General features: G+C 43.6%; 61 protein-coding genes and 8 tRNA genes (1 of these 69 only partly in view). 36 read left to right on the top strand and 33 right to left on the bottom strand.

What is annotated here, in order from left to right; genetic code table 11:
• From E7X57_RS11415 to E7X57_RS11365, 11 genes are all read left to right on the top strand, one after another.
• A protein-coding gene (locus E7X57_RS11415) for a 50S ribosomal protein L18 (RefSeq protein ID WP_135613084.1) crosses the window boundary here: on the top strand, window positions 1–126 show its final stretch. 396 nt of this gene lie to the left of the window's left edge; only the last 126 of its 522 coding nucleotides appear in the window; its start codon lies beyond the left edge, outside the window; it ends in the stop codon at window positions 124–126.
• A gap of 11 nt (window positions 127–137) precedes the next feature.
• Complete coding sequence (locus E7X57_RS11410) at window positions 138–773, top strand: 30S ribosomal protein S5 (RefSeq protein WP_048193269.1); 636 nt, start codon at window positions 138–140, stop codon at window positions 771–773.
• A 2-nt stretch (window positions 774–775) separates the two neighbouring features.
• Window positions 776–1,237: a 50S ribosomal protein L30 gene (locus tag E7X57_RS11405; RefSeq protein WP_135613083.1), complete on the top strand. Its 462-nt coding sequence runs from the start codon at window positions 776–778 to the stop codon at window positions 1,235–1,237.
• A 7-nt stretch (window positions 1,238–1,244) separates the two neighbouring features.
• Complete coding sequence (locus E7X57_RS11400) at window positions 1,245–1,685, top strand: uL15m family ribosomal protein (RefSeq protein WP_135613082.1); 441 nt, start codon at window positions 1,245–1,247, stop codon at window positions 1,683–1,685.
• Between the two features lie 105 nt (window positions 1,686–1,790).
• A complete protein-coding gene (gene secY, locus E7X57_RS11395) occupies window positions 1,791–3,269 on the top strand; it encodes a preprotein translocase subunit SecY (protein WP_135613081.1) in 1,479 nt (492 codons plus the stop codon).
• A 22-nt stretch (window positions 3,270–3,291) separates the two neighbouring features.
• Window positions 3,292–3,939: an adenylate kinase gene (locus E7X57_RS11390; RefSeq protein ID WP_135613080.1), complete on the top strand. Its 648-nt coding sequence runs from the start codon at window positions 3,292–3,294 to the stop codon at window positions 3,937–3,939.
• A 21-nt stretch (window positions 3,940–3,960) separates the two neighbouring features.
• Window positions 3,961–4,581, top strand: a complete 621-nt coding sequence (locus tag E7X57_RS11385) for a DUF106 domain-containing protein (RefSeq protein WP_048193274.1) — start codon at window positions 3,961–3,963, stop codon at window positions 4,579–4,581.
• Window positions 4,582–4,583: 2 nt separating this feature from the next.
• On the top strand, window positions 4,584–5,111 hold the full coding sequence (cmk, locus tag E7X57_RS11380) for a (d)CMP kinase (RefSeq protein WP_135613079.1): 528 nt from the start codon (window positions 4,584–4,586) through the stop codon (window positions 5,109–5,111).
• 22 nt (window positions 5,112–5,133) lie between these two features.
• Window positions 5,134–6,126, top strand: coding sequence for an RNA-guided pseudouridylation complex pseudouridine synthase subunit Cbf5 (locus E7X57_RS11375; protein WP_135613078.1), 993 nt, complete (start codon window positions 5,134–5,136; stop codon window positions 6,124–6,126).
• A gap of 29 nt (window positions 6,127–6,155) precedes the next feature.
• A tRNA-Ser gene (locus E7X57_RS11370) sits at window positions 6,156–6,238 on the top strand.
• 238 nt (window positions 6,239–6,476) lie between these two features.
• Window positions 6,477–7,616, top strand: a complete 1,140-nt coding sequence (locus E7X57_RS11365) for an ammonia-forming cytochrome c nitrite reductase subunit c552 (protein WP_167880993.1) — start codon at window positions 6,477–6,479, stop codon at window positions 7,614–7,616.
• Between the two features lie 30 nt (window positions 7,617–7,646).
• Here the strand turns inward: E7X57_RS11365 and E7X57_RS11360 are convergent, their stop codons facing one another.
• A complete protein-coding gene (locus tag E7X57_RS11360) occupies window positions 7,647–8,171 on the bottom strand; it encodes a DJ-1/PfpI family protein (RefSeq protein ID WP_135613076.1) in 525 nt (174 codons plus the stop codon).
• A 211-nt stretch (window positions 8,172–8,382) separates the two neighbouring features.
• On the opposite strand from E7X57_RS11360, the gene E7X57_RS11355 reads away from it, so the two are divergent.
• Complete coding sequence (locus E7X57_RS11355; protein WP_135613075.1) at window positions 8,383–11,205, top strand: M1 family metallopeptidase; 2,823 nt, start codon at window positions 8,383–8,385, stop codon at window positions 11,203–11,205.
• Window positions 11,206–11,224: 19 nt separating this feature from the next.
• Here E7X57_RS11355 and E7X57_RS11350 read toward each other — a convergent pair whose 3' ends face one another.
• Together E7X57_RS11350 and E7X57_RS11345 are read right to left on the bottom strand one after the other, a co-directional pair.
• The gene (locus E7X57_RS11350; RefSeq protein ID WP_135613074.1) at window positions 11,225–11,914 is read right to left on the bottom strand and encodes an HAD family hydrolase; all 690 of its coding nucleotides are present in this window, start codon (window positions 11,912–11,914) and stop codon (window positions 11,225–11,227) included.
• A gap of 20 nt (window positions 11,915–11,934) precedes the next feature.
• Window positions 11,935–12,288 carry a DUF5684 domain-containing protein gene (locus E7X57_RS11345; RefSeq protein ID WP_135613073.1) on the bottom strand — a complete coding sequence of 118 codons (354 nt, stop codon included), beginning with the start codon at window positions 12,286–12,288 and terminating at the stop codon, window positions 11,935–11,937.
• A 98-nt stretch (window positions 12,289–12,386) separates the two neighbouring features.
• Between E7X57_RS11345 and E7X57_RS11340 the strand changes: the two genes are divergently transcribed.
• From E7X57_RS11340 to E7X57_RS11315, 6 genes are all read left to right on the top strand, one after another.
• Window positions 12,387–13,289 carry a DMT family transporter gene (locus tag E7X57_RS11340; RefSeq protein ID WP_135613072.1) on the top strand — a complete coding sequence of 301 codons (903 nt, stop codon included), beginning with the start codon at window positions 12,387–12,389 and terminating at the stop codon, window positions 13,287–13,289.
• 293 nt (window positions 13,290–13,582) lie between these two features.
• Complete coding sequence (locus E7X57_RS11335) at window positions 13,583–14,029, top strand: 30S ribosomal protein S13 (protein WP_135613071.1); 447 nt, start codon at window positions 13,583–13,585, stop codon at window positions 14,027–14,029.
• A 12-nt stretch (window positions 14,030–14,041) separates the two neighbouring features.
• Window positions 14,042–14,596, top strand: a complete 555-nt coding sequence (locus E7X57_RS11330) for a 30S ribosomal protein S4 (RefSeq protein WP_135613070.1) — start codon at window positions 14,042–14,044, stop codon at window positions 14,594–14,596.
• A 13-nt stretch (window positions 14,597–14,609) separates the two neighbouring features.
• Window positions 14,610–14,990, top strand: coding sequence for a 30S ribosomal protein S11 (locus E7X57_RS11325; protein WP_091690598.1), 381 nt, complete (start codon window positions 14,610–14,612; stop codon window positions 14,988–14,990).
• Window positions 14,991–15,013: 23 nt separating this feature from the next.
• The gene (locus E7X57_RS11320) at window positions 15,014–15,817 is read left to right on the top strand and encodes a DNA-directed RNA polymerase subunit D (RefSeq protein ID WP_135613069.1); all 804 of its coding nucleotides are present in this window, start codon (window positions 15,014–15,016) and stop codon (window positions 15,815–15,817) included.
• 55 nt (window positions 15,818–15,872) lie between these two features.
• Window positions 15,873–15,960 (top strand) — tRNA-Leu (locus E7X57_RS11315).
• A gap of 190 nt (window positions 15,961–16,150) precedes the next feature.
• Here E7X57_RS11315 and E7X57_RS11310 read toward each other — a convergent pair.
• From E7X57_RS11310 to E7X57_RS11295, 4 genes are all read right to left on the bottom strand, one after another.
• Window positions 16,151–16,462, bottom strand: a complete 312-nt coding sequence (locus E7X57_RS11310; RefSeq protein WP_135613068.1) for a hypothetical protein — start codon at window positions 16,460–16,462, stop codon at window positions 16,151–16,153.
• A gap of 254 nt (window positions 16,463–16,716) precedes the next feature.
• Window positions 16,717–17,565, bottom strand: a complete 849-nt coding sequence (uppS, locus tag E7X57_RS11305) for a polyprenyl diphosphate synthase (RefSeq protein ID WP_244603692.1) — start codon at window positions 17,563–17,565, stop codon at window positions 16,717–16,719.
• A gap of 54 nt (window positions 17,566–17,619) precedes the next feature.
• Window positions 17,620–17,931, bottom strand: coding sequence for a DUF2551 domain-containing protein (locus E7X57_RS11300; RefSeq protein ID WP_177165267.1), 312 nt, complete (start codon window positions 17,929–17,931; stop codon window positions 17,620–17,622).
• 105 nt (window positions 17,932–18,036) lie between these two features.
• Window positions 18,037–19,095, bottom strand: a complete 1,059-nt coding sequence (locus tag E7X57_RS11295) for a radical SAM protein (RefSeq protein ID WP_244603691.1) — start codon at window positions 19,093–19,095, stop codon at window positions 18,037–18,039.
• Window positions 19,096–19,164: 69 nt separating this feature from the next.
• Between E7X57_RS11295 and E7X57_RS11290 the strand changes: the two genes are divergently transcribed.
• Window positions 19,165–19,350, top strand: a complete 186-nt coding sequence (locus tag E7X57_RS11290; protein WP_135613067.1) for a 4Fe-4S binding protein — start codon at window positions 19,165–19,167, stop codon at window positions 19,348–19,350.
• A gap of 114 nt (window positions 19,351–19,464) precedes the next feature.
• Here the strand turns inward: E7X57_RS11290 and E7X57_RS11285 are convergent, their stop codons facing one another.
• The 5 genes from E7X57_RS11285 to E7X57_RS11265 form a co-directional block, all read right to left on the bottom strand.
• Complete coding sequence (locus tag E7X57_RS11285; RefSeq protein ID WP_244603690.1) at window positions 19,465–21,411, bottom strand: hypothetical protein; 1,947 nt, start codon at window positions 21,409–21,411, stop codon at window positions 19,465–19,467.
• Window positions 21,412–21,415: 4 nt separating this feature from the next.
• The gene (locus E7X57_RS11280; protein ID WP_244603689.1) at window positions 21,416–23,773 is read right to left on the bottom strand and encodes a type II/IV secretion system ATPase subunit; all 2,358 of its coding nucleotides are present in this window, start codon (window positions 23,771–23,773) and stop codon (window positions 21,416–21,418) included.
• 249 nt (window positions 23,774–24,022) lie between these two features.
• A complete protein-coding gene (locus tag E7X57_RS11275; protein ID WP_135613066.1) occupies window positions 24,023–25,453 on the bottom strand; it encodes a nucleotide sugar dehydrogenase in 1,431 nt (476 codons plus the stop codon).
• 94 nt (window positions 25,454–25,547) lie between these two features.
• Window positions 25,548–26,417, bottom strand: coding sequence for a phosphatase PAP2 family protein (locus tag E7X57_RS11270; protein ID WP_244603688.1), 870 nt, complete (start codon window positions 26,415–26,417; stop codon window positions 25,548–25,550).
• Between the two features lie 288 nt (window positions 26,418–26,705).
• Entirely contained in the window at window positions 26,706–26,909 is a 204-nt protein-coding gene (locus E7X57_RS11265; RefSeq protein WP_135613064.1) for a DUF5371 family protein, read from the bottom strand.
• Window positions 26,910–27,089: 180 nt separating this feature from the next.
• Between E7X57_RS11265 and E7X57_RS11260 the strand changes: the two genes are divergently transcribed.
• The 3 genes from E7X57_RS11260 to E7X57_RS11250 all read left to right on the top strand — a co-directional run bounded on the left by E7X57_RS11260 (window position 27,090) and on the right by E7X57_RS11250 (window position 28,676).
• Window positions 27,090–27,167, top strand: a tRNA-Arg gene (locus E7X57_RS11260).
• Between the two features lie 40 nt (window positions 27,168–27,207).
• Complete coding sequence (locus E7X57_RS11255; protein WP_135613063.1) at window positions 27,208–27,660, top strand: N-acetyltransferase; 453 nt, start codon at window positions 27,208–27,210, stop codon at window positions 27,658–27,660.
• Between the two features lie 80 nt (window positions 27,661–27,740).
• Entirely contained in the window at window positions 27,741–28,676 is a 936-nt protein-coding gene (locus tag E7X57_RS11250; protein WP_135613062.1) for a nucleotidyltransferase domain-containing protein, read from the top strand.
• A gap of 142 nt (window positions 28,677–28,818) precedes the next feature.
• On the opposite strand, the gene E7X57_RS11245 is transcribed toward E7X57_RS11250, so the two are convergent.
• Both E7X57_RS11245 and mptA read right to left on the bottom strand, forming a co-directional pair.
• A complete protein-coding gene (locus tag E7X57_RS11245) occupies window positions 28,819–29,145 on the bottom strand; it encodes a DUF2098 domain-containing protein (RefSeq protein ID WP_135613061.1) in 327 nt (108 codons plus the stop codon).
• Window positions 29,146–29,159: 14 nt separating this feature from the next.
• On the bottom strand, window positions 29,160–30,113 hold the full coding sequence (mptA, locus tag E7X57_RS11240; RefSeq protein ID WP_135613060.1) for a GTP cyclohydrolase MptA: 954 nt from the start codon (window positions 30,111–30,113) through the stop codon (window positions 29,160–29,162).
• A gap of 323 nt (window positions 30,114–30,436) precedes the next feature.
• On the opposite strand from mptA, the gene E7X57_RS11235 reads away from it, so the two are divergent.
• Together E7X57_RS11235 and argB are read left to right on the top strand one after the other, a co-directional pair.
• On the top strand, window positions 30,437–30,733 hold the full coding sequence (locus E7X57_RS11235) for a non-histone chromosomal MC1 family protein (RefSeq protein ID WP_135613059.1): 297 nt from the start codon (window positions 30,437–30,439) through the stop codon (window positions 30,731–30,733).
• 183 nt (window positions 30,734–30,916) lie between these two features.
• The gene (argB, locus tag E7X57_RS11230; RefSeq protein WP_135613058.1) at window positions 30,917–31,807 is read left to right on the top strand and encodes an acetylglutamate kinase; all 891 of its coding nucleotides are present in this window, start codon (window positions 30,917–30,919) and stop codon (window positions 31,805–31,807) included.
• A gap of 46 nt (window positions 31,808–31,853) precedes the next feature.
• On the opposite strand, the gene E7X57_RS11225 is transcribed toward argB, so the two are convergent.
• Entirely contained in the window at window positions 31,854–32,894 is a 1,041-nt protein-coding gene (locus E7X57_RS11225) for an archaeosine biosynthesis radical SAM protein RaSEA (protein ID WP_135613057.1), read from the bottom strand.
• Entirely contained in the window at window positions 32,894–33,808 is a 915-nt protein-coding gene (gene guaA / locus E7X57_RS11220; RefSeq protein ID WP_135613056.1) for a glutamine-hydrolyzing GMP synthase, read from the bottom strand. Before guaA ends, E7X57_RS11225 begins: the two co-directional genes overlap by 1 nt.
• A gap of 279 nt (window positions 33,809–34,087) precedes the next feature.
• Here guaA and recQ point away from each other — a divergent pair, with 279 nt between their 5' ends.
• Window positions 34,088–36,016, top strand: a complete 1,929-nt coding sequence (gene recQ, locus E7X57_RS11215) for a DNA helicase RecQ (RefSeq protein ID WP_135613187.1) — start codon at window positions 34,088–34,090, stop codon at window positions 36,014–36,016.
• 6 nt (window positions 36,017–36,022) lie between these two features.
• Here the strand turns inward: recQ and E7X57_RS11210 are convergent, their stop codons facing one another.
• Together E7X57_RS11210 and E7X57_RS11205 are read right to left on the bottom strand one after the other, a co-directional pair.
• The gene (locus tag E7X57_RS11210; protein WP_135613055.1) at window positions 36,023–36,784 is read right to left on the bottom strand and encodes an A24 family peptidase C-terminal domain-containing protein; all 762 of its coding nucleotides are present in this window, start codon (window positions 36,782–36,784) and stop codon (window positions 36,023–36,025) included.
• Window positions 36,785–38,026, bottom strand: coding sequence for a bifunctional hexulose-6-phosphate synthase/ribonuclease regulator (locus tag E7X57_RS11205; protein WP_244603700.1), 1,242 nt, complete (start codon window positions 38,024–38,026; stop codon window positions 36,785–36,787).
• A gap of 146 nt (window positions 38,027–38,172) precedes the next feature.
• Between E7X57_RS11205 and E7X57_RS11200 the strand changes: the two genes are divergently transcribed.
• The 3 genes from E7X57_RS11200 to pyrI all read left to right on the top strand — a co-directional run bounded on the left by E7X57_RS11200 (window position 38,173) and on the right by pyrI (window position 40,130).
• The gene (locus E7X57_RS11200) at window positions 38,173–38,634 is read left to right on the top strand and encodes a DUF5788 family protein (protein ID WP_135613053.1); all 462 of its coding nucleotides are present in this window, start codon (window positions 38,173–38,175) and stop codon (window positions 38,632–38,634) included.
• 93 nt (window positions 38,635–38,727) lie between these two features.
• Entirely contained in the window at window positions 38,728–39,654 is a 927-nt protein-coding gene (gene pyrB / locus E7X57_RS11195) for an aspartate carbamoyltransferase (RefSeq protein WP_135613052.1), read from the top strand.
• The gene (gene pyrI, locus E7X57_RS11190; RefSeq protein WP_135613051.1) at window positions 39,651–40,130 is read left to right on the top strand and encodes an aspartate carbamoyltransferase regulatory subunit; all 480 of its coding nucleotides are present in this window, start codon (window positions 39,651–39,653) and stop codon (window positions 40,128–40,130) included. The genes pyrB and pyrI overlap by 4 nt, the downstream gene beginning before the upstream one ends.
• A gap of 162 nt (window positions 40,131–40,292) precedes the next feature.
• Here pyrI and dapB read toward each other — a convergent pair whose 3' ends face one another.
• The 4 genes from dapB to E7X57_RS11170 form a co-directional block, all read right to left on the bottom strand.
• Window positions 40,293–41,084, bottom strand: coding sequence for a 4-hydroxy-tetrahydrodipicolinate reductase (gene dapB / locus E7X57_RS11185; protein WP_135613050.1), 792 nt, complete (start codon window positions 41,082–41,084; stop codon window positions 40,293–40,295).
• Entirely contained in the window at window positions 41,084–41,956 is an 873-nt protein-coding gene (gene dapA / locus E7X57_RS11180; protein WP_135613049.1) for a 4-hydroxy-tetrahydrodipicolinate synthase, read from the bottom strand. Before dapA ends, dapB begins: the two co-directional genes overlap by 1 nt.
• 19 nt (window positions 41,957–41,975) lie before the next feature.
• The gene (locus E7X57_RS11175) at window positions 41,976–42,170 is read right to left on the bottom strand and encodes a 30S ribosomal protein S17e (RefSeq protein ID WP_048193312.1); all 195 of its coding nucleotides are present in this window, start codon (window positions 42,168–42,170) and stop codon (window positions 41,976–41,978) included.
• A gap of 142 nt (window positions 42,171–42,312) precedes the next feature.
• Entirely contained in the window at window positions 42,313–42,603 is a 291-nt protein-coding gene (locus tag E7X57_RS11170; protein ID WP_135613048.1) for a hypothetical protein, read from the bottom strand.
• 183 nt (window positions 42,604–42,786) lie between these two features.
• On the opposite strand from E7X57_RS11170, the gene dinB reads away from it, so the two are divergent.
• Complete coding sequence (gene dinB, locus E7X57_RS11165) at window positions 42,787–43,866, top strand: DNA polymerase IV (RefSeq protein WP_256369422.1); 1,080 nt, start codon at window positions 42,787–42,789, stop codon at window positions 43,864–43,866.
• 1 nt (window position 43,867) lies between these two features.
• Here the strand turns inward: dinB and E7X57_RS11160 are convergent, their stop codons facing one another.
• Both E7X57_RS11160 and E7X57_RS11155 read right to left on the bottom strand, forming a co-directional pair.
• A complete protein-coding gene (locus tag E7X57_RS11160) occupies window positions 43,868–44,638 on the bottom strand; it encodes a heparan-alpha-glucosaminide N-acetyltransferase (protein ID WP_135613047.1) in 771 nt (256 codons plus the stop codon).
• 92 nt (window positions 44,639–44,730) lie between these two features.
• A complete protein-coding gene (locus tag E7X57_RS11155; protein ID WP_135613046.1) occupies window positions 44,731–45,156 on the bottom strand; it encodes a Zn-ribbon domain-containing protein in 426 nt (141 codons plus the stop codon).
• Window positions 45,157–45,335: 179 nt separating this feature from the next.
• On the opposite strand from E7X57_RS11155, the gene E7X57_RS11150 reads away from it, so the two are divergent.
• The 3 genes from E7X57_RS11150 (at window position 45,336) to E7X57_RS11140 (ending at window position 47,162) form a co-directional block, all read left to right on the top strand.
• Window positions 45,336–45,410, top strand: a tRNA-Met gene (locus E7X57_RS11150).
• Window positions 45,411–45,605: 195 nt separating this feature from the next.
• Window positions 45,606–45,680, top strand: a tRNA-Met gene (locus tag E7X57_RS11145).
• Between the two features lie 162 nt (window positions 45,681–45,842).
• On the top strand, window positions 45,843–47,162 hold the full coding sequence (locus E7X57_RS11140) for a signal recognition particle protein Srp54 (RefSeq protein WP_135613045.1): 1,320 nt from the start codon (window positions 45,843–45,845) through the stop codon (window positions 47,160–47,162).
• Between the two features lie 147 nt (window positions 47,163–47,309).
• On the opposite strand, the gene E7X57_RS11135 is transcribed toward E7X57_RS11140, so the two are convergent.
• The 9 genes from E7X57_RS11135 to mbhE are packed head-to-tail and all read right to left on the bottom strand — an operon-like array spanning window position 47,310 to window position 54,511.
• Window positions 47,310–47,546, bottom strand: coding sequence for a hypothetical protein (locus E7X57_RS11135; RefSeq protein ID WP_135613044.1), 237 nt, complete (start codon window positions 47,544–47,546; stop codon window positions 47,310–47,312).
• Window positions 47,547–47,560: 14 nt separating this feature from the next.
• Window positions 47,561–48,631, bottom strand: coding sequence for an L-threonylcarbamoyladenylate synthase (locus E7X57_RS11130; protein WP_371413198.1), 1,071 nt, complete (start codon window positions 48,629–48,631; stop codon window positions 47,561–47,563).
• Between the two features lie 40 nt (window positions 48,632–48,671).
• Complete coding sequence (gene mnhG, locus E7X57_RS11125; protein ID WP_371413202.1) at window positions 48,672–48,992, bottom strand: monovalent cation/H(+) antiporter subunit G; 321 nt, start codon at window positions 48,990–48,992, stop codon at window positions 48,672–48,674.
• A 23-nt stretch (window positions 48,993–49,015) separates the two neighbouring features.
• Window positions 49,016–49,282: a cation:proton antiporter gene (locus E7X57_RS11120; RefSeq protein ID WP_135613042.1), complete on the bottom strand. Its 267-nt coding sequence runs from the start codon at window positions 49,280–49,282 to the stop codon at window positions 49,016–49,018.
• The gene (locus E7X57_RS11115) at window positions 49,279–49,773 is read right to left on the bottom strand and encodes a Na+/H+ antiporter subunit E (protein WP_135613041.1); all 495 of its coding nucleotides are present in this window, start codon (window positions 49,771–49,773) and stop codon (window positions 49,279–49,281) included. Before E7X57_RS11115 ends, E7X57_RS11120 begins: the two co-directional genes overlap by 4 nt.
• On the bottom strand, window positions 49,770–51,311 hold the full coding sequence (locus tag E7X57_RS11110) for an NADH-quinone oxidoreductase subunit M (protein ID WP_135613040.1): 1,542 nt from the start codon (window positions 51,309–51,311) through the stop codon (window positions 49,770–49,772). The genes E7X57_RS11115 and E7X57_RS11110 overlap by 4 nt, the downstream gene beginning before the upstream one ends.
• Window positions 51,308–51,730: an NADH-quinone oxidoreductase subunit K gene (locus E7X57_RS11105; RefSeq protein ID WP_048193323.1), complete on the bottom strand. Its 423-nt coding sequence runs from the start codon at window positions 51,728–51,730 to the stop codon at window positions 51,308–51,310. Before E7X57_RS11105 ends, E7X57_RS11110 begins: the two co-directional genes overlap by 4 nt.
• On the bottom strand, window positions 51,723–52,142 hold the full coding sequence (locus tag E7X57_RS11100; protein WP_135613039.1) for a monovalent cation/H+ antiporter subunit B: 420 nt from the start codon (window positions 52,140–52,142) through the stop codon (window positions 51,723–51,725). Before E7X57_RS11100 ends, E7X57_RS11105 begins: the two co-directional genes overlap by 8 nt.
• Window positions 52,139–54,511: a hydrogen gas-evolving membrane-bound hydrogenase subunit E gene (gene mbhE / locus E7X57_RS11095; protein WP_135613038.1), complete on the bottom strand. Its 2,373-nt coding sequence runs from the start codon at window positions 54,509–54,511 to the stop codon at window positions 52,139–52,141. The genes E7X57_RS11100 and mbhE overlap by 4 nt, the downstream gene beginning before the upstream one ends.
• Window positions 54,512–54,630: 119 nt before the next feature.
• On the opposite strand from mbhE, the gene E7X57_RS11090 reads away from it, so the two are divergent.
• From E7X57_RS11090 to E7X57_RS11075, 4 genes are all read left to right on the top strand, one after another.
• Window positions 54,631–55,404: a molybdopterin-synthase adenylyltransferase MoeB gene (locus E7X57_RS11090; RefSeq protein ID WP_135613037.1), complete on the top strand. Its 774-nt coding sequence runs from the start codon at window positions 54,631–54,633 to the stop codon at window positions 55,402–55,404.
• A gap of 174 nt (window positions 55,405–55,578) precedes the next feature.
• A tRNA-Val gene (locus E7X57_RS11085) sits at window positions 55,579–55,655 on the top strand.
• A gap of 68 nt (window positions 55,656–55,723) precedes the next feature.
• A tRNA-Phe gene (locus tag E7X57_RS11080) sits at window positions 55,724–55,798 on the top strand.
• A gap of 14 nt (window positions 55,799–55,812) precedes the next feature.
• A tRNA-Gly gene (locus tag E7X57_RS11075) sits at window positions 55,813–55,884 on the top strand.
• Window positions 55,885–56,757: the final 873 nt, after the last annotated feature.

Raw genomic sequence — 56,757 nt, 5'->3', positions numbered from 1 at the left:
AATTCTTCAGTATTCCCATCTGATGAGCGTATAAGAGGAGAACACGTTGCAGAATATATGGAAGGATCCAATCTGCCGGAAGTGTTCGAAGCAGTGAAGGAAAAGATCCTTGCAGAGTTCAGTTAAGGTGTGGTTATATGGCATATGAATATAATGAGGAATGGGTACCCAAGACAAGGCTTGGTACGCTTGTTTCAGAAGGACAGGTTACTTCCATGGATGAAGCCATGGATTCCGGTCTTCCTATAAGGGAATCAAAAATCGTTGATATATTATTACCTGATCTGGAGGACGAAGTTCTCGATATCAACATGGTTCAGAGGATGACCGACTCCGGAAGACGTGTCAAGTTCAGGGCAACCGTTATCGTTGGAAATGGCGATGGTTTTGTTGGACTTGGTCAGGCAAAAGATGTACAGGTAGGACCTGCTATCAGAAAAGCTATTGACAATGCAAAGATCAACATCACACGTATCAAACGTGGATGCGGTTCATGGGAATGTGGTTGTGGACTTCCACACACCGTTCCTTCCGAGGTCAATGGAAAGGCAGGCAGTGTAACTGTAGTATTGAAGCCTGCACCACGTGGACTTGGACTTGCTGCTGGAGGCACTGCAAAGAAAGTGCTTGAAAAAGCAGGTGTCAAGGACGTATGGACCCGTACAGAAGGTCAGACAAGGACGACTCTCAACTTCGCAAAGGCAACATACAATGCTCTGATGAACACAGGTACTGTAAGAAGGCCAATTGTATTTGATGAGACGGAGGACTGAATATGTTCGCAGTAGTCAGAATGAGAGGCCAGGTAAATGTTCGCGGTGAGATCGAGGATACCCTCGGTATGCTCCGCCTTCACAAGGTCAACCACTGCGTATTCCTTGCTGACAACCCTAACAACCAGGGTATGATCCAGAAAGCAAAGGATTACATTGCATACGGTACTATCGATGCTGATACTCTGGCAGAGATAATTGGTAAGCGCGGCAGGCTCGAGGGCGATGTACGTGTGACAGATGCTTTTGTGAAGGAGAACACGGATTTCGACTCCATCAAAACATTCGCAGAAGCTCTTGTCAGCGGAAATGCAAAGATCAATGATGTTCCTGGTCTGAAGCCGGTTTTCAGGCTTCACCCACCAAGGAAGGGTCACGCTGGTATCAAGAGGACCGCTCAGCAGGGCGGTGTCCTTGGAAACCATGGTGAAGACATAAAGACACTTTTGGACAAGATGAGGTGATGTTACTATGAGCAACAAAACCAACACAAAGAAGTTCAGGGGTTCACGCACCTGTGGTGGCGGTACTACTAAAAATCGCCGTGGTGCAGGTAACCGTGGTGGACGTGGTAGATCAGGTGAAAATAAGCATCACTTCACAAGGGCTTTACAGGGTGGATACCTCCGTGGAAGCGGCCGTGGTTTCTCCCGTCCTTTGAAGATGATCCGCGATGTTTCAGTTGTGAACGTCGGTGAACTTGACGAACTTGCAGATCAGCTTGTTGAAGATGGTTTTGCACAGCTTGAAGCTGGTGCATATTCTATCAATCTTGCAGATCTCGAAATTGAAAAAGTTCTTGGTACCGGAAAAGTAACAAAGAATATGGTTGTTACAGCAAGCAACTTCTCAGGAGTTGCACGGAACAAGATCGAAAATGCAGGTGGATCCTGCGTAGAAACCGAAGAGTAATGTCTTTTCAGACATTACTTTTATATTTGTTGCGTTTTTATTACTGCTGATTAATTTGATTAAAGAAAGTCTAATGGACTTTCAATCCGAATAAAGGTGTAGTTAATGAGTCTCAGGGAGAGTTTGGAACCGTTTTTTAACAGATTGCCCGCCGTTGCAAGTCCAGAGGGGCATGTGCATTTTAAAAACAAATTAATGTGGACTCTTGGAATACTGGTACTTTACTTTGCTCTTGCAAATGTACCACTGTTTGGTCTTTCAAGTGATTCCATTGATCTGTTTGAACAATACAGAGCGTTCTTCGCCGGAGCATCCGGATCATTGATGCTTCTTGGTATTGGTCCTATTGTTACCGCATCGATTGTCCTTCAGCTTCTGGTGGGAGCTGACGTTATCAAGCTCAACATGTCCGATCCTGCAGACCAGGCGTTCTTCCAGGGTGCACAGAAATTCATGGTCTTTGTAATGATCGTTCTTGAAGCTCTTCCACAGATAGTAGGAGGCTATATCCAGCCAGATGCAGGAGTAGCATCAGCGCTCGGTGTGGGTCTTGGGGTTGTTACAGCCATTATATTCATCCAGATATGTATCGGCGGCATGCTGATCCTTTTCATGGATGAGATCGTGTCAAAATGGGGAATTGGTTCTGGTGTTGGACTGTTCATCGTTGCTGGTGTTTCACAGCAGATCGTAACCGGACTGTTCAACTGGGGACTCGATACCGGTGGTCTTCCTATTGGAATACTTCCAAAGTGGATCTATATAGCTCAGAATGTAGGACTGGATTACATTCTCACAGGCGATGGAGCCATGTTCCTGCTTATCAGGGGTGGAATTCTGGCACTTGTGAGTACTGTTGCAATCTTCCTGTTGGTCGTATATGTGGAGAGTACCCGTATTGAGATCCCACTGGCACACAGCGCTGTAAGAGGTGCAAGGGGAAGGTTCCCTGTAAAGCTTATCTATGCATCCGTTCTTCCGATGATCCTTGTAAGGGCTCTCCAGGCGAACATACAGATGATAGGTCTGCTACTTTCAGGACGTGGTATTACTATATTTGGTGAATATTATGGTTCCACTCCTATCAACGGGGTGATGTACTATCTTGCACCTATAAACAGTCCATATGATTGGATACCTTCACTTGTAAGGGAAACATTTACAGGATATGGAGCTCCGGTACCTGCAATGTGGCAGGTAGGATTGCATGTTCTCGTTGATGCAACGTTCCTTATCGTTGGTGGTATCATATTCGCTCTGTTCTGGATCGAAACTACTGGTATGGGTGCCAAACCTACTGCACAGAAAGTTTTCAATTCAGGAATGCAGATCCCTGGTTTCAGGCGTAATGTTGGAAGCATTGAGAAGGTCATGTTACGATACATCCCGAAGGTAACCATTATTGGTGGTGCTTTCATTGGTGGACTTACACTTCTGGCAAGTTTGCTGGGTACTATTGGTGGTGCCGGGGGTACCGGGTTACTGCTTACAGTAAGTATTGTATATCGTTTGTATGAGGATATTGCATCTGAACAGATGATGGAAATGCATCCAATGGTCAGATCATTCTTCGGACAAGAATAAACGAGAAAATGGAGATATTTAAATGAATGTTGTGTTATTTGGTCCACCGGGTGCAGGAAAAGGCACCCAGGCCAAGGAACTGGCTAAGCATTATCAGATCCCTCACATCTCTACCGGTGATATTTTGAGGGCAAATGTACGTGATGGTACTGAACTTGGACGTGAAGCCAAGGAATACATGGATAAAGGCGAACTTGTGCCTGATGAAGTGTTGATTGGCATTATCAAGAACCGCCTTACAGAGTCTGATTGTAAGGCCGGATATCTTCTTGACGGATATCCAAGGACAATCCCTCAGGCAGATGCTTTGTCAGGCATTCTTGATGATATCGAGATGCCTCTTGAAGTCGTCCTTAATATCGATGTTATCGATGAGGAACTTGTAACCCGTCTTTGCGGAAGATACATGTGTAACTGTGGTGAAAGCTATCACATCAAGTTCAATCCTCCAAATAATGAGGGTGTATGTGATGCATGTGGTGCACAGCTCTACCAGCGCGATGATGACAAAGAAGATGTTATCAGGCAAAGGCTCGATTCCTATAAGGAGAAGACTCAGCCTCTTATCAATTATTACAAGGAGAAAGGTATCCTTGTTAATATTGATGGAGCTGGTGAGATCGGCAGGGTATTTTCAGATATCTGCGAAGTACTTGACCAGTACAAGTAAACTAATAGAAGGTGATGATGCATGGCAGATTCAAATTTCAAGAAAACAGCAGAAAGGTTTGTACTGGCGGTCGGTATCTCTTTGATGATAGGCATTCTTGTTCTCGGTGAGGAGGGCAGGGAAGGCATTGGGGCTATCGTTGGTATCCTGATGGATCCTATAAGTGCTATGGTCGGTGATGGCAACTTCCACATAATGTTGTTTATCATGGCAGCGATCACTGCTTTGTATGCATCACTTATTCAGAAATATACTATTAACTGGCAACTTATGCGCAACACACAGGAGCGCATGAAGTCCTTCCAGAAGGAGTTCCGTGAGGCCCAGCTCTCGCAGAATACCTATATGGTCAAAAAATTAGAAGAGCAGCGTGCTGATATGATGTCTGACCAGATGGAGATGTCAAAGCAGCAGTTCAAACCAATGGCATATATCAGTATCATCTCTCTGCCTCTTTTCATGTGGGCATACCACTACATTAGCCTCCATCCGGGTGCTTCACTAGTGTTCCCATTCTGGGGGGAGCAGGAGCTTGTGACTACTGTTCTGGGGCCGATCCAGTACTGGATATTCTGGTACTTCATTACATCACTGGCTATCAGTCAGGTGGTGCGTAAAGCACTGGATATTGGTGGCGTCTAAGCATGCTTTTAACTATTAGTGGACTGCCGGGCAGTGGGACCACAACTGTGGGTAAACTACTGGCAGAACATTATGGTGTGGATCTGATCTCCGCAGGTGATGTTTTCAGAGGTCTTGCAAAAGAACGTGAAATGACACTTGCAGAGTTTGGCAATCTTGCAGAGTCTGATCCATCCATTGACATCGAGATCGACAAAAGGCAATCTGAGATTGCTAACAGCTCTGATGGGCTTATTCTTGAAGGTCGACTTGCAGGTCATATGGCTAAAAATGCTCTGAAGTTATGGGTTAAAGCTCCAATAGAAGTGCGTGTCAGGAGGATAGTTGAACGAGAAGGCTCATCATTTGATGTCCGTCTGGGGGAAACTGTGGAACGTGAAGCTTCAGAAGCAATACGTTACAAAGAGATACATTCAATTGATATCAACGATCTTTCTATTTACGATATAGTTATTGATTCCAGTCGCTGGGACCAATTTGCGATCACAGACATTCTCATACAGGCCATCGATGGCTGTGGCGGATTTTAATAAATAATTTGCAGGTACTGCTATGGTTTCATCAATAATTTCTAAAGACGTGGACATGATGGTCGTAAAGGCACATGCAACCACGAATGCTGCATACGGTTGCAAGCCTGAAGATCGTCCTATTCTTGATTATATTAATCTGGGTGTAGTGAACCTCGACAAACCTGTTGGTCCTACCAGTCATGAGGTAACAGCATGGGTAAGGGATATGCTTGGTGTAAGCAAAGCTGGTCACTCCGGTTCACTTGACCCTGGTGTTACAGGTGTGCTTCCGGTGATGCTTGGGAAGGCTACTAAAGCAGTTTCAGCCCTGCGCCTTTCAGGCAAGGAGTACATATGTCTCATGCACCTTCACAATGACGTTCCTGAAATAAAGATCAGGCGTGTGTGTAAGGACTTCAACGGTCCCATTTACCAGACCCCGCCTATTATCTCTGCTGTCAAGAGGCAGTTGCGAATCCGGAATATCTATTATCTTGATGTTCTCGAGATCGACGGCAGGGAAGTGCTCATGAGGGTCGGATGTGAGGCAGGAACATATATGCGCAAACTCTGTCATGATATTGGTCTCATACTGGGGTGTGGTGCTAATATGAAACAACTACGCAGGACTGGCACAGGTCCGTTCAGGGAAGATACTCTGGTAACCCTTTATGATCTCAAAGATGCTTGTGTTTTCTGGCAGGAGGACAATGACGAGACAGAACTTCGAAAGTTGATACTTCCAATGGAAGATGGATTGTCTCATCTGCCTCGCATTATTATCCGTGATACTGCCGTAGATGCGGTTTGCAGGGGTGCATACCTTGCAGTTTCAGGTATAGTTTCTTTCAGCAAGAACATCAAAAAGGATGACAAGATCGCGTTATTCACATTAAAAGGGGAAGCTGTGGCACTATGTAAGGCATCCATGGATTCTGATGAACTATTAAATAATGATCACGGAATATCCTGCATCACCGAAAGAGTAATAATGGATGCCGCTATTTATCCCAGATGCTGGAAGGCTAAATAAACGCCAGTCAGCACGAATACGGCTTTTTTGCCGAGGTAGTCTAGTGGTAGGGCGCAAGCCTGGAAAGCTTGTGGGGCCTGTCCCCTCGGGAGTTCGAATCTCCCCCTCGGCGCTCTAATATTTTTTGTGATTGTTATTCAATTCTATATCTCCATTTATATTTAATTTCATCCGATTTTTTTTCGGAAATATATATATCCCAAAAACTCACATTATTCTATGTGATAGGTATGTTGGGGGACGTAACAAAAACAATAGTAATATTTTCATCAGTTTTAATTTTATTTACGACTGTGTGTATAGCGGTAGACTTTGATGAATGTGCGGATTGTCATCAGGAGTATTACGATATGTGGAGTTCATCGCCTCATGAAAGTGTAGAAATAGATGCTGATTGTAGTGATTGCCATCAGAAAAGTTCTTATGAACTGGGCAGTTCTCCTCATGATTTTGGTCTTGCCGGATGTGGACTATGTCATACTCCTCCTGAAAGCGGGTTTGAAGATCATATCTCGAACCCTTCGGATGCAGTTCCGGAGAGTAATCTCTCTTCAGAGCTGTGCGGGGATTGCCATGTTGCCATTTTTGGTGAGTGGGATGAGTTTTCAGACGATGACTTCGACATGAAAGCAATGGCAAGTCACTCCGAACCGACGGAGATCGCAGAACCATATGTGTTGCATTCAGATGTTTCCTGTGTAGTCTGCAAGAGTACTGATGGTGCAATACTGAACCTTGAAGAAGCAGATGTGTATATGCTGAACGAGGAAGCTGCTCATGACCTTGAAGTAACGGAATGGGCAATCGCATGTGTTGCCTGCCATGATCCTCATGAGGGTTTCTTGAGGGTGGAGGATAGTACACTTCTTTGTTCTAATTGTCACAACACGGAAGGCGTGGTTGCAGATGGTAACACACCGGTTGTCAGGCATTCGCAGTGGGAAATGGTCAGTACTTCGGGATATGTTGATGGAACTCACCCTACGGTAATAGGTTGTGTCGACTGCCATATGTCAATGGTCCCTTTGGATGGTGAAGTAACAACAGGTCATGACTTTGATTTTGACGCAGTGGCGCTTTCAGACTCTAATGCATCCAATGGCTGTTATGTGTGCCATCAGGACTCGTTATCATCCCTGGTCGAGGAAAATCAGGGGTCGATTTCCCAAAGAATCTCTGATCTCAATTCATTAAAAGAAGATGCAAATATCGCTCTTGAAAGTGTCAATGGAACGGATGCTTATGCACCACAGCTTGCCAACTATAACAATGGGCTTTTCTATCTCACAGAAGTTGAAAATGATGGCAGCCTTGGGATACATAACATGGTTCGCACCCGGGATGATCTTGACATGGCAGAAGATAACTTTAATTTAGTGATTGAGAAAAGTTCAGGTACAAGTGATGATGCAGATAAAATACCCACACTCGGTGGATTAGTTGTAGTAATGATCTTTGCTACAGTCGCCTTTTTAATAAAGAGGGATTGATGTCTTTCCCTCTTGCCTATCTTTTCTTTTTTAATTGAAAGCTTTAAGAACCGCTTTTCCATATTCCGTAGCACTTTTCGGATCTCTTCCGGTAACGATCTTTCCATCTGAGATCACACCTTTATCTTTGTGCTTGGCTCCTTTTTCTTTGAGTATGCTGACGGTCTCATCATTCTTGAAGACTGTACTTTTTTTTCCTTCAAGAATGCCGGCATTTGCGAGTACGACTGGTGATATACATATTGCAGCGACGACCTTACCTTTCTCATATGCTTTTCTAACAATATCCTGTAGTTCCTTGTTGTTCCACAGATATTGTTTGGCACCTCCGCCGCCGGTAATGGATATGGCATCATATTCGTCGATGTTCACGTCAGATATGCTAAGGTCTGGTTTAACCTTTCCTCCGAGTATTCCTTTTGCCTTCTTTGTTGTGTTGCTGGCAACGGTGACCTTTGCATCATTTTTCTCAAAAACTTCCTTTGGTTCAAAGAATTCCTCGTCCCTGAAATTTTCCTGTGCTATTACCATGAGTATTTTCTTCTGGTTTGTCATTTGATCACCTTATGATTGTTTACAATTTCATCATGCTGTGAAATATTTCCGTTGACTTAATGTTCTTGTACCATATTATAAATCAATGGCGAAATCTCATTCGTTTTTGTCTTCTCTCGGCTTCATCCTCTCCATATCAATCACCTTTATTTTATCTTCTTTTAGAAAACTGTTTAAGCTAACAATACTTTAGAAAACTAGGTGTGAAAGAATGGAACGTATTTACAAGTATTATCCAGAGGATTTTGGAGAACTGACAGTAAAGGTCATTCATATGGACCTTTTGTTCGATGTTTATGATGATCACACTTATGTGACTTCGGATCTCAAGGTAAGGACCCTGGGGGAACCGATATCATCACTTGATCTTAATTGTCGTGATCTTGACATAAAAAAAGTTAGCTGTAAAGATCATGATGTGTCCTATGACTACAGGACAGATGACCACATCCTTTCTATTGAATTTGGTTGTCAAATTCCTGCGGACACAGAACTTTTGATCAACACGGAAACGATATGCAAGCCGACCTGGAACATTCTTGAAGGCCTTTATTATGACGAGACTCCTGCAGGGGCACCGCCACAGCAGATAACACAGTGCCAGCAGTGGGGATTTCAGCGTATCGTTCCATGCATTGATGACATGACCGCTAAATGTACTTACACAACCACTATCATTGCAGACGAGCGATATACCAATCTCATAACTAATGGTGATGTTGTGGAGGATAAACATTCCGTAGGTAATGGCAGGGCTAAGATCGTCTACGATAATTCCGTCACACCAATGGCAACTTACCTTTTCTTCCTCGGGGTTGGAACCTACCGGACATTTACAAGGGAGTTCGAGTATCCTGATGGTCATACTTTCGACCTTGAGCTACTGGTCCCGCCGGAATCGGATGTTTATCCGGCAGAAAAGGCACTTGATGTACTCTATGATTCAGTGATGTGGACCTATCTTTTCACAGGTCCTGAGCAGTATACTAACATTGATAAAAGGAAGGAGATCTATGATCTGATCCGGGTCCGCGATGCTCTTAAGTCCGAAGGGAAGTCCGATGATCTGGCATTCTTACGGGATGAGCTGAAAAAACTCGACAACTCGCTTACGATGGGGTACAAATACACAGGTACTGTCTATCGTGAGATCGGTATGCAAAACTCCGATTTTGGCGGTATGGAGAATGTTGGCAATACTACCATCACGACCAACCGTATCATGCCATATCCGGAAACTACGGATCCTTCATTTGAGTATATGGTACGTGTCAAGGTCCATGAATATTATCATAACATAAACGGTTCGGAGGTCACAGGCTGGAGTCCGTTCGAGATATGGCTCAACGAGGCAGTGACCGTTCACATCGAGCATCAGTTCCATGCATTTGTCTTTGGAGACAATTACAGTCGTTTGTCTAACGTTCTTGATCTTCTGGCACCCGGAGTTGGTACTTTTGCACTTGATAGTGGTGCAGCTTCCATGTCTATTGTTCCTGAAGGGTTCAATGATCCCAATGACCTTATTACAGCGGTTACTTATGTAAAAGCTCCTGAATTCGTAAGAATGCTGGAATCGCTTATGGGCAAGGATAATTTTGCACGTGCTCTTGATATCTATCATAACAAGTTCAGCCATTCAAATGCCACAGGGTCTGATTGGTTGAAGACTATGGAAGAAGTTTCCGGAATGGACTTTTCCGAAATTTCTGAGACATGGCTGGCACAGACAAAATTCCCAATGGTTCATATTGTTACTTCTTATGATTCGGATAGTATGTTCTTTACATTAGATATCCATCAGGAAGTTCCGGAGGGCGGAAAGTATTGGGAATTCCCCTTTGTTGCATTTCTGGTTGATAAGGATGGAAATGATATTGTGGAAATCAACGAATGGATATGTTCCGAGGATGCGAATATTTCCATAGAGAACGTTGAAGCTCCTGCATTCGTTTCTGTGAATCGTGGCTATTCCTTCTACGGAAAGGTCATTCGTGATGTTTCTGATGAAGAACTTCTTTTGCAGGTAAGGAAGGACAGTGATATGATCAACCGTTTCATTGCCTACTACACACTTGTGGACAGGGAGAAAATGAGGTTGCTGGCTGATCCTCAGGCAAAAGTATCTGAGATGTTCATCGAATTGTTCAATGACCTTATTCGTGATGATGTTTTGATGGAAGATGTAGGTGGCCAGTTCCTTGCTATCTTTGAATCAGTGGAAGATGAAAGATCGGCACATCGTTACCAGATGCTCTATGATGTGAAAAAGCGCATCCTTGAAGGTATTGCAAGAAATAATACCGTATCCCTCCTGAATCTTTACCATAAGTACCTGAAGGTATCGATACCACAGGATGATACGCTTGAAGAGCATGCTCGTGTGATCAAAGCACGTCAGGTGAAGAACACTGTTTTGCGGATCCTTGCTACCCTTGACACTCCATTTGTGCATCAGCTATGCAATAAGCAGTTCGCTGAAGCATCATGTGCAAGCGACAGGCTTGTGGCATTTGATTGTTACATCAACAGTTCTGCTGAGGATAAGATGGAATTCCTGGAGAATTTCATGGAAGAATCCAGGAAGAACCTCGTTGCATGGGAAGCTTTCCTTTCAATAGTTGCAGGAAACAGTAGTTCTGATGCTGTTTCTCTTGTGAGGAAAATCGAAGCTTCAGAGTCTTTCCGCATTGAGCAGTCCAATGATCAGCGTGCTCTATATGGTGGATTTGGAAGGAACAGGAAGATATCCCTGCAGACGGAAGCAGGACGTGAACTTCTTCAGTCCATTCTGCTCAAACTTGCAGCGGTTAATGAATACAGCACTACAAATCTTCTCAATATATTTGCTAACATCGACCTGATGGAAGACGAATATCATTTGCTGTTGGTCTCAATACTTGCAGAGATACTTGAAAGTCTTGATGCAGAGAAAGTTCCAAGTGTTTACAACAGGATCAGAAAGCTGTTGCAAGGTGCTCCAAATGCAGTTGGGGTTTATGAGGCACAATTTGGTAAGATCAAAGCTATTTGATATTTAATTAAAAGGAGAATTAAAGGATATTCTCCTTGCTTTTTTTATTTATGAGGACAAAGTCCAGGACATCCGTAATTCCTGACAATATGATGTCTGCTTCAACCTCATTTGAATAGTGCAGACGATCTCCATAGGCAGCGTAAGCAGTTAACATTCCGATCTGTCTTGCAGGTTCGATATCTCTTCTGAGACTATCTCCTACAAAAACTGCCTGTGATGGTTTGACTTTCAAAAGGTCAAGTGCAAAATGGAAGACTTTATGGTCAGGTTTTTTGGCACATGTCATGTCGTTGGTCACAATGAGGTCAAAATATTCTATTATTTTCATCCTTTCAAGTCTTTTAGTGGCATTGTGGGAATGGGCATCTGTGACCAGTGCCAGGGAAATGCGTTCTTCTTTAAGGACTTCAAGGGTATGTATCACTCCGGGGTACAGCACGAGAGCTTCCAGCTTTATGGTTTCGTAGATCCTGCAGCAAATATCATAATTGTCTTTGGAGTAAAGTTCATTGTCCTGAAGGTAGTCCTTGATATTTTCAAGGTCTTCAAAAACGGGTGTGCCTCGCAGGAAATACTCTAGAATGGTTTCCGGGTCCCCTTCGCCGAGGTACTCGACCATCTTTTTGAATGCAGTAAGCTTTGCTTCAAGAAAATCAAACAGGGTGTTGTCCATATCAAAAAGGACAGCCTTTACGTTCCTTTCCATGGGGCAGGATTTCCTCCGGTTCAATACTCGAAAAAGGCAAGATATCCGGGTAACCCAAGGTTAAGAACTGGTACTAGTATGACAAGTCCCAACCATCGTGACTTGTTGACGGCGAATGCGATCTCTCCCCAGATATAGGCAGCATAAATGATGTTTATGAAAGGTATGAAAAATGGTATCAGGGCTATACCTGATAGTCTGCATATTCGTACCATAAGTAGAAGGTTCAGTATCGGTATCCATGCCATCCATACTTTTGCTGTCTGTGTTTTTGCAGCGATAACCTGTAATGAATAGGCGAAGTATATGTAGAAAAATAAAGCTGCAAACAAATGTGAGATGCCAAATCCCGGGAATAGTAATCCTATATCCATATCATTCACCTATATTCAATAAATTATCATATGTTGTATTTATCCATACTGGTGATACTGGCGATGTTCTATATAGTGTGTATTCTATATGAACGACCATGGGTTCAGCACCGATAAGGGGTTATCTGGAGATTACCTCCGGGTGCATAATATATGGCATGGTGGGAGTCTTTCTAGCTTTCATTCATGATATGGGTACTCTGCCGATTATATTCTACAAACTTTTGATAGGTATAGTGTTCATGCTGGGCTATCTCTACCTTACCGGAAAAACAAGTATCCTAAGATTGGGTGGAAAAAGGCGTCATCTTCTGCTTCTTGGTGTTTTCAAGCTTATGACCATATCTTTCTATTTCACATGTATTATTTATTCCGGGCTTTCAATAGCAATACTTCTACTATATACTGCACCTATGTATGTGACCTTATTGTCTCCGATCGTACTCAAGGAGAAGCTGACACGGTCTGGTCTTGCCGGACTGGTCCTGTCCATGATTGGGATATTCCTTATTGTGGATCCTGCAACGTTTATTCGCTCTGGTGTCGGGGATATTCATTTTATCGGGATTTTGGCTGGTATTCTGTCGGGAATCTCTTTCAGTTGCATTATCATGACCGCCCGTTATGTCAGGGATGAGTATTCCGGCTTTTCACAGTTTTTCTGGGCAACTGCCTTCTGTGTCGTTGTGCTTATTCCATTTGCCCCCACGGTGTCTATTCCGATACTTAGGGATAATTTTCTGATGCTCCTGCTTTTCGGCTTGGTGAACACAAGTATCAGTGGTGTCCTGTATTTCAACGGGCTTTCACGGGTTCGGACCCAGGCTGCCAGCATACTTGCAATGCTGGAACCGGTAAGTGGTATCTTTTTTGATTATACTATTCTTCATAATGCGATATTTGCCGAGACGATAGTTGGTTGCATGTTCATTATTGCAGGTGCTCTTCTTGCCGTAACTGAACATATATCATTTGGGAAATATCTTGAATTTGGGACCTGAACTTCTTTCCACGGGAGATTATATGTTGGAATTTTTACTGGATTCTATTTTTGGGTTCGACATGGATATATATGATATTGTTATTTGTTAATCATATTCTGGTATAGTTTGGTATGAATTGTTCTTGCTGAACATGCCAAAGAATTGTAATAAATACTGTTATATACCAGAAATGGTATATTCAGCGGAGTCGCTTTTGAGTTTATAAAAATTTAAAAAGCCACATGGCTGTGTCGGAACCAATGTGTTCCGAGGCTACGGGGTGTTGTTTACACCCTTAAGGAGGATATTATATGGCAGACGAAGAAATTAGACATCTGGTTCGTATAATGAATACTGACCTGCAGGGAAGCCAGCGGGTTAAGTACGCATTGACCGGTATCCGTGGTATCGGGTTAAGAGCCTCTCGTGTTATTGTAGATAGTACTGGTGTCGATCCAAATGCAGTGATCGGTTACCTCCCTGATGAGGACGTTGAAAAACTTGATACTGCAATTGCACAGTTCGAGCAGCACCTTCCTGTATGGATGCTCAACAGGCAGCGAGATCCAACAACCGGGGACGACAAGCACCTTCTTGGTCAGGACATCATTATGACCCTGAAAGAAGATCTTAACAACCTTAAGAAGGCACGCGCATACCGTGGTCTCAGACATGAGAGAGGTCTTAAGGTCAGAGGACAGAGAACCAAGTCCACTGGAAGACGTGGTAGCACTATTGGTGTAAGGAAGAAGAAATGAAGGTGATGCAATATGGTATATCCTGGTAAAAGCACAAAATCTTATGATACACCAAAACATCCTTGGCAGGCTGCAAGGATGGCAAGTGAGGTTGAGCTCGTCAAGAAGTATGGTCTCCGTAACAAGAGGGAACTTTGGAAATCACACAGTATTCTGAGAAGGTTCAGGGCAGATGCAAGGCGTCTTCTTGCTGAATCTGCAGAATCCGATCTTACAGGCCATGCAAAGACCGAAGCAGATCAGATCCTTGCAAAACTTATCAGATACTCAATTCTGAAATCTGATTCCAGCATTGATGATATTCTTGGTCTTCAGACCGAGGCTATTCTGGAGCGCAGGCTTCAGACACAGGTCCACAGACTTGGACTTGCCCGCACTGCACGTCAGGCAAGGCAGTTCATTACCCACGGTCACATCTCTATAGATGGAAAGAGGGTAACTGTACCTGGTATGATGGTCTCAAAGGCTCAGGAAATGGCAATAGACTACTATGGTAAGTCTCCTATTTCCAAGGAAGCTCACCCTGAAAGACCTGCACAGATCGCATCATCACTCGTAGAGGAATAAGGAGGAGTAAAATATGGCAAACGGAATCTGGGGTGTTGCAAACATCAAATGTTCATTTAACAACACAATTATCACCGTGACAGATCTCACCGGTGCAGAAACCATCGCAAAATCCTCTGGTGGAATGGTTGTAAAGGCAGCAAGGGACGAAAGCTCCCCATACACTGCTATGCAGATGGCAAGCCAGCTTGCAGATACTCTTAAAGACAAGGGTATCGAGGGTGTTCACATCAAAGTAAGGGCACCTGGAGGAAACAAGCAGAGAAGTCCGGGTCCAGGCGCACAGGCCGCGATCAGGGCATTTGCAAGAGCAGGCGTCAGGATCGGAAGGATCGAAGACGTTACACCAGTACCCCATGATGGAACTCGTCCAAAAGGCGGAAGGCGTGTATAATCACAAAGAACAGAGGTTTTCCAATGGAAATAGATATACTTGAGTTATCCGATAGGTCAGCAAAGTTCATTTTATCAGGCACAACTGCAGCTTTTGCAAATGGTGTCCGTAGGGCAATGCTTGCCGATGTACCGACGCTAGCGATCGATGACGTGAATATCTATAATAATACTTCTGTTCTGTATGATGAGCAGCTGGCATTGAGGTTGGGTTTGATCCCCCTCACATCCAGTCTTGAGGACTTTGTGCCGCAGGATAAGTGTACCTGTGAAGGTAGTGGCTGTCCTGCATGTACTGTCTCTCTGACTCTCAGCGCCGAAGCAGGTGAAGAGGAGCAGGTCATCGTTCATTCTGGTGACATTGTCTCATCTGATCCTAACGTACAGCCAGCAGACAAGAACATTCCTATAATTGATCTCAGGACCGGCCAGAAGGTTGTACTTGAGGCAATTGCTCACATGGGTTATGGAAATGAGCATGCAAAATGGCAGGCAGGCGTTGCTTGCGGCTATAAGAACATGCCAGTTATAACCTTTGAGGGATGTGACAGATGCGGCATATGCGTCAATGCATGCCCAAGAAACATAATTCAGCTCGGTGAAGAGACTGCTGAGATCTCCAAGGATGATCTTCTCAAGTGTTCATTGTGCAGATTATGTCAGGATTCATGTGATATAGATGCTATTACTGTTGGTGTGGATGAAAGATCTTTCATTTTCACAATGGAGTCTGATGGTTCATACTCCGCTCAACAGTTAATCTTAAATGCAGTGAATACCATTAAGGGAAAAGCCTCTGAGATGCAAAACATCCTGAGCACATTGTAAATAGGAAATCTTGGTTTCCTTTTTACTTTATATTTAAGTTCAGAAAATTCCATTTGCGGGGGTTGCCCAGCCAGGCCAAAGGCGCTAGGTTGAGGGCCTAGTCTCGTAGGAGTTCGTGTGTTCGAATCACACCTCCCGCACCATTTTATTATTTTTCAATAATTATCGCTTCTAGTTGGCAGTATCTATGAACTGCTTACATCTATTACTTGATGGTAACTGACAATTGATGTATCTGTGATTGATCACGCCTATAACTGATGATCAACCAATGAAAAATTTAAATAAAAAAAGAGTGAGGATGCAAAAGCATCTCTCTGGTTTGCTAATTTATTAATTATCTTCTTCAATATGTTCTGCTACACCAAAAACAACGATCTTCGTTTCTACCAGCGTATCGGATCCTTCAAGGATAACTTCATCCTTCTTGATGTCGATCTTCATGGAATCCGGGTCAAGATCAGCATCTTTCATGTATTTCCGAACGGTATCCTCCCTTAATTTGAGGGCATGTTCCAGTGCTTCCTCATATTCATCGAAGTTCTCTCTTCCTTTTTCTGAATAAACGTAGAACTCCCAGTCCGGCGCTGCCATAGAAAACGGCAGAATACTTTCACCCCGCTTGGCAGTCCTTAATATATTCAAAAGTAGTACTGGTAATTGAGGTGAAATATATGGATGATTTCTTTACAGAACTGGTAAACAGAGCAAGATACTATGAACAATTCGAAGAATTCGTAAGAGCCCACAAATGAGTTCTTATAAGCACTGGCCGTAGTTCCTCCATCCCGTCAGGATAGTTTGCTTTCGCTGCGGCCCTCTTTTTTCAATTGTTTTCTTTTGAATGATGTGTTTATTTTGGTTTAGTTATCATTACTCTATTCTAATTTGTGGAATGATCAATATTGATCTTTACTCGTTTTCCGTACCTTCTTAAGAAAATGTGTTGTTCGATGATTTTCCTTCATTTTCTGTTCAGCCAGGCGTGCCTGATAGGTGCGAATTGAGCGTAAGAAGTCGATCTTGCGAAACTCCGGCCAGAATGGTGCACAGAAGTATGCGGCACATTCATTTCCGTTGGCCTGCCATGGCAGGAAATTTGAGATTCTTTCATTTCCTCCTGTGCGTATTATAAGGTCAACATTAGATACGGCCGCTCCTTCTGAAGGATAAAAATGATCGCCAATTGTGGTTTCATTAATATCTTCTAACAATAGTTGATGCTTCACTATTTTATCTGCCATTTTCCTGACTGCCTGTACGATATCCTGTCTTCCGCCGTATGCAAGGGCAACGTTCAGGTTGAATTTGTTATAATCCTTTGTCGCTTTTTCTATTCTTTCAGCGGCTTCCTGAAGGTCTTCTGGCAGGAGGTTTCGGTCTCCTATCACACGCACTCTTATCTTTTTTTCATGTGTGCGCTCGCTCTCTCGCATGTGGTCAAACTTCTTTCTAATAAGCTCAAACAGTTGCACGGTTTCATCGGTGGAACGATTGAAGTTCTCTGTAGAAAATGCATAAATAGTAAGTTCCTTAACACCGATCTCATATGACCATTCTATAACCTGTTCGGTTATATCGGCTCCTCTTGAGTGTCCGTAATTTGTCTTTTTCCCAAGTTTGTTGGCAAACCTGCGGTTTCCATCCATAATTATGGCGATGTGTTCAGGAACAGAGCCGTTTTTAACATCTCTTGAAAGGGATCTTTCATATGTTTCATAGAAAAGGTTCAGTATGGATCTCATCATGAAGATTCCACCCAATGAACTAGTAAAAGAGATTGAGTAACATCCTGTGGATGTTCAATAGTTGTCAAGAACTGCTTTAACTATAGGTTTATAGTCTTCTTTTAGCAGGTATATGTTATGATCACCGGTAACGTCTATACTGAGTATACCAAGTCTTGTGTTCATGAGACCAACCATTGCTGAAACACCTCTGTAACTCACATCAAATTTTTTCTCGTTAAGATGTTTGTAGACATCGCCTGTAGTGAAGGTTCCTCCTTCCAGGAAGAGTTTCAAAACATCTTCACGTATACCTGTATCGTCACGGCCTAAATATTTAATAAGCCTTGCTTTAACCCGGTCTTCAATAGTCTCCAGCACAAACACCTCATTTAATCTATGTAATTTCTATTTATAAAGTTATGCTAATTTATTTGTTTTATGATACAGAACGCGTTTCCACTACAACATTAATCCTTATAAATGTTGGTATCAGAGTGGGATTACCTCAACGACCAGTCCGTTCTCAAAAGGATATCTCTCAATGATCGATGGAACAAATCCTTCGTCTTTTAATTCTTCTGCCATGTCCTCAATGAGCCACCAGGGTAACTCTATAGTTTTGTCCTTTACTTCGAACAGGTCATCAGATAGTTCGAACTGATGTAATACTTCAATTATCCCTTCAGTATCAGCACCTTCAATGGATCCATAAACAATGGTCCCTTCCTCCGTTATCTCATCGATCTGTCGCGCTGTCTTTCTGGCTATCCTGAGCAGACGTTCACGCAGTTGTCCTGCATCTTTATATCTTGATGAACAAAAATGTATCTTTGGAACTTTGTCTGCAAGTTCGATCGCATATTCTTCCGATCCTTCCACAGCGTTGCTCATGTCGTTCTTAAGCAGGAAGTTCCTCTCTTTCATAGCAATTGCATTCGTATCTGCGAATTCGAGCTCGTTGAGGTTCAGGAAACAACCTGTTCCTATTACAACATCCCTTACATCACTAGCTCCTTCTATGGAGGGTATTTCCATCCCTGCTTCCATGCCAAGTTCAATGGAATCCTCGATTGCACGCTCAAATTCAGATCCTTTAAGCTTCTTCCACAAATGTTGTGGCGGGTGGAACCGGATCTCATCCAGTCCTGCTTCTGAAAGGTCTTTTAGTAAATTTCTGTCAGGTGCGATCGAAGTGTATAGGTGTATGTGATGTTCTTTACCAAACTGTTCTTTCAGAAGTTTGATGTAATGCAGGACCAGTTCCGATCTTATAAGAGGCTCTCCTCCGGTAATGCCTGTTCCCAAACCATCCATCTGGAGCACTTCATTGATAACATCCTCATCGCTTTTCACCAGACGTTCATTGGCATAGGTGACATCCTTCTTTCGTTCCTCTGAAAGTGGACAATAGAAACATCCTCTGCCGCATATGCCAGTAATGAAAAGCACCATCTTGGCACCTTTCTGGCACAGTTTGCACCCTTCTGTGAGATAATTGTAGAAAGACCCTTTATCCGTATGGATGATCTCTTTCATATTGTCGTACATATTTCCTCTTGTATATAAGTCTGGTTTAGATGCAAAAGAGTATCTATTTTGTGATATTATTGTTTGAAGATGAATAAGGCAGAAGGCTGGATCGCGGTCATCGGATGCAATAATTGTGGCAAATGTGATAACATTTGTCCCCACGGGGCTTTACAACGCAGGGATGGAAAGGTCAGCATTGATTATAGCAGGTGCACCGTTTGCATGAAGTGCATCAATGTGTGCCCTGTACGAGCTCTTGTCTATGTGGACTAATCTCATTTTGAATGTTGTTTTTGGATCCCTCACTTTGAATATCAGTTCCTTATCCTTGTTTTTTGAAAATTGGCTTTTGGATTTTGATCTTGAAATACTGCTTTTTGGATATTGTCATATAAGTCCTCTGAAGAATATCCTTGAGACTATAGCAGTGACTGTGAAAACGATTATGGAGATTGGTAGTGACTGCCCGAGATCATACATGAATTGTGTTCTTTCTCCTCCATTTTCGATCGTACTTGAAAATCTCACAAGGATGGCTGTGATAAGTATGAGATATATTCCAATTGACAGCATGAAAAGGTCCGGTGATATTGTCTGGTCAAGATTTTCAGGCGATATCTGTGCAGGTCCGGGGACGATGTTCTGAGGAAGTCTTGAAACTCCTTCTGCAACGTTCTGGAGGATCCTGGATATCACCTCCGAGAGTGCTATTGTCACACCTGCGATAAGGGGTGCAAATATGCAGGCGGTTGTTCTCATTGTGGATGTCATATCATACAATGAGTGCTTGATGTTCTTCTCCACGGCCTGCAACTCTTTCAGATGGTCAGCAAGTTTGATAATTGCAATACCTGCTGAAAGGTGGCTCTTATGGACACTTTCCGTGAACATGATCATTGTAGTCTGGATCCTGTCTGAATATATGTCCTTAAAAGCCCCGAAATCCTCATCGAATATTGCTGATCTTATGTTCGTTCGCATGGTTATCAGGTTGATAGAGATCCTTTCGAACACTTTTCCGATATGTGAACCTTTCATGGTCTTAGAGGTGTGTGCAAATGATTCTTCCGCAGAACGCCCTTCTGATATCCTTCTCCCAAGAATGAACAATGCATCTGCAAATTCACTTTCCATCTTGTGGATATCATCGCGTATCTTCTTGTATGGGGAATATGCTGCATTCATGTAGATGGAAAATGCGATCACTATTCCCCAGATGATGAGCAATGTGGGAGGCATTATGCCTTCAAGGGTTTCTGTTGAAATTATGTTCCCGGGATTTCCAAGAAGGATGCATATATAACCCGAAAAACTGACAAAGATTCCGGTTATAACTGCCATGGTAATTGCAACTTTTTTCTTTTTCCTGATGTCCTTTAGCTGGGGGTGGGTTTCCGGAATGGCCTGGGGTAGAAATGTTGCCGGTCGCTGCATCAGGATATATTCCGCGTATATAAAAGTGGCAAGCGGCAGGATCACATTATATAGTATCACAAGTGTCAAAGCGTCGAACCTTATTCCTACAACGGTAATTGCAGGAAGTAATGCCACAAGTGCTAGGGGAATCAGTATGAAGATCGAATACAGGACGTACGTTGGGGTCTTCAGGCGTGCTGCATACTGTTCCATCATTTCCTTTGTACCATCAAGGACGATGTCCAGGGCACGGTTTAATGTAATGACCCTCTGGGCTTCGTCAGGTTCGCTTGTTGAACTTTTGATAAGGTGAAGGGAACGTTTGAAATGTTCGCTGTTCTTTCCCCACATCTCTGCAAAATCAAGCAATGCATCATCCATACTTGAATACATGCGAACCTGGAGGTTCCAGAGCATCTTCCTGAGATCATTTGCGAGTGGCCTGCTTGAGTTCAGCGCAGCAAAATGGATGGCCTTTTCCATGTTCGATACAAGTCTCATGGACATTACCACATAGCTCAGGACTTCGGGTATGTCTCCTATGGATCGTATTTTCATGTATTTTGCATGTATCTTCACATACTCGCTCAGGTAGAGCAGTATTCCAAAAGGTACAAGCAATGTCATCAGGGCTACGAATGTCAGTACGGTCGGGTTGAAGGTGGTGATCTGGAACAGCACTGTATCAAGGGTGAGAAATAAGATAAGGGCTATCAACGAACCTGCGTAAGAGAACAGTACCGTTTCGAACGGTTCTATAACAAATCCTGTAAAGATGATCGCATCCCGATATTCCTGACTGACCGATCCGTCGGCCTTTTTAGAAAAAGCATCAATATCTCTTATGAATCTGGAAAAGTGAAGTGATGTGAACTTGCAGCCACGCACATACCAGTTCTCTGACATTCCTGCTGCCATTTTGTCACTCCTGCCGGAAGGTGTGGGAGGTGAAATTGTCAAACCAACTGTTCCATTTCTCATATACCCTTTCGTAGTCCGGTCCGCCGGCATTGTTCTTTTCCATATCCATGTGCAGCCAGAAAATGTTGTTTGCTTTGCTCACCACATCTGCTTCAACAAGTCTGGCATCCAGTGAACCTGCATGGGCAATTTTCTGTTTTATCTTTGCTCTTATGCGTATGTTGAGCGACGCATCATCGATCGAGATGCCCCATTTGCGTGCGATCTTCCCAATAAGCTCGGATTGTCCTCTGTCCAGTATGTCAGTGGGGATCAATGAGTCATCAGCTGCACTGTATCGCATGATCTCTGCAAAGATCTCATCCGGGTCAGCATCGTCATCCCAGCCGGTGGTGACCTCTGAGATCTGCGTCAGTCTGCGTTTCTTGCTCATGCCTCCACCGACCCGGGTGTTGGTACAGACCACCACTGCATCAGTTGACTTGAAAGATGCAGGTGGTACTCCAAGAGTGTGTACTATACGCTCATAAACCGCTCTTGTGGATGCTCCGTGTATGGTTCCAAGAACAGAATTGCCTGCAGTACCTACCTGCATTGCTTCATAAAGCACTTTGACCTCAGGTCCCCTGACCTCTCCAATAACAAGCGAGGAATTTCCAAGACGCAGGGCTGCACGCAATGCAATATCAGGGCTTACCTCGATGCTGGTGTTCAGTATCGATGAGCGTGAGCTCATGCCCTGTATCTTCCATCCAAGCTTCTGCAGGTCCTCAATGGGAATTTCTCTTGTATCCTCTATTGTCAGGATACGGTATTTCTGCGGGATCTCCATCATCATTGCAGAAAGCAGTGAGGTCTTGCCTGCTCCCACATCTCCTGCTACAAGTATTGATGCTTCCCCATCCATCAGGAAGCTCAAAAGACCTGCTGTAAGCGGTGAGATCGATCCGGTATTGATGAGCTTTGGCAATGTCCAGGGTGTTCTTGCATGTTTCCTGAAGGCATAAGCAAGTCCATTGGCACTCAGGGGATCGCCAATAACGGATACACGTACTCCAAATTCCTCAAGTTCCATCTCCAGTACGGGCGTTGCTTCTCCAAATGGCCTGCCGCTAATGGCCCGGAACCTTGAGACCATGGAGTCAAGGTCATCCTGTGAAAGAAAAATATTGGTGATACATTCCTCTCCATCCACTACTACGTGGATCGGGTTGATGTCTGCAGGTGCATTCACGTAGACATCCGTGATCTTCGGGTCTGAAAGCACATCTTCCAGTATTCCCAGGCCAGTGGTATATTTTGCAAGGATATCAGAATATGTCCTAGTCTCGATTGGGTTTAGTGTGATCCCATGAACCTTTGAGTCCTCTTCAAGCATCTGTTTTCCAATCCTGCGGATGTATTCTCTTGAGTTCACAGGATCTGCGAAGTTCATGTTGTCAGGACGGAACCTTATCAATTTTTTCCGTACCCTTTCGATAAGGCCGAGGTCTTCATGCTTCAGGTTGTATTCAAGGGGAATTGCCATGTACAGTTTTTCAGGTCGGTCTGTCATCTCATATATGGAGACCTGAAGCATTCTTCCATCGTTATTCCTTACGTCATAGCATTTCATGAAGTGTGTATTTTCGGGTGGTTCCGTGTATATGCGGGACGTTGAAAATGCAGGTCTGACGTGAGGTTTGATGTGTTTCTCATAGTCATACCCCATTTGATCGTTGCCATAGCTATCAATACTACCTTTGCTACCTTTGCTACCTTTGCTGTCAGCATCAATTTTATGGTCGTAGACAATTTCGCAGGTCAGATCGATGTTGAGTTCAGAAGCGATCTCCTGCATTTCCTTTATAATGGAATGGAAGTTTGCAGTACATCCAGAGCATTCCGGATGGTCCGGGATCTCGATCTTTTCAATGTTTGTCTCTTTAAGAAGTTTGTATGATATTGATGGTTCACTTTTTGAGGAACTGATGATGTTACTGACCAGTTCTTTTCTATATGATATGCAGTTGCCACATTCCCTGTGTGAACTATTGCATGTGATCTGGACATTATTGTAGTTTGCAAGACCATCTCCCAACTTTGCAAGTTCATAAAGGGTCGCAAGTTCCTTCCCCTCATAATCCCGCTCGTAAAGATATGAAAGAATAAGTCTGTTCGATATGGGTTCTGTAAGAATGATATTGAATATCATCTCACGGCAGACTGGGTCATTAAGGGTAGATGTGCGGCTGCATTGGGAACAATTTATCTGTATGGTCCTCTGGTTCTTCGTCTGGCGGACCTTGTACTGACAGAGATTTTCTGATTCAGCTTTCCTTTTTCGGATCGGATTGTGCAAATAACTTAGGAGTTTCACGTTTTTTATCCTTAGATGATTTGCACAAACATATTGTCAGCAATTATTAAAATATTCCTAGATTCTTTAGTCTTCATATAAATTTAATATTGGTTCTACAATGTGGTGTAGATTCAGTTGATAAAAATAGGTGAAGAAAGGCTGGAATTGTGGGAATTCCGTTTCCGTTTTCTCTTCCTTTCTTCTTTCTTGTAGTCTCAGTTCAGACTACTGCTGATCAGGTATGAAATGTCATTATGGTCAGATTGCTCAAACGATCGGATGGTCGTTCTTGTCTCCCCTTCCAATTCCCTTGTACACAAAACCATTCTTGATATACGTGTCCGGATCAACAACATTCCTTCCATCGACAATTACTGTATTTTCCTTTCCGGTTAACTGCTTTAGTTGTTTTGGTCCAAGTTCAAAGTAACCGGAATGGCCGGTCATTATTGCAATAACATCTGCGTCTTTTACAACTTTATCAAGGTCCTTTATGATCTCCACGCCCGGATAGTTCAGAACATGCGGATCGTGTACCGAAACTTCTGCTCCATCTTCTAACAGGAGGTTCCTGTAAGGCTCTGATGGCGGGTTACGCGCATCATCTGAATCATTGATAAATGCCCATCCAAGAATCGCTACTTTTGAACCCTTTACTTTCTTATCGATGCGTTCTAAGGCTTCGTTTGTAAGGTGGTGCATGTGTTTTGGCATGAAGTCATTTACCTTTCTTGCAAGTACAAAAATAGAATCCATGTCCTCAGGGTAATCCAGTGTTCCTTCGCTGGTCGTGACTCCTCTTTCAAGGTGGTATGTGTCCTTGGTCAGGCAATGCCCTCCCACGCCTGCACCGGGGTACAGCATTGCACGTGTAATGCCTTCACCTTTGAGACTATCGATTCCTGCTCTCACATCGTAAACATTGATCCCCATGGCTTCACAGTACAATGCCAGCTGGTTAATTGCTGCTATCTGCAGGTCCCTGAAGGTGTTCTCCGCAGTCTTGGTAACCTCTGCAGCTCTTGCTGTCATTGGTATGATCTTACCGTTTGTGAGTACCGGGCTGTAAAGTTCCACAGCACGTTTTGTGCTGGCTTCATCTATGCCACCTACAATACGATCGTGTTCCTGTATGTTCTTCAGCAGGCGGCCGACCATGACCCTTTCAGGAGCATGTGCAAGTGCAAAGTCCTCGCCAGCTATCAGTGCGGACTCATCTTCAAGGATCTGCCTGGCAAGTGTATCTGTAGTTCCGGGGGTTATGGTAGATTCCAGTACTACGAGCATACCTTCTTTCAGGTATTTTCCCACATTGCGTATACCGTCGGTGAGTGCACTAAAATCTGGCTGGAGGCTTGCAGGATCAGAGAAAGGTGTTTGTATTGCAAGGGTAACCGCATCGAGTTCAGATATTCTTGAAAAGTCCGGGGTGCATTCAAATTTCCCCTCGCCAACTACTTTCTGTAGCAATTCTTCAAGACCTGGCTCCTCTCCTTTCAGGGGACTTTCTCCCTTGTTGAGCATCTCGATCTTATAACCGGAACTCTTGGAGTCCCTCTGGAATCCCAGAACCTGGTCAAATTTATCGGAGTTGGCAAAAAGAGCAGCTGCAGGGATTCCCACGTATCCCATTCCAAGCACTCCTATCTTTTTGATAGGACCTCTGTTTTTAAGGATCGAACCTAATTTGTTTGTCATGGTTACCACTATATCCATTTTATGTTGATGTATATGCAAGTACCATAATATATATTCATTAAATAGTATTTAGTCTTTTCAAGGAACCTATTTATCACTTGATGAGGCCTTTTGATAAAAGAATAGAATTAACAGCATCAACCAGCTCTGTTCTCTTCTCAAAGGTTGCTATGATCGTTTCTGGTGATCTGAGTATGGATGTCCTGTATCTTGTTGCGATAAAATAACTTACCAGTGCCAGGATAAAACCGCCGATCATGTCAGTTATCCAGTGTATTCCAAGATAAAGGATCGTGAACTGGATGGCAATTGTGGTTGCAAGTGAAAATATCTTAAATCTCGTAAGATCGGTCCTGAAAATCATCAACATGGCCATGACCGATAAAGCTGCATGAAGGCTGGGGAAGCAATTATCAAGGAACGGGTCTACAATTGTGACACCTTGCAGGATTATGGGACTCATGTCATACAACAGGGGGGTGACGTTTGGTAATGTAAATCCTGTCACTCGTACAGGTACATAAATGTAAAATGGAAGTGCTATCAGGTAAATGGTGACGAAAGCGATAGTATATTCCTGTAATACCTCACGTTGCTGTGTGTATATGAGCAATAGGAATGTGAAGATCAACAGGAACGAAAATCCTACCAAATAAACGGATGCACTGGCATATGTCAGTATAGGGCTTGCAAAATTCTGGAAATAAGCGACTGTATCACCTTCGATCAGGATCATATATCTGTCATAGTTAGTGTATGTTCCTTTTCCCAGTAAATTGATGACTGCTAGCTGGGATTTAACAAGTAGATACACAAAGCATGCTGATAATAAATATGGTAATGTATCCAGAGAAAACATCTGCATGTAGTTCTTTTTATAATTTTTCTTGAGATCTTCCGGCACAAAGACATAATACGCTACTGCTATCATGCAGATCAGTATTGGTGTCATTATTAGGGGCATTAAATACGAAGCTGTCATTCACTATCAATCCGTGTCGTTCAATAAATCGGTCAGACAGGCTCTAGTTAAGTATATCTCGGGTATAAATGGTTTGTGTACATCTGATCAATATTTAGCTCAAAAGTAAAATAATCAAAACAACATAAGAAAAAGTAAGATAGAATGAGATAAGGTATGATTAGGTCGGATAGGATAAGGGAGATCAGAAATTTAAAAAATGATATAAGGTATGTTACATTTGTTGCTTAAAAGCATATTAATGTAACAAATAATTTACATGAGGGTAAATCATTCCTTTTGCTCTTTCTTTTTCTGAACGATCTTTTCCATCTTTTTTGCCCACATATCTTCGTTCATATCAGTGTACTCGCATTCAAGATAGTGTTCAACAGCAATGGTTAGTGCTTCTTTTGTAGAGGAGCTATTGCATTTTTTCTTTAATTCCTGTAGTTGCTCTTCTGCAAGGACTGTCTGTGCGTGTACTATCTTCATATGTTTGTCTCCTGTTCTGAAGTGGTTAACCTCAGTCCCCCTCATAATTATAATTATATATAACGTTGTCGAATTCTACTCACGGGTAATTTCATCTTTCAAATGATCAACAAGGTTCTTTTGTCCTGTATTTTAACCAATAAGTTTAAAAGAATGATCGACATTACAGGAGTATCGCGAGGGCGTGTGGCCTAGCCAGGATATGGCGGCAGCCTCCTAAGCTGTAAATCAGGGGTTCAAATCCCTTCACGCCCGCCATTATTCTTCTATCATTTTTACAAATACGGGAGCTTGCATCTTGATCAGGAAAGCTGAACTAAAGGACGTTGATGCCATCAAAAAGATCATCAATTATTATGCAAGTCAGGACCAGATGCTTCCTCGCTCGGTCAGTGAACTCTATGAGGCAATCCGTAATTTCTATGTTTATGATGTAGAGGGGGAAGTCGTTGGTTGCTGTGGGCTGCAGGTCCTATGGGTGGATCTTGCTGAGGTCTTATCTTTTGCGATAATTCCGGAATACAGGGTAAAAGGGATTGGTACCCAACTTCTGGATGCATGTCTTAATGATGCCCGCGAGCTTGGTGTGTCAAAGGTGTTCACATTGACATATGCACCTGTCTTTTTTGAGAAGAATGGGTTCAAACGTGTGGACAAATCGTCCCTTCCTCATAAGATCTGGAGTGGCTGCATCAAATGTCCTAAGTTTCCGGATTGCGATGAGATCGCGCTTTCTATGGAAATTTCTTGATCTTAATGATTGATGTGTAGCATTTATAAATCCTAAGATACATCTGTTGAGCTAGTTTCAATGACCGCGGGATGATCACAATGATAAAAACACGTATCAGAGATTTTATTATTACAAAAGATGACTGGATATTTGCAGTGGCTGACTATTTTCATCCTGATGGGGTGAGATGTGTACTGAGGTACGTTCCGGATGAATCCGGTGACCGTCAGCTAAATGGGATGAAGTATCGCAAATACGATTTCGATGTTGCTTTCGACTTTATGCGTGAGAACAGGCCTGAGTGGGTACAGGATGTACACATAGTTCCCGAAGATCAGGTGAAAAAAGTCCTTTATCCTCCGGATCCTGTCCCTGAACTCGTAAACCAGGATGAGAGGGTGAAAGCTGTTGCAGATGTGCTACTCAGTGCTGGCATTCCTCTTGAGAAAATGGGCGTTACCGGTTCATTCCTGCCGGGATTACAAAATGACCAATCCGATGTTGATTTTGTCGTCTATGGTAATGACTGGTTCAAAGCAAGGGATGCAATTTCAGCTGCAAAGAATCAGGGCGGTTTTATTGAGGACATCGATGAGGAAATGTGGCATCGTATCTACAATAAGCGAATTCCTGAGATCTCCTATGAGGATTTCATCCTTCATGAGAAGCGCAAGGGCAACAGGGGCATGGTGGGCGGTACCTATTTCGACCTGCTGTTCGTGCGAGACTGGGATCAGATCAATGAGCCACTATCACGAGGCGTGGATGTTGGCACAATGAGGATCAAAGCAACGGTTACCGATGCTGAGCTTGCTTTTGATAATCCTTCTGTTTACAAGGTTGACCATGATGAGATAGATCATGTTTTATCATACACTCATACCTATGCAGGGCAGGCTCTGGAAGGAGAGGTTATTGATGCACAGGGTGTCGTCGAACAGGTGGGGGGCATTAAGAGACTTGTAGTAGGTACTTCCAGAGAACCGAAGGGTGAGTGGATAAGATCTCTTACATTGCTTGAGAAGAACAAGTAAGAATGGGGCACTAATGCTCCAATTTTTATAATTATATTTGCATCTGCATTTATGCTGTGCTTTATCAGAAAGAGAACGCGCTAGAAAATAAACATTTAAAAATAAATAATTATAAAAAAGGTTAACAACGGAGGCAGGAAAATTAACCTCCTCCTGTTGCCTGGAAAACTTCTTCCAATGTGCTTGATTGTATATCTTCGGCTTGCTTTTTGATACGCTCTTTCATTTCTTCTTCTGAAATCGTGTATTCTTTGCCAGCACTTGCTTTTTTATCTGTGATCTGTAGAGTGTCCACCCTGTAATAAAGCTCGGTTGTATCGAGAAGTGCCCATGTGCCTTCATCATCGGTTTTAATGTCGGTAATTTCTCCAATGCTATTTGTATTGATATACCTGACATTACTTCCAATAGTTATTGGAGTACCGTTTACATCGACAACTGCATCATCAACTGAAGACTCTTCATCCAAGATGTGATCTCTCCTTAATTATTCTTTATCTCGTCTCTTAGTTCGCCGAGAAGTGCAACCCTTTCTGCAAATGCATTATGCCTGTGTATGCTCTCTTCGTTGATCTGTTTGATCGTAACAATAGCACTGTCAGGAACATGTCCGAACTCGCTGACAACTTTCTTTGCCATTGTCCTGACACAATCTTCAACGAACTTAGGGTTCTTGTGAGCTCTTTCCACAACAAGTGCTTCGTCTGAACGTTTAAGAAGCTCGACAATACTGGAACTCATTGAATTTTCAATGATCTCAATGATTGTGTCCAGTGAGATCACTACGTCACCGCTGACCTCAAGTGAGATTATACCGCGTCCTCTCTGGTTGTGAGTTGCCATTGGTACCTTGTTAAGGAAATTGATGACGGTCTCAAGGTCAACACCAAGTTCACGCAGTGCGGCCTTTGCATTGTCTCTCATTATTTCCTGAGCACAAGGGCAGGCTGTCATTCCGACAACTTCTGCACCGATGAGCTTTTTGACATCGATATCTTCTTCGTTTGGTCTTGTGGCAATAGCTTCTGCAAATATCTCCACAACTTCCTGGCACTGCATTTTTGTGGATGGTGATTCTCTTTTGACCACGTATTCACTTTTCATACGAACTTCGGAGCGGGTGGCATACTCATGCCTGCCCAGAAGGTTCCTTGCAACATCGCTGCAGAGTTCCTCGATCTCATAAACAGGCATATTGATGGCCTTTTCAAGAACTTCATCTATCGCCTCAAAATTACGAGAGAGATTTGCACCTTTACGATCTGAAGGTAGGTCCACGAAGATTTCAAAAGTTGAAATGAGTACGATCGGACGCTTATCCTTTCGTTTGATCTCAACAAGTTTTTTAACTCCGGTCACACCTACGCGTGTAAGGTTTATAGGTATTTGTGGTTTATTTGCTTGTACGTCAGGGAATTGCGCAACTGGAAGCTCCATTTTTATGACCTCTAATAAGAAATTAAAATAAATTACGTTTAAGTTATGCTTTTTGGATTAATAACAATCACAAACATATTCATTACATGTAAATGTTTTGTTGTGCTGCATCATTTTAACATCGGGTGCTGGGTGCCATACTAATATATTTTTAGATATCGGATAAAGATGTGATGTCATTTCTAGCATTTTTCCATACCCTCATCTATATCAAATTAACTTGATTTACAGAAACATAATCAAAAGGCTACATTAAAAGAAAACTATTTATATTTCATAAGTACAAGTACATATAACCGATAACGGGTAAGTAAGGTGATAAAATGTCTGAAACAAGAAACTTTGTGTTACGAGACAGTAAAGGTAAAGAACATGGCGTATTCACCGGTAAACAGCCACGTCAGGCAGCTCTTAAAGTTGCTAACCGGGGCAAGGGTACCAAATCCAAGCCAGAAAAGATCATGCTTCGTGAGCGTGGCACTAAGAAAGTACATGTGTTCCTTGGATGGAAACAAATGGTCGCTGCACCAAAGAACAAACCTGACTGGATGCCTGACAAGATCAACAAGCCATTCGTCAAGAAACAGAAGCCAGGCATTATCAAACTGGACAAGATATAATCTTCTTATACTTATTTGTGAGGGTCCGTTTACGGGCCCTACACATTCTACTTTTTGAGATATTTGCTCCGTTTTGTTTTTCTCATCGTTCTCCGTTTATCTGTGACATGGCTGCTATTCTAAGTAGCAGAGCTGGTACTATATCAAAAAGCTTTATAAACTGGACTCCGTTATTGTATTCATATGACAGGAAAAAAAGAGAACGTTCTGATCGAAGCTCTTCCATATATACGGGATTTCCATGACTCTGTAATGGTGATCAAGGTCGGAGGTCATGCCATGGTCAATCCTTCTGTTATGAACGACATCATGCAGGATGTTGTCCTTTTACGTTTTGTAGGGGTCCATCCGGTAATTGTTCATGGCGGTGGTCCTGAGATCACTGAAAAAATGGAGCGCATGGGGAAGAAACCTGAGTTCGTAGGTGGATTAAGGATCACTGATGATGAGACCATGGAGATCGCACGCATGGTCCTTGTGGGTAACATCAATACGAAGATAGTGTCCCTGATAGGAAAGCATGGTGGAAAGGGTGTAGGCCTTTCTGGAAAGGACGGGAAGATGATCATGGCCAGGAAAAAGGCCACTCAGCGAATTATGATCGAAAATGTCGAACATGATGTAGATCTTGGCTGGGTCGGAGAAACCGAGATAATCAATCCTGAACTCATTAACATCGTCACAGCTAATGATTATATTCCTGTTATCTCACCGATCGCAATGGATGCGGAAGGTAATGCATTGAACATCAACGCTGATACGGTTGCCGGTGATCTTGCAGATGCTTTGCACGCAAAGAAACTGATATTAATGACGGATGTTCCGGGAGTTCTCAGGGACCAGTCGGACAGGTCGAGCCGTATCTCCCGCATAAGGGTGGATGAAGTGGAGTCTCTGATAGATGAAGGCATTATAAGTGGTGGAATGATCCCCAAAATGAGAAGTGCCGGAGCAAGCGTACTTGGTGGTGTGGAGCGCGTCCACATAATAGATGGCAGTGTATCCCACTCTGTCCTGCTCGAGCTTTTCACAGATCAGGGAATTGGTACGATGGTATATCAGGACACGGAATAAGCGTGTCCTTCTACCTCCTTTTCTTTTTTACTTGAACGTTGATATCTTAGTCCAATATAGGGCTTCCATAGGTAAGATCGTCCAGCTCAAGAACTTTCTTCCATAATTCTTTGCATTCACAGTTGACCCCTTCAAGTACATTCAGGTCCTGAGTTCTGGAATAAAGATGTACGGCATCTGACACGTCCCTGCTACATTTCTTACAGTTATGCGGGCCGCGCTTTGAACCTGCACCTACCGGATCTGAAGTGATCACAAGTTCAGGATGCTTCAGTTTCGTTCGCTGAAGTATCTCAACAATGCTCCATAACCATGGTGGCCTGTATTGACCTCTCTGCCACAGGTGTTCCACATAGGTACCATTTTGCACATTGCACAGGTTGATGGAAATGGTCTGGGCATGTTCAGCAACGTCATCGATGGTTTTGACAATATCTTCCAATGCTTCCTTTTCCGAGAGGAAAAGTGGTTTTAACAACAGGTAAGCTTTCATGGCTACTCCATTGTTTCTGGCTACTGTTGCTGCATTGATATAATCAGTGAACTTAAATCCCTTGTTTATGGAATTCTTGCGTATATTATCAGAACTTGTCTCAAGGCCGATGGCGACTTCAAATGATGTGTCTCCAAGGGCATCAATGCAGGACTTCAGGATCTCGTCTGTGACGAATTCCGGTCGGCTTTCAACGATCACTTTGAAAACACGTTCATCCGCTGCCAGCTTTCCCAGTATGTTCTTCCTTGTTTCAACAGGTATCTCTTTTTCATCGAGGAAACTGCCTGAGGTGAATATCTTGACCATGAATCGCTCAAGTCTTTCACCTTTATGCATGGCATTCTCAAGCTGTTTCTCAAGCTCTTCAGGCGTTGGGGGGATCTTTGCACTATCATAGACAAAGCCACACATAGTGCAGCCGCCCGCCTTTCCCCACCAGCATCCTGATGTTTTGAAGATGATGGTCAATGTATCAGCTGTTTTTCCGTTGAAGTGATCTGTACTCCTCCAGACGGCAGCAGGATAATCATTAGATGATGGCTTTATACGCTGACGGTTGCGTATGTCCAGTACGGCTTTGTTCAGTGTCATTATTCGAACTCGATCGTTGCAGGTGGTTTTGGTGACAGGTCGTAGAGTACTCTGGCAACAGATGGTATCTCGCCGGAGATCCTTGTCTCGATCTTTTTAAGAGTTTCCCATGGAAGCTCAAGTGCTTCCGCGGTCATACCATCTCTTGAGCCTACTGCACGGACTGCGACTATCCAGCCATGTACACGGACGTCACCTTTGACGCCGGTTCCCTTGCCGACAACAGCAGCAAATGTCTGCCATGGTTTGAACTGTTCAAGCAGCTCTTCTTCAACGATGGCATTTGCCTCGCGAACCACGTCCACTTTCTCCTCGGTAACCTCTCCGATTATTCTTACAGAAAGTCCTGGTCCCGGGAATGGCATTCTCTCGCAGATCTCTTCAGGTAATCCAAGTTCCCATGCGACCTCACGTACCTCATCCTTGTACAGGTCATCGATAGGTTCAATGATCTCCTTGAAATCGATGTGCTCAGGAAGTCCTCCAACATTGTGGTGTGATTTGATACCGCCTTCCGATTCGATCTTATCCGGGTAGATGGTTCCCTGAATAAGGTATTCTGCTTCGAGTTCTCGTGCTTCTTCTTCAAAAATGCGGATGAACGTCTCACCAACAATCTTCCTTTTTTCTTCAGGGTCCTTGACACCTACCAGTGCCTCAAGGAAACGGTCCTTGGCATGTACTACTTGAAGGTTCATGTCAGAGAAAATCTCCTCGATGACCTCGGTCTCACCCTTTCTCATGAGGCCTGTATCGATGTAGATCGGTATGAACAGATCACCGATAGCACGGTGTGCAAGAACCGCACAGACCGAGCTGTCGACTCCGCCGGAAAGCCCTACGATCGTCTTTCCTTTAGCTTTTTCTTTTATCCTGTCTATGGCTTTTGGTATGAATTTCTCGACTTTTACCATGAATATGAACTCCGGTCATGATGTGATGATGATCAATATTAGTTATTAGTAGTGGATTTGTTAAATACTGCTGTGCTTAATATGTTTGTTGGTTTTAATAGTATCGATGTGAGATTAGAAATCTCAATTTAACATTTTGCCTTTAAACGAATTCAATAAATTATCACTTTAAATTTTGGTCCACTGCAAAAGATTGATCACTTTCACCCCGCATGGTCTGCTCTTAAATATCTGTAACCTCTTTAGTAGAATAAACATTAGATGATCATCGGTATTCCCATGCACAGGACACTCCAGAAATATTTCGGTTACAGCGAATTTCGCCCCCTGCAGGAGGATATCATCAATGATGTCCTTAACAAAAAGGATACATTCGTACTGATGCCTACCGGGGGCGGGAAGTCTATTTGTTACCAGATCCCTGCACTGATGATGGATGGTCTTGCGATCGTAGTATCTCCTCTGATATCCCTTATGAAAGATCAGGTGGATGGTCTGGTCGGCAACGGGATAGCTGCAGCTTATCTTAACAGCACATTGAGCCATCGTGAGGTTCAGGAGACCACACGTGCTATTCTGGATGGCAACTTAAAGATCCTTTATGTTGCACCTGAACGGCTTTGCATGAAAAGTACAATGGATCTTCTCAGCTACGTTAATGTCAGTTTGTTCGCTATTGATGAAGCACATTGCATTTCTCAATGGGGTCACGACTTCAGACCCGAATATCACCGTTTGGGATTCCTGAAAGAGAAATTCCCTGATGTTCCTGTCATTGGGTTGACTGCTACTGCCACTCCAAAGGTCAAAGAAGATACGATCAAGATGCTGAAATTAAAGTCTCCTTCTGTTTATGTGGCGAGTTTCAACCGAAGTAATCTTTCCTATGATATAAGGCCGAAGAAGAATTCGTATGGGGATCTGGTAGACTATATTAAAGGGCAGGCCGGTAATTCCGGTATCATCTACTGCAACAGCAGAAAGAGTGTGGAATCCATATCCAAAAAGCTCAACAATAAAGGTTTTCACACATTGCCTTATCATGCAGGTCTGTCTGATTCAAAAAGACATGAGCACCAAGAACGGTTCATAAGGGATGACGTTGACATCATTGTGGCAACAGTGGCATTTGGAATGGGTATTGACAAACCGAATGTAAGATTTGTAATTCATTATGATCTTCCCAAGAACATTGAAGGCTATTATCAGGAAACCGGCAGGGGAGGTCGTGATGGACTTGAATGTGAGTGTATACTGTATTTCAGTCGTGGGGATTGGTACAAGATAAAATACTTCATCGACCAGATGTCAAAAAAGTCCGAACGTGATATTGCAACTGTAAAGCTTCGGGACATGATCGATTATTGTGAAAGCACGACATGCCGCAGGAAAGTGCTGCTGAGCTATTTCGGAGAAGAACTGGAGTCTGATTACTGTGGTGGATGTGATGTCTGCCTTAAGCCCCGTGATACCTTTGATGCGTCGGATGCCGCAAGGGTCCTGTTGTCCTGTGTGGATGAGGTCAATGAACGTTTCGGAATGACCCACATCGTGGATATCATTTCAGGTTCCATGGCAAAGAAGATCAAAAGTTACAAGCATGACAGGCTCAAAAGTCATGGCACTGGTGACGGGTACAATAAATCCGAGTGGCTTGATATGGCAAGGGAAATGGTCCGCCTTGGTTATCTTGATGTGAAAGGTGCACGCTATCCTCTCTTAAGCCTGAACAAGAAGAGTCGTGAGATACTTGCAGGCGGTGAGGTATACCTGACACGTTCCTCTGGTGCTGTCAGTGTGAAGGGAAGCAGGTCTAAGGCAACTGTCCCAAAAGCAACCACCTCAAAGGTCGCTGGATCAAAGACCGTTACTTCAAAGACTTCTACTTCAAAGGCTACCACATCTAAAACATCTGCCTCCAAGAGATCTCCTGCTCCTAAAAAGCCAAAGAGGGTTCCAACACCAATATCGCGCCCTGATAAAAAACTGTTCGATAGGCTTAAAATATTAAGGAAAAGGCTGGCAGAGGATGAAGATGTTCCTCCTTATATCATTTTTGCGGATACAAGCCTTCGGCAGATGGCGGTAAAATATCCCATAAGGAATGATGAGTTCCTGGACATTACTGGTGTGGGTGAGTTCAAATTGAAAAAGTACGGGCCTGTTTTCATGGAAGAGATTGCCCGCTACTTAAAAGGGTCAAAATAACTTTCATCACAGCAGGAAGTTCAGGGTAAGCTGGAAGATAATGTCTCCATATACCACCGCTGCTATGAATCCTGCAGTTATGGGTATCATGAATGGAAGTCCGGGTGTGACCCACACTCTCTCATCAATAAGGCCTTTTTCTGCATACTCCTTCATTTTGGAGATCGTATCCTCATCAAGCTTTGTGCCTGATGTGGTGAATCTTTTTCTGATACCATTGTCATCAACTTCCTCGAAGCTTTCCATCAATCTTATGTGTGGTTTGTCCAGCTTTGAAACCGGTGATCTGTATCCGACGAACATATAATGTGGCTTCTTCAGGGTTTCTTTCAATGAGGGCTGAGTAAGATTGTAAATGAACAATCCTATGGGTACTATTATTGTCAGGATGACTGAATTTCCAAAGACACTAAATGTGAAAAGATTAAGCGGTGGTATCCCGTAAATTGGCAATTGTCTGCCGAATAGTTCCATTGCAGGATATATTGGCAATATAAGCGAGATCACCATCAGGACCTTTGCATCGGCGCCTCCAAAGGCATTCATATAGAACAATATATAGACGAATGTGAAGATAAGTATGAATGAAATGGCTGTCCATTTTATGTATGGTATGCCGTATCTGAAAGCATCATAAACCATGAATATAGCACCTGCACCAAGCATCTTGGGCCAGAGGCTGTTTGTCACTCTTCGTGTCTTTATATCAGAGTAGCATGCATAGATGAGGAATGGGGCGCAGACAAGCACCTTAAGCAGTTCGATCATTCACATTTTCTCCCATTTCTTAAGTTTGAGGACCTCGGAAAGTGTGCTTCCACGTTTGATCTCCTCATAGAGGCGTTTCTCGTTCTTTTCGACCTCTTTTGCACGCCTTGCTATCTCATACGCGCGCTCTTTTTCGATCACAACAACTCCGTTGTCATCACCTACGATGTAATCTCCGGGGTTAACGACCTGTGAGCCACAGTTGATCGTAGCATTGATCTCTCCGAAACCTTTTGGATCTCCTGCATTAGGGACGTTACTGGTTGCAAATACGGGTAGTCCTATCCTTCTGATCTCATCAATGTCCCTTACAGCACCATCAATGACGATTCCTGCAATTCCCTTGTTCAGGCAACTGAGTGTGGCAAGCCCTCCCCATGGTGCAATATGGGAACTTCCATTGTAGATAACAATAACATCTCCCTCTCCTGCGACCTCAATGGCCTCAACGCTTTTTGCCCAGTCCCCTTCAAATGTCTGTACTGTAACAGCAGTACCGACCAGTTTTTTGCCGGCTACCATGGAATGGATGTTCTTCATCGCACCTTTTCGATGCATTGCATCTGTGATGTTCGGTGTGGAAACTTCTGACAATAAAGTTCGGGTCTCCTGTTCCAGTGTCTTGCGTTCAAAATCAGGGATCTCAATGGCATCAACACTTTCACGTATATTTTTTGCAGACTTTGTCACATCATCTGATTGTGTGATGTTCCCTCCGACAATGACAATACTTGCTCCTGCTTTCACGGCCTGTGCAGATGTGATCGCATCAAGTCCGCCTGCAGCTGCGACTGGTATGTTCACTTCCTGAACGATCCTTTCGAGCAAGGGGGTAGGGTCTTTTCCGGTCATCTGCTGGTCTATCCCTGCATGCATGTTGATGTAGTCGATCCCCATCTTTTCCAGCTCTTGTGCCCGGGTGACGGGGTCTTCTACGATGATCAGGTCAGCCATAAGTTTGACACCGTATTTTCTTGCAGACCTGACTGCATCCTTGACCGTGGAATCATCTGCATTACCAAGTAACATTACAATATCGGCACCAGCTTTAGCAGCCATCTCCACTTCAAATGCACCTGTATCTGCAATTTTCATATCAGCAAGGATGGCGTGATCGGGAAATTCCTTCTTGAGCTGCCGGACAGCATTCATCCCTTCGCTTTTGATAAGTGGAGTTCCTGCTTCGATCCAGTTCGCGCCTCCCTGGACCGCTTCTCTTGCGATCTGTATGGCGCGGTCGATCTCCAGCAGGTCAAGTGCTACCTGAATTATTGTATTAATATGATCACCCTTTTGGAGTTTAATAGCGTAGTATACCTGAATAAGTATAAATCTAACCGGCTATATGGTTATAATACTTAATAATTGATGGTATTTGATGCAGTAATATGGATCTGGTTAACATGGGGGAGGATCAGCTAATAACAGAGAATCAGCGTGAAAAGCTTTTGGCCCGACTTCACAGGCATTTGTTCTGGTGTGGTGAGAGGATTCCCGATGAAGTGGAGATCGAAGGTAAAAAGATACCACTGCATGAGATCACATGGGAGCTTATCAACAAGCCTAAGCTGACTGAGGAGGATAAGGTGCATATTGATCACTGTATCGTTGCTCTCAGGAAAAAAGCAAAGTCTTGTGAAAATTACCTTGAGAGAACCGATATGACCCTTGATCAGGCTAAAGACATTTTTGACCAGACTGCAGGGCTTCTGCGTGCCATAATGGATCTTAAGGACCTTGAAGAGCTTTCCGGTCCCGAACGCATGAAAAAGTATCATGAAGAAGTTAAAAAGTGCAAACTTAAGGATGCCAAGAGCTGGATGAATTTCATAGCTGAACTTGAAGAATGATACTTCAGCTTTATCGTGAAATTGTTGTCTTTTTTTTATATTTCATTTTTCCATAGGCAAATATTATATTTCATGTAATTCTTTTCTCTATGAATGACATTCAAAGACCTTCATATCATTTCGATGAAATCCTTTTCACGGGATATGATCGACCATATCCTTGATACTGCTGAAAAACTTGAACCAATAGCAAGCAGCAAATCGAAGTCAGATCTGCTGAAAGGGAAAGTATTGGCTGTCATGTTCTTTGAGCCCAGTACAAGGACGCGCATGTCCTTTGAGACCGCAATGATGCGTCTTGGAGGGGACGTTCTAAGCCTTGGTTCCGTTGATGCAAGTTCCATTGCAAAAGGTGAAACACTTGCTGATACTATTCGTGTTGTTGAAGGTTATTCCAACGCTATTGTACTGCGGCACAATAAAGAGGGCGCTGCCCAGCTTGCTTCGGAGTTCTCCTCTGTTCCTATAATCAATGCCGGGGATGGTGCAGGGCATCATCCTACGCAGACATTCCTTGATCTTTATACAATAAGACGGGAAAGTCATCTTGAGGGGCTGAAGATAGCTCTTGCAGGTGATCTGAAATATGGCAGGACAGTACATTCACTGTGCTATGCTCTTTCTCTGTATGGAGCTGAGATCACGCTGGTGTCCCCGAAAGAGCTCCGTATGCCTGCTGAGATAATAGATGATCTCAAGAGTCACAATATAAAGGTCAGGGAAACCGATTCGATCGAAGAGGCCATCACTGATGTGGATGTGCTTTATGCTACAAGGATACAGAAGGAGCGATTCCCTGATCCTGCTGAGTATCGTAAAGTTGCTAACAGTCTTCAGATAACTCCTGAGCTTCTGGAAAAAGCAAAACCGGAGCTTAAGGTCATGCATCCTCTTCCAAGGACAAATGAGGTAGATCCAAGGGTTGACGAGACCGCCCATGCCTGTTACTTCAAGCAGTCTTTCTATGGTGTCCCGGTAAGGATGGCATTACTTGCACTTGTCATGGGGGCATTGGAATGAGTGTGGAAGAAACTCCTATCCCGGAGATCCGGGTACACCCAATAAGGAATGGAACAGTTATCGATCACATTACTGCGGGACAGGCACTTAATGTCCTTAATATCCTTAATATTCCCAACCCCTCCTCAGGTGTTGTGAGCATAATAATCAATGCCCCGAGTGTTCATGGGATCAAAGATGTTGTTAAGATCGAAGGCAGGGAATTGAATCTGGAAGAGGTTGACAGGATATCCCTGATCGCACCGAATGCTACGATCAATATCATCAGGAATTTTGAAGTATCGGAAAAGACGCATGTTCACATTCCGGAAAAGGTGAGTGGTGTTGTGAAATGCATAAATCCAAATTGTATTTCCAACAGTAACGAACCTGTCACATCCAGGTTTACTGTTAAACCGGATGGGCGAAGGATAACTCTTCGCTGTTCATACTGTGAAAGGACAATTTCAGAAGATATAGGGAATCATCTTCTCTGATCTTTCTGTTCTTTTTTATTTAACTTTCCATCTAGATTTCTATAATTTGATGTTGGTATCTACATTTTTATGCTGGTTTCTATCAATTAATGTTGGGATAGAAACCTCAATACAATTGTGGATGAGGTTGGTATGTAGAATTAATTAAGATTTAAAAAAGAGTTAGAATCCCAGGATATCATCCATTGTATAGATGCCTGGTTCTGCGTTTGCTATCCAGATAGCTGATTTCACAGCTCCTGATGCAAATGCATTTCTGGAATGAGCCTGGTGTTTGACCTCTATGCGCTCACTGCCTCCGGCGAAGAGAACTGTGTGATCGCCTACTATATCTCCACCGCGTACTGCATGGATACCGATCTCTTTTTCCCTTGGGGCGAGACCTTCACGTCCGTAAACGAAATCCTTTCCACCCAGTGTTTCACTGATCACTTCAGCAGCTCTCATTGCAGTGCCGCTGGGTGCATCCTTTTTCTGGTTGTGGTGAGCTTCGATAATTTCGATGTCATAATCGGAAAGGTATTTTGCAGTTTCCTGCAGTATCTTGAAGAAGACATTGACGCCCATGGAGTAATTTGGCGAGATTATGCCTGTAGTATTGTTCCTGTTTATTGCATCCTCGATAATGGAACGCTGCTCCGGACTGAATCCGGTAGTTCCAATTACAAGGTCAACGCCTGCATCTGCTACAAGCGGTGCGTTCACAACTGTTGCAGCTGCAATTGTAAAGTCTATTACGACATCCGTTTTTGACTCTTTGAGAACGGTTGCCATATCAGCAACATCGGAGACCGGAACATCAAGCTTTCCTAACTGTGCAACCTCTCCTACATCCTTGCCGATGTTCACAAGGTCGAAGGCAGCAGAAAGCTGGATCCCTTCCATCTCGATTATATTCTCGATGAGGAGTTTCCCCATCCTTCCTGAAGCACCGGTAACTGCTGCGTTTATCATCAGATACACCCAAGTTCTTCCAGGCAATTGATAAGGGTCTGTTCATTCTCACTGCTGATAGGCGCAAGAGGCAATCTCAGATGACCTGTATTAAGTCCGATAAGCTCTACTGCGCGCTTGACAGGGACCGGATTTGTTTCCGTGAACAATGCACGTATAAGTGGTGCTATTTCATAGTGGATCTGTCTTGCTGTTCTCATGTCACCTTCATTGGTGGCATTTACCAGTTTGACCATCTTTTCCGGTACAACGTTTGCGACCACGGAGATAACTCCGCTTCCACCAAGGCACATCATGGGCATGGTAAGTCCATCATCACCGGAAATGACATTAAAGTCCTCATCCATCGTATTCTCGAGGATCTGTGATACTTTATCCAGGCTTCCGCTGGCTTCCTTGATGGCAACGATGTTATCCACTTTTGCAAGTTCGATGATTGCATCAAGTGGCATGTCCTGACTTGTGCGTGATGGTACGTTGTAAAGGACGATAGGCATTTCCACAACGTCTGCGATAGCTTTAAAATGAGCAATAAGTCCTGCTTTGTTCGGTTTATTATAGTAAGGAGATATTACAAGAGCACCAGCTGCTCCCGCATCTTCTGCATGCTTTGTCAGCTCTATTGCCTCTGCCGTGTTGTTAGAACCGGTTCCGGCAAGAATAGGTACCTTTGCACAATCAACTGCGATATCAATAAGCTCCATGTGTTCCGCAGTGGACAATGTGGCTGATTCGCCAGTTGTCCCGCAGGCGGCAATTCCGGAAACTCCACCATTTTCGACAAATTCGATATTCTGCTGAAGACCTGTCTTGTCAATGGTGTCAGCTTTTGTGAAAGGAGTTATGATTGCAGGTAATACTCCTTCGAACATAAAGATCCACTTCCCAAAATTAGATCTTCTTTGGGTGTGTGATCTTGCGTGTAACGTAGCCTGCGACACGGTTTCTGATGACTTTGCTCTCGATAGTTGTGTACTGTGAAACGAGAAGCTTGTTCTGGTCAAAGTCTGTTGTGAATACGTCTCCGTGGTTGTCGATCAGGCGAAATGCAATGTTCTTGATGTTTGTCTGTCTAATATTTCCCATTATATATCTCCAGTAGATTTAGATAGATATGATTAAGATTATCGCCATAATAGAAAACCTTTACATTTATATCTTTTGGATTGAGGGTGCATCTTCCAGCTCTTTATTTACTTGCATGTAGCTTATAGTAGCTTGCATGTACTCACTCGATGTCTGTTTTTCCCAAAAGACGCTCCTGGGTGGTGGCATCATTGAAAACATTCTCGCGCACTCCTTTGCGATTTATATAAAGGCCTATGAACACAATTACCAGTCCAAGTTCGGCATTTATGCTTACGAGTATGATGCCTGCAAGTATCACGGTAGATGCCACAAGCCCTTTGAGTGCGCCTTTCCTGTATGATGCCAGACGTGTACGGCGGAATATCCTGATATCTCTCAGGGTCAGGAAAAGGACTACGCAATATGCTGCAATGGCTATGTATTGGTACATTTTTATCTTCCGGATCGTTTTGATACTTATATCGATATCTTACTCATCTTCATACATTCCATGCATAAAATCCTTTGCCAGACTCCATGTTATTTGAGAATTTATGGTATTTGGAAAGCTAATAAGTGTGTCCCTTGTAATGTGCATAAACATTTTTAATAATGCCACTCATGAGCTTGACCGGTGAAAAACATTAATATAATCTTCCATGTGGATATGGACAGTTTCTATTCATCAGTAGAGACTGCAGTAGACACGAAGCTAAAGGGACTGCCTGTAGTTGTGGGTTCTGATCCAATGAACGGGGAGGGCAGGGGTGTCGTGAGTACCTGTTCTTATGAGGCACGTAAATATGGTATACATTCGGCCATGCCTATCTCAAAAGCATATCGGCTTTGTCCCAATGCGGTCTATCTTCGGGTAAATATGCCCCTTTACAAAAGGGTCTCTGCAAGTATAATGGATATTCTGAGAAGTTACTCTTCTAAGTTCCAACAGGTAAGTGTGGATGAAGCTTATCTTGATGTGAGCGACCTGGTATCGGATTTTGATACGGCATCTGATCTGGCATTGAAGATAAAGGAAGAAGTCCATCTCAAAGAAGGGATCACCTGCTCTATAGGTGTTGCTCCTAACAAGTCCATTGCAAAGATAGCTTCTGATTACCAGAAACCCGATGGATTAACCTTGGTAAGGCCGGAAGATGTAAGAAGTTTCCTGTTCCCTCTGGATGTTTCAAGGATATCCGGCGTAGGCAAAAAGACCTCTTCCTTGCTTAATGATATTGGTATCCGGACCATTGGTGATCTGGCAGGATACGATGTGCAGGCTCTGCGTGAACGTTTTGGTAAGTTCGGCCTTGTGATGCACCAGCTTGCAAATGGTGTGGATGATCGAAGTGTAATAAGAAAGGGGGATGTAAAATCGATCAGCAAGGAAGATACCTTTGACCGGGATACTTCTGATATGGATCTTGTGGAAAATGTGATCGATGCACTTTCAGAGAATGTACATGCTTCGCTTTTGAAAAAGAAATACCTGTTCAAGACAGTTACTATTAAAGTAAGGCTTGAAGACTTTACAACATACACAAGAGCAAAGACATTAAGTGCTTATTCAAGTGATCTTTCTGCCATTCAAAGGACTTCAAAGATGCTCCTTCAGGAATTCAGGGGCAGGGGTAAGCTCAGATTGGTGGGTGTTGGTGTTACTAAGCTTGACAAAATGGATGAAAAGCAAACACGTCTTACCGATTTTTTCTGACTTATGGATAAAGCTGGTTCAGATCTGCAATGCCTGTGGCGTACAATAATATCACAAGCATCGGCTGATGCAACAAATAGATCAGCAATGATCTTTCTCCCATGTAGCATAGCGTTTTGACAGACAACATAGCTGAAATATTTGGTATCCCTGATGTCAGTGATGTCCGCTTGTAGTTTGGATAAAGGGAATTTCCCAGAAAGATCCCAAGTAGCAAAACCCCAAACCATGGGAAAAGGGGAAAGTAGTCATACGAGTGGAATCCTTCCGGTCTGAGTCCGATCCAGAAAAGCCATGTATTTCCGATGTCAAAGGTCTGCATCCATGATCCTAGGGCAATAACAGGAATGGCCAGCATGAGATTTGCTACCTTATATTTCAGGAATGGGTATGCGAGGATGATGGCAACTCCAATGAAATGTAGTATGCCAAAAACGATTACGCCGTCCCTGAGGAAAATGTAGCTGCCAGCAGTTATGACCATTCCCCAGAGAAATATCTTCAGCCCCCTTTTGGTATATTTGATGAATCCGGATACTGGGTCGTATATTCTCTGTTTTCTGGAATAACTAAGAGATAGTGAGATGCCTCCTATCATTATGAACAGTATTGCACTGAGTCTTCCGATAATGAATCCTGGTCCGGTGGCGAGGTTAATATCATAGGCACCCAGGTAGTTGATATCGTATAACAAATGAAAACCAACCATCATTATGATGGCTATTCCTCTTAGAAGGTCTATCTCCCAGAATCGTTCATGAAGTTCTGTCATCCGTTCCCCGGTCTTTCAGAAATGAGGTTGTAATATCCAAAAAATGCGTATTAGTAACAAATGTTAAAGTAAAAAAGTATGAATGCAAATGTTCACTCAGGTTTTTTCCTTTTCTTGCGGAATGCAGAGGAGAGATCTACTGCGTATGTTCCATCCTGTTTTATCGCCATCACAATTTCGTCACGCTCAAGAAGTGAGTTAAGGTTCAGTTCATATGATCCAGGTCCAAGTATCCTCACGGACTCCACTCTTTCTCCTTCTTCCTCAACAACCTCTCTTTCCTGATGCTCAATGCCGATGATGTCATCGATTTCCTTGATGAACTGGTCTGCGGGATCGGCTACTTCTTTCTCTTCTTTTTCAGGCAATTGCTCTTCGGCAGCATCTTCGATATCCGTCTTTGGTTCCATGTCCTTGACGTAGAGGAACTTGTTCCATCCACAGTTCGGACAGCCGCTTAGAATTACCTCGGCCCCGTCTTCAAATATTTTTTCGCATCGGGTACATTTGTGTGGCATCTATTCACCGATTCCCCTATTAGTTGTGATATATTTAAAGATTTATGGCATGAACTTATTTCTGATCATTATATTTTATCATGATTATGGCAAAAATATCGCCGCCGATACGTGATATGCGCAACCTTTATCTATCATCACTCCGTTAGGAGGGCTACAAGCGTGAATACTCACTCTGAAGCGGGGTGGGGTAGCCAGGAGATCCCGACGGGCTCATAACCCGTAGACCGATGGTTCGAATCCATCCCCCGCTATAACATTCCCTTTTGATTTTCTTTTTATTATGTTTTTGTTAAGTGTTCACTCGATCTTCTCTTTGAATTCTTTGTATTGAGTGCTGAGTTTCAATATTTAGTTTTTCATCTTCGATGTATTTGCAACCTATGCGTTAGCAACCTTTATGTACCATCAACTCGTTAGAGAGGCTGCAAGCGTGAATACCACTCTGAAGCGGGGTGGGGTAGCCAGGAGATCCCGACGGGCTCATAACCCGTAGACCGATGGTTCGAATCCATCCCCCGCTATATTCTTTCCTTTTGATACGATTCTCCTAAGAGCTTTCTATGTGTTTTTCTTGTTCTTAGGGACCTTTTTTCAAAAGGTTATTAAACAAAGATGGCATTTTTGTGTCAGGTCAATTTAGTATTTGCTACTTTCATATGAAAATTATACAGGATGATTCTTAAATGGTAATGGACAAACTCGGCAGCTCCCTGCAGGATGCACTAAAGAAACTGGTTGGCGCCGGCCGTATAGATGAGAAAACGGTCAATGAGGTTGTAAAAGATATACAGAGGGCATTACTTCAGGCAGATGTCAATGTCAAGCTTGTTATGAAGATGTCCAGTCACATAAAGGAGCGTGCGTTGAAGGAGGAAGTTCCTTCAGGCATGAATCCTCGTGAACATGTTATCAGGATCGTCTATCAGGAACTTATCAATATTGTAGGCAAGAGTGCAGACATTCCGTTAAAGCCGCAGAAGATCATGATGATCGGTCTGCAGGGTAGCGGTAAGACAACTACGACCTCAAAGCTTTCACGGTATTTCCAGAGGAAAGGTCTGAAACCCGCTGTCGTTTGTGCTGATACTTTCCGTCCGGGTGCATTCCAGCAGCTCAGTACTCTCTGTAATAATCTGAATGTGCCGTTCTATGGTGAAGAGGGCAATCCCGATGCAGTTGGCATTGTGGAAAGGGGTCTGAAGGAACTTGAAAAGAATGATGTCCTTATTGTGGATACAGCTGGAAGACACTCGCTGGAAGCTGATCTCATTGATGAGATGGAGCAGATCCACAGGGTTGCACAGCCTGATTACAAATTGCTTGTACTCGACGGTGCTATTGGTCAGCAGGCAAGTGAACAGGCAAAGGCATTCAATGATTCAGTCGGGATCTCAGGTGTTGTGATCTCCAAACTGGATGGTACCGCCAAGGGTGGTGGTGCACTGTCTGCAGTTTCTGAAACGAATTCATCTATTGCATTTATTGGTGTAGGTGAGACTCCGGATGACCTTGAGAAGTTCGAGCCGGACAGGTTCATCTCCAGGCTTCTGGGAATGGGTGACATTAAATCACTTATTGAAAAGGCTGAGGAGACACTTTCCGAAGAAGATATTGACATGGAAGCCATGATGAGAGGTCGTTTCACTCTTAAGGATATGTATTCCCAGCTTGAGGCCATGAACAAGATCGGTCCAATGAAGCAGATCATGCAGATGCTGCCTATGGGTGGTATGGGCATGAAGCTTTCTGATGATGCATACAAGGTCACCGAGGATAAGATGGGACGTTACCGTGTCTTGATGGATTCCATGACCGAGGAAGAGTTGCTCAACCCAAGGCTTATCGGCAGTTCCAGGATAAAGAGGATATCCATGGGTTCAGGCAGCGGTCCTGATGATGTGCGTGAACTTTTAAAGTATCATAAGATGATGCAAAATGCAATGAAAGGACTTCGTGGCGGCAAGTTCAATATGCAGAAAATGATGAAAAAATTCGGTATGTGAACGGACCTGGGGGTTTGAACCTCCTATCAAATTAGAAAGAAGTTCGCTAACAGATATCATCTGTTAGCATTCAACTATTTTTGTTGTCCGGTTTATGAGTTATTGATCTATTAATTTATATTTGCTCTATTTCATTTTTTCTTTTTATCAAAGTTGGGTTTTTCTCAGTTCTGATTTTGCCATCATGTTTGAACCGAATACGTATACAATAATAATGAAACCAAGCCACATGAAATGTTTACCGATGTCAGCTTCTCCAACGTACTTGAGCAAAAGGCCGGTACCAAGGATCAACATATCGATTTTAGCAATCTTCCTGTTCCTTCTTGTGATCTCCAGATATTCCTGCTTTGCAACATTATACTCTTTTTTCTCTGCTTTCAATTGATCCCTTCCGTTTATGCATTGATTATCCTGTCAGCTGCTTTTCTCAATCGATTAAAGACTGCTGCTCCAATACCTTCCTTATTTAGAGTCCCATCGACTATGATGAGATCAATATTTGTACTATCAAGATGTCGCAGACCCATAAATATACTACGGGCTGCCTGGGATGGTACTTCCCTTTTCCCAAGGGAGTAAATTTCATCTGCATTGACTATTTTCGCAGTTTCTTCGGTCACAAAAAGACCTACTCTTTCTCCTTCCCGATGACAGTCCGACACAATCTCAGTCATTGCTTTGTGAACATCTTTAATGTTGCCTTCGATGAGAATTACTTTTGTTTTTGGTGAGTAGTGAGTATATTTCATGCCTGGTGAGCGTGCGACCTCACCCTCTTCAAGTGTCCTGTCCCTGTATCCGATGCGTACATCACCAACACATTCCTTTATATCTTCGACACTAACCTGTCCGGGGCGTAATATGGTAGGTATCTTGTCGGTCATATCAACAACAGTGGATTCAAGACCTATTTGTGTAGGTCCGCCGTCCAGTATGGCATCTATCTTTCCATCAAGGTCGTGAATTACATGATCAGCAGTTGTAGGACTTGGACTCCCGGATGTATTAGCGCTGGGTGCAGCGATAGGTGTATCTGATCTTCGGATAAGTTCAAGAGCAACAGGGTTGTCTGGCATCCTCAGGCCTACGGTGTAAAGTCCACCGGTGGTAACATCAGGTACAACATCCTTTGCTTTCAAAATAAGTGTAAGTGGACCTGGCCAGAACTTTTCCATGAGTTTCATGGCATCTGCAGGTATCTCTTCTGCAAGCTCAATGCACTGGTGTATATTCGCGATATGGACGATGAGAGGATTGTCTGCAGGTCTGCCTTTTGCTTTGAATATCTTGTGTACCGCATCAGCGTTCAATGCATCGGCACCAAGTCCATATACGGTTTCTGTCGGGAAGGCAACAGTTCCTCCTTTGCTGATGATGTCAGCAGCTATTGCCAACCCATCTTCAAAGTTCTCATCACTGTTCCTAAAGACCAACGTCCTGCATCTCATATTCATTCTGTTTGACACTATATTGTGACCTTATTCTTAAGTGGTACGCAGGGCCATTTCACTTTTTTTGATCCTGACCATACTCGTCGATGACGGATCCTTTACAAAGACCTACACCGTGCCTGTGGGCTGCCCTTCCGATCATGTGAGCTGCAATTGGTGCGGTAAGGAGCAGGAATAGGCCAACAGTTATGGCTTTTACTCCCATGGGGCTAAAGCCCACCTTTGCCAGAATGCTCATCATCACTCCGAATGTTCCCAGGGTGCCGATCTTTGTGGTCGCATGAAGTCTGTTATATATATCGGGCAGGCGCAGTAGTCCTACCATGCCCAGGAATACGAAGAATACCCCGATGAGCAAAAGGATAGTGCTTGCGATATCAAGTGCAATATTCAGGTTTGTCAGAAGACCACCCCCTCATCAAGGTACTTGGATATAGTGATAGTTCCGACAAAGGAGATGATAGCAAGTACAAGGGCTACGTCCATGAAGAATGCGGATCCCTGTATGTATGAGTAGATACCAAGGATGGCAACGATAACTGTTGTCATGGCATCCACAGCGATCACGCGATCAGGTATTGTTGGTCCTTTGATGATCCTGTATATGCATGGTATAATTGCGATGACCATGAATGTCAGTGAGATATCCAGTAGTAATGAGTTCATTCGAATGCCTCCAGTACATATTTTTCAAGATCGTCCCTGATGGAGTCGCGTACTCCCTGCGGATCAGATGCGTCGATCGCATGTACATAGAGCACTTTCCTGTCGTCCGATACATCAAGTGTAAGTGTTCCGGGAGTAAGAGTGATGGTGTTGGCGATAGCTGTTATGCCGGCATCGGTCACCGTACGTATGGGTACTGCAACTATTCCTGGTTTGATGTCCATTTTTGGGCTCAGAACGATCTTTGCGACCATGACGTTCGCTTTTATGATCTCTATGAGAAGAACTGACAGGAACTTCAGTTGTTTTGGTATTTTCCTGATCGTGTTGATGTATGTCTTCTTCCTTGTGAAATCATATAGTTCCCTGAAAGGATATATTACGAAAGGTCCGAGTACAAGTCCCACCAGGAAGTTGGTGGAGCTTATAGTTCCGTGTACAAAGCACCAGATCAGTCCAAGAGCTACTGAATAAATAAGATATCGTTTCATCTTACCACCCTCGTCATCACTGCATCAATGTATGGTTGTGGATCGATCAGCTGTTCTGCTATTGCCTGCGATAGGGCTATCAGCGGTTCAGCATAGATCCCAAAGACGAATGTCAGTGCTGCAAGTGTCATTATAGGTATTACTATCATGTAGGAAGGTTTGTGTGAGGAATATTCTCCATATTTATCTACATCCCTTATCTCGCCCCAGAACATCAGGAGCCACGCCCTGAACATGTAGAACAGGGTGAAGACTGCAAAGAACAGGGCTATGGCAATGGGTATGTAATACTCTGCAAGAAGCCCTGCGTCAAAGAGCACGAACTTTGCAATGAAACCCCCCATCGGCGGTAGTCCTGCAATGGACATAGCACCTATCAGGAAGGCCACGCTCATTACCGGGCTTGTTTTCATCATTCCGCCCATTTTTGTCATGTCCCTTGTTCCCGCATGGTGGATAATACCTCCTGAGGTAAGGAACAACATGGATTTTGCGATCGCGTGGTTCACTAAGAATACAAGGGATGCTGCAAGTGCATAAACTGTACCAAAACCAATTCCCAGGAAAACATATCCGATCTGGCTGACACTGGAATATGCCAGCAGTCGTTTAACGTCCTTCTGACCGACAGCAGATACTGCTCCAATGATGATCGTTGCAAGTGCCAGAAATATTATGATGGGCTGGAACAGGTACAGTGCGTCTCTGAATATCAGGAAGATAACCCTGAGCATACCGTAAGCTCCGACTTTTATCATAACTCCGCTAAGCATTGCACTGATGGGTGATGGTGCAGTGGGGTGTACATCCGGAAGCCAGTAGTGCATCGGGAATATTGCTGCCTTGTTTCCGAAGACCACGATGAAGAGCAACGCAATGGCGAATATGTGCCACGGAAGGGTTCCGGTTGCGCTCATTGCACTTATCTTGACAGAGAGATCTGCCATGTTAAGAGTTCCTACGGTGGCGTAAAGAGAAGCTACTGCTATAAGCATTACAATGGAGCCGATCATGTTCAGCACAAGGTACTTGAATGTGGCTTCCATCTTGTCGGAGCTTTTTGTGACACCGCCTTTCTCGTTCGCGACAACAAGTGCACAGGAGGACAACAGGAGTATCTCGAAGAATACGAACATGTTGAATATATCTCCTGTCAGGAAAGTTCCGTTAAGGCCAGCCACAAGCAGGTTGAAGAGTGAATGATAACTGGAGCTTAATGATCTGCCTTCAATGTAGTCCAGCGAGTAGAGGAGTGCAAGGAAGGATACAAGTGAGCTTAACACTACCATCCCTGAACTTAAGAGGTCAGCCACAAGTATGATGCCATATTTGCCCCATTCTCCTACTTCATAGACCTGAATACCTCCGTTCCAGACCTGCCAGAGGAGTATGAAGCTGATTGCCATCATAATGAATGAAACGGCAATGTTCAATCCTTTCTGCAACCCTGCATTTGAGCGCAAAAAGAGCATGATGGCAGCCATGAGTATCGGTACGGCTATCAGTAATATTGGGAGGTGTGACATTTCTGCGATCATCCCCACAGCCTCCTGAGCTCACGTATGTCAGTGGTCCCATATTCTTCATAGATCCTGTATGCAAGGATCAGTATGAATGCTGTTGTTGCGAGACTGATTACGATGGCTGTGAGTACAAGTGCCTGAACAAGCGGGTCAACAAAATCAACATGTGTTGAGGCGGAAACCACGGGTGCCAGTACACCATCTGCAAGATTGTCATTGAATATTATGCCGGATGCTTCTCCTTCATGCCCGGATCCTGTGATGATAGGTACCTTTGTACCATCGAATATTCCGGTCGAGACGATAAGCAGGTTAACTGCATGGGATAAAACTGACAATCCGATTATGACCTTTATGATGTCCCTTCTTAGCATAAGGAATGTTCCTATGCCGAAGAGTAGTGAGATCGTGATGGTAAGTAATGTATTATTCATTGTCATCACCTACGTTCTTGAAGATGAATAGTAGTGATCCTATCACTACGAAATAAACACCGATATCAAAAAGACCGGCAGATACGAGTTCGATCTCTCCGAACAATGGGATGTGGACGAATTCCACAGCACTCCTGAAGAAATTATGTCCGAAGAACATTGCTGCGAATGCGGTCAATGATGCCAGTATGAGTCCGAATCCGAACCATTTGGCCCAGTCGGGGTTGAAGAATGTTTTAACATATTTCAATCCGAATACGACGTACATCAGTGCAATGACCGACGCGAACATCACGCCTCCGATAAATCCTCCTCCAGGGTTGTTATGGCCTGCAAGTAGCAGGGATATGGAGAACAGGATAACCAGGGGGATGCATATTTTCGTTATTGTTTTAGTTATTATTGTGGTCATTGTTCCTCACCTCGGCTGTGTATCAGGTTGTATACTCCGAGTGCTGCAAGACAGAGTACTGATATTTCTCCAAGGGTATCATAACCTCTGAAATCCACGATGATCACATTGACGATATTATGGCCTCCTGCAAGAGGAAGGCTGTTCTCAATGAAGTAGTGAGAAAGGGATTCGAATGGTGCCACTATTCCCTGTGTTGCATTGAGCAATACTACAAATACGCTTGCTGCAACTGCCAGGGATATTGCGAGGTCCCTGAAAAGGACAGATTTTGGAATTATTTCTTTGTACTTCTGCGGTATCTTTGTGATCGCAAGCAGGAATATTATGGTAGAAAGGGTTTCTACCAGTACCTGTGTAAGGGCAAGGTCCGGTGCTTTCAGGTAGATAAAAAGCAGGCTTACGCCATATCCAAGTGCAGATAGTGCAATAATGGCTGGCAGGTATTTCGGAAGAACTGCTGCTGCCAGAGCAGCCACAATTAGCAATAGTAGCAGTATTGCTTCATATGGTGGAATGTCAAAGTTCAAAGTAGAAGGTACTATATTGGTAGCAAGGGTGATGACGGGAATTGCTACTACTGTTATCATGAGCAGCAGCATTGCGGTCATATAGTATTTGATATTCCCTGGCTGTGTGATGGTGGAGAATTTGAATGCTCTTTCTTTTGCAGAATCCACTGCGTTGTCATAGTAGTAATTGACGCTGATCCATGGGAACCTTGCATTGAAATTATCCTGCCAGGCTGCGATCCTATCATATCTGGTGTATATTAGGATACCAAGTATGAATGTGACAATTGTCATTATAAGGGATGTTGTGATGCCATGCCAGAGCTTTACATGTAGGTGTGCTGTTTCCAGAAGGATGCCTGATACGGTTGGTTCAATTATGGTGTTTATAGGCAGGGATGGGACAAGTCCGAACAGTACTACAAGCAATGCCAGGAATGCCGGTGGTATCAGCATTGTGAGTGGTGGCTCGTGGATATGTTCCGGAAGATGCTCTTTTGAGCGCTCTCCAAGGAATATCCCGTCGATCAGCTTTATAGAGTAAGCGAAGGTGAAAACGCCACCAAGAACTGCGCATGCAGGGATCAGGAATGTGAACCCGCCTCCAAGGAGTGCTCCCATCTCAAGGGATGATTCGTAGAACATCTCCTTACTAAGGAAACCGTTAAGTGGTGGCACGCCTGCCATTGAAAGAGCGGCAATGCTCGCCACGATGAAAGTTATGGGCATCTCACGCCGCAACCCTCCGAGCTTTCGTATGTCGCGCGTGGCTGCTTCGTGTGCAACGATACCTGCGACAAGGAAAAGACAGGCTTTGAACGTTGCGTGGTTAAGTAGGTGGAATGTTGCTGCTGCCACACCGATGCCTGGTTCGTGATGTGTGGTGTAACCATACATGGTCATAATGTAGGCCAGTTGACTTATGGTGGAATATGCCAGGATACCTTTAATGTCGGTCTGCCTGAAAGCAAGGAATCCGGCGACTAACATTGTAAAGATGCCTATGCCGCTTACAAGGATGAACCATGCGTCTGTTCCTGAGAAGATCGGGTGTATCCTTGCGACTAAATAGATACCTGCTTTGACCATTGTTGCTGAGTGCAGAAAAGCACTGACTGGGGTAGGGGCTTCCATTGCGTTTGGAAGCCATATGTAAAAGGGACCCTGTGCAGACTTTGCTGCCGCACCGATCAATATGAGTATAAGTGTTATCAGGAAGAGCTCGTGTTCCTTAACTGCACTGATAACCTGTGGGTCACTCAGTATGGCGGCAAGGTCAAAAGAGCCTGTAATGGTGCGTAACAGAAGGAAACCTGCGAGCATTGCAAGTCCGCCGGCAGCGGTGATAAGGAGGGATTTGGTGGCACCATAGATGGATTCAGGTTTGTGCCTCCAATACCCGATAAGCATGAAAGATGTGATACTGGTAAGTTCCCAGAATATGAATAATTGTATCGTATTTGCGGAAAATACCATTCCTATCATGGATCCCATGAAGAGAAGCAAATACTGGTAGTATCTTTTAAGTTCCTCTTTCTGGGACATATATCCATTGGAGTAGGACATGATAAGTACGCCAATGCCGGATGCGATAAATCCGATAAGCATTGCGAGTCCGTCTGCGTAGATTGCAAAGTTAACTCCTGCAGATGGTATCCATGATATTGTGCCCTGGATTATATGCCCTTCTCCAAGTACTTCCGGCGCTGCCAGGCCGATGAGTGTGAAGGATGCAAGGGCTGTGGCTGCTGCAAACCAGCCCACGCGTTGCTTTAACAACTTTTCCATAATGGGCATAAGCCCGGCAAATATGAACGGCAGGAATATGGCTGCCGTTATTGCATTAAATGAATCCATGTGTCCTCTCTAAATAGAGTCCCTATATATAACTGTTTTTCATTACAATTATAAACCATGATAAATCTCTTTTCCATCTCCGCTCTATTTATAAGATTTTATGCGTATATATTAGTCTTATGAAATTAACTCCTGATCAAAAGGAAAGGTATGCAAAGCATATTATCATGAAGGCCATGGGTGAAGATGGGCAGAAGTTATTACTGGAGTCGCGAGTTCTCTGCGTGGGTTCTGGAGGACTTGGTTCTCCTGTGATACAGTATCTTGCTGCAGCAGGAATAGGAACTCTTGGCATCATCGATGACGATATTGTGGAGATGAGCAATCTACAGCGTCAGGTGATCCATGCAGGTAATCTCGGCAGGTCAAAGGTAGAGTCTGCAAAGGAATATGTGGAAAGCCTGAACCCTGATGTCACAGTGGTGGCTTATGATATGCGTCTGGGGCCTGATAATGTTGAGGGTCTGATCAGTGATTATGATGTTGTTGTGGACTGCTCTGACAATTTTGCTACCCGCTATCTCCTGAACGATGCATGTGTACTGTACAACAAACCTCTCTTCCATGGCAGCATCTTCATGTTCGAGGGCCAGGTCATGACCATTCTTCCTCACGAGGGGCCATGCTATCGCTGCATTTTCTCCAGCTCTCCATCAACTGATGCTGCAAGGGTTGCCGGAGTTATGGGTATTCTTCCCGGGGTGGTTGGGACCATGCAGGCAACAGAGGTTGTGAAGTACATCTCCCGTCTCGGAAAGTCACTGGTAGGGCGCATGATCTACTATGATGCCCTCGGAATGAGGTTTGATGAGATTACTGTGAACAAGAATCCGAAATGTCCAGTGTGTGGGGATGATCCTAAAATAACGTCGATTGTTGCTGAAAATTACTAATTATTCGTGTTTTCGTAGATCGAGTAAAATAGTCTTCAATGACATGTTTGGTAGAAACGTTTTTATACATTAAATCGGTTATAGGTGTTTGCTTCGGGCAGCATGGTTCGAAGTAAATACGAAACAGAAGCGTTGTTCAGGATTCAATTTTACTGGACAACAAAGAAGCAAATTGGGCTCGTGGTCTAGATGGTTATGACGTCGCCTTGACATGGCGGAGGTCCGGAGTTCGACTCTCCGCGGGCCCACCACAAATCTTTCAATTATGTCGATTCGATAAGTTTATATCGAAAAACGATATGTATTGGTTGCTCTCGAAGCCCAGGTAGCTCAGTGGGAGAGCGCTGCCCTGAAGAGGCAGTTGTCCCCGGTTCGAATCCGGGTCTGGGCACCAAAAATATGCATATCACACCAGTAGTGTAGCGGTTATCACCGGGCGTTGCCAACGCTCGAACCCGGGTTCGATTCCCGGCTGGTGTATTTCCTTATTTTTTCGTGTTTTAACTTTATAAATCATTTTTATGGTTACTAATAATTAGAATGATCTATATTTCCATACGTCTTATTATGGAATTTTAATATGGTACGAATCTCAAGGCAACTAAATTATCTGGCTATATTCTGGATCCCTTCTTGATTTGGAACGAGTTGAATTATTTTTGACTATGGCCTGGGTATTTTACAGATTTTCAACATATGTATAAATTTGGATGAATGGTTGGCTATGCTGATTGGTTGGAGAATTTGAATTGGAAAGTTCTCGATTTATGGGGATGTGATGTTTCAAAATACTCTTGTTCCTTATGTCCAATGATCCATTTGTTTATTGTCAAAGTGTTATTGTTGAGTCAAGTTTACATTTAGTCACTAGTTCTAAAGATGCAACATTGGTACAAAATCAATTTTAGTATTCGTCGTTTGAAGTATTAAATTTGCATCTAATATATACCCATGTCACACATTGTCACACAACGTATATATGCAAGGGAGCTATTGTAGGGGTGCTCTCAATGAGCTGGTTGCTGTCGATTCTGACACGATCTGTTGAGAGTTCGAAAAACGTGATATATTTTCATGCATATCGGCACATTCTCCAAAAATGTGTCACAATCTTCCGAATCGGAAGGTATATATGCGATGGAATGTATCAAGGGAATCCCGCACAACGTGCGCGGAATTTCAATCACCTCCATTTCAAAATCATTAGTGGAGACCTGAGCTTTTCAGGTCTGACGTTGAAATTGGCAGTTCGGTTAATTCTGACTGATAGTGACTTTATCTATCAAAAAGAACTAACCAACATTGTGCAAAGAAAACAACTCTCTAATTAAACATAGAGTTCTTTTCCGACAA

The sequence above is a fragment of the Methanococcoides sp. AM1 genome, assembly GCF_900774055.1.
Classification (GTDB): domain Archaea; phylum Halobacteriota; class Methanosarcinia; order Methanosarcinales; family Methanosarcinaceae; genus Methanococcoides.
Note: the sequence above shows the minus strand (reverse complement) of the source record. Positions and strands in the feature narration are given on the sequence as shown.

Coding starts and splice junctions, on each gene's coding strand:
- E7X57_RS11410 (WP_048193269.1), top strand. CDS start 138: ATGGCATATGAATATAATGAGGAATGGGTACCCAAGACAAGGCTTGGT.
- E7X57_RS11405 (WP_135613083.1), top strand. CDS start 776: ATGTTCGCAGTAGTCAGAATGAGAGGCCAGGTAAATGTTCGCGGTGAG.
- E7X57_RS11400 (WP_135613082.1), top strand. CDS start 1,245: ATGAGCAACAAAACCAACACAAAGAAGTTCAGGGGTTCACGCACCTGT.
- secY (WP_135613081.1), top strand. CDS start 1,791: ATGAGTCTCAGGGAGAGTTTGGAACCGTTTTTTAACAGATTGCCCGCC.
- E7X57_RS11390 (WP_135613080.1), top strand. CDS start 3,292: ATGAATGTTGTGTTATTTGGTCCACCGGGTGCAGGAAAAGGCACCCAG.
- E7X57_RS11385 (WP_048193274.1), top strand. CDS start 3,961: ATGGCAGATTCAAATTTCAAGAAAACAGCAGAAAGGTTTGTACTGGCG.
- cmk (WP_135613079.1), top strand. CDS start 4,584: ATGCTTTTAACTATTAGTGGACTGCCGGGCAGTGGGACCACAACTGTG.
- E7X57_RS11375 (WP_135613078.1), top strand. CDS start 5,134: ATGGTTTCATCAATAATTTCTAAAGACGTGGACATGATGGTCGTAAAG.
- E7X57_RS11365 (WP_167880993.1), top strand. CDS start 6,477: ATGTGGAGTTCATCGCCTCATGAAAGTGTAGAAATAGATGCTGATTGT.
- E7X57_RS11360 (WP_135613076.1), bottom strand. CDS start 8,171: ATGACAAACCAGAAGAAAATACTCATGGTAATAGCACAGGAAAATTTC.
- E7X57_RS11355 (WP_135613075.1), top strand. CDS start 8,383: ATGGAACGTATTTACAAGTATTATCCAGAGGATTTTGGAGAACTGACA.
- E7X57_RS11350 (WP_135613074.1), bottom strand. CDS start 11,914: ATGGAAAGGAACGTAAAGGCTGTCCTTTTTGATATGGACAACACCCTG.
- E7X57_RS11345 (WP_135613073.1), bottom strand. CDS start 12,288: ATGGATATAGGATTACTATTCCCGGGATTTGGCATCTCACATTTGTTT.
- E7X57_RS11340 (WP_135613072.1), top strand. CDS start 12,387: ATGGGTTCAGCACCGATAAGGGGTTATCTGGAGATTACCTCCGGGTGC.
- E7X57_RS11335 (WP_135613071.1), top strand. CDS start 13,583: ATGGCAGACGAAGAAATTAGACATCTGGTTCGTATAATGAATACTGAC.
- E7X57_RS11330 (WP_135613070.1), top strand. CDS start 14,042: ATGGTATATCCTGGTAAAAGCACAAAATCTTATGATACACCAAAACAT.
- E7X57_RS11325 (WP_091690598.1), top strand. CDS start 14,610: ATGGCAAACGGAATCTGGGGTGTTGCAAACATCAAATGTTCATTTAAC.
- E7X57_RS11320 (WP_135613069.1), top strand. CDS start 15,014: ATGGAAATAGATATACTTGAGTTATCCGATAGGTCAGCAAAGTTCATT.
- uppS (WP_244603692.1), bottom strand. CDS start 17,565: ATGATGAGATCCATACTGAACCTTTTCTATGAAACATATGAAAGATCC.
- E7X57_RS11295 (WP_244603691.1), bottom strand. CDS start 19,095: ATGTACGACAATATGAAAGAGATCATCCATACGGATAAAGGGTCTTTC.
- E7X57_RS11290 (WP_135613067.1), top strand. CDS start 19,165: ATGAATAAGGCAGAAGGCTGGATCGCGGTCATCGGATGCAATAATTGT.
- E7X57_RS11285 (WP_244603690.1), bottom strand. CDS start 21,411: ATGGCAGCAGGAATGTCAGAGAACTGGTATGTGCGTGGCTGCAAGTTC.
- E7X57_RS11275 (WP_135613066.1), bottom strand. CDS start 25,453: ATGACAAACAAATTAGGTTCGATCCTTAAAAACAGAGGTCCTATCAAA.
- E7X57_RS11270 (WP_244603688.1), bottom strand. CDS start 26,417: ATGCCCCTAATAATGACACCAATACTGATCTGCATGATAGCAGTAGCG.
- E7X57_RS11265 (WP_135613064.1), bottom strand. CDS start 26,909: ATGAAGATAGTACACGCACAGACAGTCCTTGCAGAAGAGCAACTACAG.
- E7X57_RS11250 (WP_135613062.1), top strand. CDS start 27,741: ATGATAAAAACACGTATCAGAGATTTTATTATTACAAAAGATGACTGG.
- mptA (WP_135613060.1), bottom strand. CDS start 30,113: ATGGAGCTTCCAGTTGCGCAATTCCCTGACGTACAAGCAAATAAACCA.
- E7X57_RS11235 (WP_135613059.1), top strand. CDS start 30,437: ATGTCTGAAACAAGAAACTTTGTGTTACGAGACAGTAAAGGTAAAGAA.
- argB (WP_135613058.1), top strand. CDS start 30,917: ATGACAGGAAAAAAAGAGAACGTTCTGATCGAAGCTCTTCCATATATA.
- E7X57_RS11225 (WP_135613057.1), bottom strand. CDS start 32,894: ATGACACTGAACAAAGCCGTACTGGACATACGCAACCGTCAGCGTATA.
- guaA (WP_135613056.1), bottom strand. CDS start 33,808: ATGGTAAAAGTCGAGAAATTCATACCAAAAGCCATAGACAGGATAAAA.
- recQ (WP_135613187.1), top strand. CDS start 34,088: ATGCACAGGACACTCCAGAAATATTTCGGTTACAGCGAATTTCGCCCC.
- E7X57_RS11210 (WP_135613055.1), bottom strand. CDS start 36,784: ATGATCGAACTGCTTAAGGTGCTTGTCTGCGCCCCATTCCTCATCTAT.
- E7X57_RS11200 (WP_135613053.1), top strand. CDS start 38,173: ATGGATCTGGTTAACATGGGGGAGGATCAGCTAATAACAGAGAATCAG.
- pyrB (WP_135613052.1), top strand. CDS start 38,728: ATGACATTCAAAGACCTTCATATCATTTCGATGAAATCCTTTTCACGG.
- pyrI (WP_135613051.1), top strand. CDS start 39,651: ATGAGTGTGGAAGAAACTCCTATCCCGGAGATCCGGGTACACCCAATA.
- dapB (WP_135613050.1), bottom strand. CDS start 41,084: ATGATAAACGCAGCAGTTACCGGTGCTTCAGGAAGGATGGGGAAACTC.
- dapA (WP_135613049.1), bottom strand. CDS start 41,956: ATGTTCGAAGGAGTATTACCTGCAATCATAACTCCTTTCACAAAAGCT.
- E7X57_RS11175 (WP_048193312.1), bottom strand. CDS start 42,170: ATGGGAAATATTAGACAGACAAACATCAAGAACATTGCATTTCGCCTG.
- E7X57_RS11170 (WP_135613048.1), bottom strand. CDS start 42,603: ATGTACCAATACATAGCCATTGCAGCATATTGCGTAGTCCTTTTCCTG.
- E7X57_RS11160 (WP_135613047.1), bottom strand. CDS start 44,638: ATGACAGAACTTCATGAACGATTCTGGGAGATAGACCTTCTAAGAGGA.
- E7X57_RS11155 (WP_135613046.1), bottom strand. CDS start 45,156: ATGCCACACAAATGTACCCGATGCGAAAAAATATTTGAAGACGGGGCC.
- E7X57_RS11140 (WP_135613045.1), top strand. CDS start 45,843: ATGGTAATGGACAAACTCGGCAGCTCCCTGCAGGATGCACTAAAGAAA.
- E7X57_RS11120 (WP_135613042.1), bottom strand. CDS start 49,282: ATGAACTCATTACTACTGGATATCTCACTGACATTCATGGTCATCGCA.
- E7X57_RS11115 (WP_135613041.1), bottom strand. CDS start 49,773: ATGAAACGATATCTTATTTATTCAGTAGCTCTTGGACTGATCTGGTGC.
- E7X57_RS11110 (WP_135613040.1), bottom strand. CDS start 51,311: ATGATCGCAGAAATGTCACACCTCCCAATATTACTGATAGCCGTACCG.
- E7X57_RS11105 (WP_048193323.1), bottom strand. CDS start 51,730: ATGAATAATACATTACTTACCATCACGATCTCACTACTCTTCGGCATA.
- E7X57_RS11100 (WP_135613039.1), bottom strand. CDS start 52,142: ATGACCACAATAATAACTAAAACAATAACGAAAATATGCATCCCCCTG.
- mbhE (WP_135613038.1), bottom strand. CDS start 54,511: ATGGATTCATTTAATGCAATAACGGCAGCCATATTCCTGCCGTTCATA.
- E7X57_RS11090 (WP_135613037.1), top strand. CDS start 54,631: ATGAAATTAACTCCTGATCAAAAGGAAAGGTATGCAAAGCATATTATC.